Raw genomic sequence first — 57,671 nt, forward strand, 5'->3', positions numbered from 1 at the left:
ATGATCTGACCCCATAAAGTTGGACAGTTAGTTAAGCAGTTTTTAAAAACTGGTTTCTATATTGTACAGGGGATAAACCTTGTAGCTTCACCTTGATTCTCTCATGATTATAATAATGAATGTACTCTCGTATAGTTTTCTCTAACTCATCAGTTGATTGAAATTTTTCACCATGAAAGCACTCCGATTTTAATATTCCAAAGAAGCTTTCTATTACAGCATTATCTAAGCAATTTCCTTTACGAGACATACTTTGAATTAAACCATGTTGCTTTAATTGCTGTTGATAATGAGCCATTTGATATTGCCATCCTTGATCTGAATGGAGAATTGGTTTCTCATGTCGCTTAAGTTTAGCTAAAGCATGAATGAGCATATCTTTCACTAACTCATAATTGAGTTTACGTTGGATCCGGAAGGTAATAATTTCCCCATTAAATAAATCTATAATTGGTGATAGATAAAGTTTTTCACCGTTAACATTAAATTCCGTCACATCAGTTGCCCATTTCTGGTTGGGACGGTTCGCTTTAAATTGCCGTTGCATAATGTTATCGGCCACCATCCCGACACAACCACTTTTATATGAGCGATATTTTAGTGCTCTGATACGTGATTTAAGTCCCATAGTTTTCATAAGACGATATACACATTTATGGTTGATTATTATTCCTGTACTTTTCAGAGCAAGAGTAATTCTACGATAGCCATAGCATCCCTTATGCTTGTGATATATGGACTTGATCTGCTGTTTTAACTCAGTATATTTATCCTTAGAGCGTACAGCTTTCATGTGATAGAAATAAGTACTACGAGCGATCTTGGCAATACTGAGTAAGAGCTTTAATGGATAAATTTGCCTTAATTCTGAAATAACTTGAACACTGTCTGCAGTAGAAATTGAATTTAGGTACGTTGCTTCAGTTTTAAGGCTTTTAGCTTTTTTAAAAAGGCAACCTCTGCTCGTAAAGCGGTCACTTCATCAATGAGCTCCTGCTGAGATTTATCTTTGTCATCTTTTACAGACTTGGTTATTTTAGTTTTATCTTGTTTAAGCATATTGGTATAAATCCTCGTGGTATTAAACCCAGCAATCCCTTCTTTATGATACTGAGCTAGCCACCTTCTTAAAATTGACGTCCCGCTCAGATTTAACCGTCTTCTAACTTCTCTTACCGGTATCTTATCAAGAAGCATTTGTACAGCCTTGATTTTAAATTCGGAAGAGTAGTAGGTTTTTTTAGTTTTAACATTCAGGCCATCTTCACCTTGTGCCTTATAGTTTTCAATCCATAAGCGGATGGTTTGGAGATCTACATTAAATTCTTGTGAAAGGATTTTATATCCTTTACTTCCCTCTAAATAAGCTTGAATGACTTTTAATTTTAACTCTTTTGAATGCTTCGGAATTGGCATAGAGCACACCTCATAAGTTTTAAAAGTCTAACTTATGGGGTGCAGTTCAGGACGGGAGGGGGACGCCCCGTGCGTGCTGGTTCTACGAGTCCAGTCTGTCAACCCCCTTTCGTTCTACCACCATAAATTAATTCGCGGTAATCTGGTGGTAGGACTCCATAAATTATAAGGAGTTGACCATGACACTTTTCAAACTTATTCCCTCTCCTGCTTAATCATTTTATTTATTTAAAATTTAGGTTTTTTATTGCCTAGTTTTTAAATTTATAAATTATTTTTATTTTAAAAATTTAATTATTTTATTTTCCTACATACATTGGAGGATTAACTATTACCCAAAAATTATTTTAAGCCTTAAAACAAATTATATTTTTATTCTACTCATAGATATAAATCATTATGAGAATAATATGACAATTTATAAATCTATTATGGCTTTAAGTTTGGTTGTAGCGAGCTTGGGAATTTCGGGTTGTAACTTACATACTCAGCAGGAGTTTGAAAAAATTTGCCTGTCGGGTGGACACACTAAGACCAGTTGTGGATGTATTTATCAGCGACTTGAACAAACCTACTCCCCTAAGCTCATGCAGCAGCTTAAACATGTCAGTTTGCAAAGTCCTGTTCTCCCACGGGACTTTGCCCCTACTTTCTTTAGCGTCATGCAGCGGTGTGACAAAAGTAGTCTGGGCTAAGCGTTTGGCTTAGCTCTTTATCTCTGTGTTGCAATGGTTTATTACTTTAAATCAGCGCAAAAGATTAAAGTCTGTTGCGGCACAGGGGCCTAAAGTTGAATTCAAAATAATATATATCGAAAGCGATCTTGTACGTTTTTTCCTACAAGCTTTTAAGGATTTTGCGGATTGGCGACACCCTGCTTTTTTCCTAATATGAACTCATACAGGAACAGGATGTTCCGGAACACAAAACAACAATAATAGGTTCATGCACCAGGAGCGTGAGATACGACAGGAGTCATATCTAGCAACCAAATACGAAAAAGCTCGACAGGATGTCGGGCTTTTTTTATGTTCATTTAAAAACAACTTAAAGAAAATTCTTATATTGTTTTATGCACAACATACCTTTGAACTACTTGGTTGAGAGTAATTTCGGAATCAAGACGACCATTGTTTGCTTGAATAGTTTTTGCAGAAGCTAAATTAGATTTATAACAATGTATATGTAACTCCGTTAGGCCTAGCTTCCATGCCTCCTGAATTGTAAGCTCTAACAATTTCGAGCCAAAATTCTGTCCACGTTTAGAAGGACGAATACCTAAACCAATATGTCCACCACAATATTCAATCTGTTCATTGAGTTTAAGTCGCAAGTTAGACGCGCCAATAATTTCATTATCCTCTACTAACCAATATGTAATGTTGGGAACATGCCCTTCTTCTAGGGATTCCCCATTTTCATAATCTCTCAGTTTATTCAAAAATGATTCAAAATTTGTATGGTCAAACTCCGTTGTCAAAGGGTGACGATCTTCATCTGCCAATTCATTAATATAGTTGTTATAGCTCTCTTTAAACCTTAAATGAGGTTTTACCAACATAACGGTCATTTATTGATTACTCCCGATAAAATTGTTCTTTTTACAACCAAACTTAAACATAACATATTGTTATCAATAGCAACTCTTATACTTCTCAACATCTTAAATGATTAGGTATAAAAGTAAGCCCCCTCTGTAACTACAAAACGCCTCACACCATGTTTCAATGTACGTTTTATCCTACAAACTTTTAGGGATTTTGCGGATTGGCGACTTCCTTCTTTTTTCCTATGATGAGTTCATACAGGAACAGGATGTTCCGGAACATAAAACAACAATAATAGGTTCAAGCACCAGGAGCGTGAGATACGACAGGAGTCATATCTAGTACCCAAATACGAAAAAGCCCAACAGGATGTTGGGCTTTTTTTATTGCTGTTTAAAAATATGTTTATGCTAAGCCTATAGAGGACTATGCGCCTGTTCTTGCTTTTTATGGCGGATCCAACGTACCGCTAAAATAATCGCAATCAGCACTACTACCGCAACAAGTGCAGGCACTAACATGGCCGAAACCGAAAGTAAGATCGCTCCAATCCACTCACCTGTCGCAACGACAAAATTACCCAAGCCACCCGTAGTTGCAGTTGAAACACCACGTGCAGCAACGGTACTCATTTGCACCACACCAGCCGTACCACCGCCCACAATAATCGCTGCCGCCCAACTGGCAAACTGAGACATTTCTCCGCTACTCACCGCCATTGTCGCTAATGTACCCGCAATCATCGCCGCAGGAGTTGCGACTGTGTCTAAGGCATTATCAACCCAAGGAATATAGTAAGCTGCAACTTCACACACCGTTGCCACACCTAAAGCTAAACACACCGATGGCAGAGCTAACCACTCAAAGCCTTTTGATGGCTCAAACCAGCCCATCATGGTGGCAATGCTCATGACCAATAGCGGCACAAACACCCGAAAACCGCAGGCAGCGCTCAGCCCCACGCCAATACATAAACCCAATATTGTTTCCATAACGGTTTCCTTTTCATGCCCATCACTGGTCTTGTTATGTAAGTCTTATTTTTAAATTAACAAAAAAGCCCCATCAGGTGACAGGGCTTTTTGTTAAATGCGAACGCAAATATTATTTCATTCTTAACGTTTAAATTGCGTGCAGTAGCATTTCGTGCAAGGTGGTAAAGGGTCTGTGTTAATTTCTAAAAACACTCTGTGTCCGCACTGAGCACAGAAATAGAAGCCTGTTCCGGGTTTTTCGCCAGCTGTTACCATGATTACATTCCTATAATCGTATATATATTAAACAGGAATATAACCCACTTAAAGTGAATGTCAATTGTCCATTTCGCCCGATGATGATGGCATAAATGCAAAAAATGTTATTTGTACGATTTATCTTACACAGATTTAGGGATTTAGCGGATTGGCTGCCTCCTGCTTTTTTTCTAATATGAACTCATACAGGAACAGGATGTTCCGGAACACAAAACAACAATAATAGGTTCATGCATCAGGATCGTGAGATACGACAGGAGTCATATCTAGCAACCAAATACGAAAAAGCCCGACAGGATGTCGGGCTTTTTTTATTGGAATGATCTTGAAGAGAAGATATATATTTATTATTTATAAAAAATATTCTAATAAGTGTACTGCTCTATAGCACTATGTATTGTATCTATAATTATAATAAAAGAAGAATCAAAGCAGTTGATTTTGAACAAGAGTTTTATTAGTAATAGATAATTTTTTATTCATTATATTCTTGACTATTTCCGGTAAATTATCTTGCGTTATTACCATAGTATCCTTTTGTTCTTGAATAATTTTTCTATTCAAATCAAACATCGGATTATTTATATCAATTTTTTTATCATACATTACAGCGCGCGGAATATTATATTCTTTTGCATAATTCATTGCTAAACGAGCTCCACTATCTAGTTTTTTTCCAGATAAATTTTCCCAATGTTTAGAAGAATCCTGAGAATAACTTGCAGCTAAAACAATTGTGTCACAAAATAACGCCTGCAAACGGTCTCGCTCTTTATAACGACTACTTAATTCCATTGGACTTTTAAAATCATTTCCGTATTCGGTAACAAGTAACCCCCCTTTATCAACTATTTGAAAAGCTAAATCTCTATTTTTTGCTGGAAGAATATTACTCAATGGACTTGGTAGAATAGCAACTGTTTTACCATTAGAATCTAGAGCCTGTTTGTGAGAAATGCTGTCACAGCCAAGGGCCAAGCCACTTATTATCGTCGCCCCACTTTTAACAAGTTGATCTACAATTTTTCGTTCTCTACCTTCAATATCTTCTTTTGGATTTAAAAGCCCAATAACAGAAATATTCTTATTTTCGATGTTTAGTAAATGAATATCTCCTTTATAAAAAAGAAAAACTGGGCGCTCACCTTCTTTTACATTTCCACGAAATTGAGGAAAATCTTTATCTCCTAAGGCCACAAATCCGTCACAACAATTTTCAAACTTATTAAGAATAGTTGTCTCAAATCCTTTCCGTTTTCTCTCAAACTCATCTATATCTGTAACTTCTTTAATCGTTTCATTTAAAAACGAAACAATAGTTTCAACACTTTCATTACCCTTTATTTTTTTCACAATCCAAGCTTTACCTATTCCTTTATAAGATAAAGCCGTTAAAATATTTAAAGCATTATTTGTATATTTCACTTTGCGATACTCAAATTAAACATCATTATTTTGATGTTTTACCAATAGAATAAAATATAACAGAGTTTGCGCCATGATTTAACAAAGCTTGTATTGCATCTTCATCTATTCCTACATCCTTTGTATACACATCATCTATAAGTAGAATATCTTTACCCCGTACTTCACTTGAAATAGTACACGTATCATTCGTAATCCCAGGATAAGGTGAATTTCCATCCCCCCCCTCTCCTTGTCCTCGTTCTAAATGAGTTGTTTGTGTATTTAAGTTTCTCATAATGTATGAAGTACCATCGATAAAACCATCCAACTCATTTGCTACTTCAGAAACCGTTCTTTTGAAGTGCAATTGATCTTGTCGATAATTTTGTTCATTTTTCGCTCTTGGAATAACGCAAATAGTTAATTGCTTATCATTACCAACTTGTCGCAATATTTCAGGTAAATCTTGTTTAAGAATTGTTTTTAATGCTTGAATCGCACTTGGTAAATACTGTGGGAAAGGATGAGCATCATTTTTTAATGTCCAAATCAAATTAGCTATAGTTCCTCTCTTTTGCCATTCTCCACCACTATGATAATCCCCATGATAAAAAGCAATAATTTCACTTTCCAAAAAAACACAAGGTCTTCTAGAAGCAGTCCCTGGAACTGTATGCCAACCAGAACCATCTATTTCAAAGTTTTTCATAATCTATAACCATTTTAGGATTAATAATTTCAATACCTGCTTTTATAGCAAGTAAAATTTCTGATTCTTCATTCTCAAAAACTATAATTTTTTTTGGTGATACCCCTAATTTTAAAATAGCATTTTCAAACTTATTAAATTGATTATTTTCAATTATTGATTCTTGACAAAATATCTCATCAAAATATTTAGTTAAGTTAAAATAGTTCAGTATTCCCATAGCCCTAACTCTATAGCTATTTGTAACTAAAATTATTTTATTAGATTTTGAATACTCAACGAGTATATTGACTTGCTCTATATATAATCTATTTTTATCTAAAAACTGATGATAAATATTTTCTTTCTCTTGAATTATTTCCTGATATTCAGTTTCTAACAATGACGGTAAAGCAGCTTTTATACTATTTCTATTTAATCTACAATTAGAATTATAACTCAAGCATATGTCATATTTAATTACTGATGAGATGGCTTGTTGATAAGCTAAAAAATTAGCATAATCAGAATCCACTAATGTCCCATCCATATCAAAAAATAAAATCATATCAGGTGTTATCCTGTTACATTTATTTTCAATCACCTGTAAGTCTTCTATCTTATAAGTCAAATTTTAATTTGCATTAATTTTTTCGTTCATTATCTATGATTAGTTAAATAGATATATTATAAATTTCTGCAAAAAGCCCTATTTAAAAATAGGGCTTTTTATAAACAATATCAATAATGTTTAACTAAAGTATTAAGCCACTTGGCCTTCTAAAAAGTCTTGCGCAAAACGCTGTAATACACCGCCCGCTTCATATACAGAAACTTCTTCTTCTGTATCTAAACGGCAAGTCACAGGCACTTCAAGAATCTCTTCTTTACCATCCGCTGTGGCACGTTCAATCACTAAAGTTAAAGTCGAACGCGGCGCAATATTACCAATCACGCTATAAAGCTCTGTACCATCTAGTTTTAAAGTTTTGCGGTTTACACCCGGTTTAAACTCAAGTGGTAACACGCCCATACCCACCAAGTTAGTACGGTGAATACGCTCAAAACCTTCTGCCACAATCGCTTCAACACCTGCAAGGCGGACACCTTTTGCAGCCCAGTCACGGCTTGAACCCTGACCATAGTCAGCACCCGCAATAATGATTAACGGTTGCTTGCGGTTCATGTAAGTTTCAATTGCTTCCCACATACGCATCACTTCGCCTTCTGGCTCTACACGCGCTTTTGAACCTTGCTTAATGGTGCCGTCTGAGCGAACCACCATTTCGTTATACAGTTTCGGGTTGGCAAATGTTGCACGTTGTGCAGTCAAGTGGTCACCACGGTGCGTTGCATATGAGTTGAAGTCTTCTTCTGGCACGCCCATTTTGTGAAGGTATTCACCCGCAGCCGAGTCCATCAAAATCGCGTTTGAAGGCGACAAGTGGTCGGTAGTGATGTTGTCACCTAAAATCGCAAGCGGACGCATGTTTGCTAAAGTACGTGGTGCAGCCAACGCCCCTTCCCAATATGGTGGACGGCGGATGTAAGTACTTTGTGGACGCCAATCGTAAAGTGGGCTCTTCGCTTGTTCAACTTCGCCCAAGTCAAACATTGGAATGTAGACTTTACGGAACTGTTCAGGCTTCACGGCTTCTTTTACTAATGCATCAATTTCAGCATCAGATGGCCAAATGTCTTTCAGGTAAATCGGGTTACCTTCTTTGTCATGACCTAACGCATCTTTTTCGATGTCAAAACGGATCGTACCTGCAATTGCATACGCCACAACAAGCGGTGGAGATGCCAAGAATGCTTGTTTTGCATAAGGGTGGATACGGCCATCGAAGTTACGGTTACCAGACAGTACTGCTGTTGCGTACAAGTCGCGGTCAATAATTTCTTGTTGAATGACTGGATCTAACGCACCAGACATACCGTTACACGTTGTACAAGCGTAAGCCACAATACCAAAACCAAGTTGTTCTAAGTCTTTTAGAACACCCGCTTCTTCGAGGTAAAGTGCAGCCGCTTTTGAACCCGGTGCAAATGATGATTTCACCCAAGGTTTACGAACCAAACCAAGCTCATTTGCCTTACGTGCCAACAAACCTGCCGCCACAGTGTTACGTGGGTTAGAAGTGTTAGTACACGAAGTAATTGCAGCAATAATGATTGCACCATCTGGCATTAAGCCATCAGAACGGTTTTCAACAACACCTGCAATGCCTTTTTCTTTTAGGTCCGCAGTTGAAACACGTGCATGTGGGTTTGATGGACCCGCGATGTTACGTGTGACTGTCGATAGGTCAAAACGTAGTACACGTGGGTACTCTGCTTTGGTCATGTCAGATGCCCAAAGGCCGATTTCTTTTGCGTACTGTTCAACCAATGCCACTTGAGCATCTTCACGGCCTGTTAGGCGTAAGTAGTCAATCGTGTTTTGGTCAATGTAGAACATCGCAGCCGTAGCGCCATATTCTGGTGTCATGTTCGAAATGGTGGCACGGTCGCCCACAGACATGCTGTCAGCACCTTCACCAAAGAACTCAAGGTATGCACCGACTACGCGCTCTTTACGTAAGAACTCAGTTAAGGCAAGTACGATATCTGTTGCAGTAATGCCTGCTTGACGCTGACCTACAAACTCAACACCAATAATGTCTGGCAGACGCATCCAAGATGCACGGCCCAACATTACGTTTTCAGCTTCTAAACCACCTACACCCACAGAAATTACGCCCAAAGCGTCTGTATGTGGTGTGTGTGAGTCTGTACCTACGCAAGTGTCTGGGAATGCTACGCCATCACGTGCCTGAATCACCGGAGACATTTTCTCTAGGTTAATCTGGTGCATAATGCCGTTCCCCGCAGGGATCACATCAACATTTTTAAATGCAGTTTTAGTCCACTCAATAAAGTGGAAACGGTCTTCGTTACGGCGGTCTTCAACAGCACGGTTTTTTGCAAAAGCGTCGGGGTCAGCACCACCGTATTCCACTGCTAAAGAGTGGTCGACAATGAGCTGTGTTGGCACAACTGGGTTAACTTTAGATGGGTCACCGCCTTTGTCAGCAATCGCATCACGTAAGCCTGCAAGGTCAACCAATGCAGTTTGACCCAAAATGTCATGACACACCACGCGCGCAGGATACCAAGGAAAGTCCAAGTCCTGACGGCGTTCAATTAACTGCGTTAAATAGGCAGTTAAATTCTCGGCATCGGCACGGCGTACCAATTGCTCTGCGAGCACTTTTGAGGTGTAAGGCAGTTTTTCGTATGCGCCTGGCTGAATATCTTCAACGGCTTGACGCACGTCGTAATATTCAAGCTGGGTTCCTGCCAGCGGTTTACGGTATTTTGTGTTCATTAACCACGCTCCGCCAATGGTTTAAATTCGAGGTTTTCAGGGCCTGTGTAGTTCGCGCTTGGACGAATGATTTTGCCATCTTGGCGTTGTTCAATCACGTGCGCTGACCAACCTGCTGTACGTGCAATTACGAATAACGGTGTAAACATTGCAGTTGGAACACCCATCAAGTGATAGCTCACCGCACTGAACCAGTCGAGGTTCGGGAACATGTTTTTCACTTCTTTCATCACTGCTTCTAAACGCTCAGCGATGAGGTACATTTTGGTGTTTTCTTGCGCTTGTGCCAAGTCGTGCGCAACTTTCTTGATCACTTCGTTACGTGGGTCAGAAACTGTATAGACAGGGTGACCAAAACCGATCACAACTTCTTTATTTTCAACACGTTTACGGATGTCAGCTTCTGCTTCGTCTGCGTTGTCGTAACGTTGTTGAATCACGAATGCAACTTCGTTTGCACCACCGTGCTTAGGTCCGCGAAGTGCACCAATACCGCCTGTAATTGCCGAGTACATGTCAGAACCTGTACCTGCAACCACACGTGAGGTAAATGTAGATGCGTTGAACTCATGCTCAGCATACAAAATAAGAGAGGTATGCATTGCTTGAATCCATTCTTCAGATGGTTTTTCGCCATGAAGCAAATGTAAGAAATGCGCTGCAATTGAGTCGTCATCTGTTTCAACTTCAATACGACGACCGTTATTGCTGAAGTGATACCAATAAAGCAGCATTGAGCCTAGGCATGCCATTAATTTATCAGCAATGTCTTTTGCGCCCGCTTCGTTGTGGTCTTCGTGTTCTGGTGTTAAACAACCTAGCACTGAAACACCTGTACGCATCACGTCCATTGGGTGTGCAGACGGTGGTAATTGTTCAAGTGCTGTTTTAAGCGCTGCTGGTAAGCCACGAAGCGCTTTTAATTTTGCTTTATAGGCTTTGAGTTCAGCTTTGTTTGGTAATTTGCCATGTACGAGCAAGTGAGCAACTTCTTCAAACTCGCTACCTGCCGCAAGGTCAAGAATGTCATAGCCACGATAGTGCAAGTCGTTACCACTACGTCCTACGGTACAAAGTGCTGTGTTGCCTGCAACTTGTCCACTTAGTGCAACTGATTTTTTTGGTTTGAAGCCTGTTGTTGTTTCATTTGAGCTCATAGAATCATCCTTTATATCAACCAGAATTTGTTGTTTGTTCAATTTTTACTTGGGTGAAAACGCGACAGCGTCTTGCCGAGTTCTCATCCAATTTTTGGATTAACCTGCCGTTCGCCTTACTTTTCACGGATGAAAAGTAAGCAAAAATCCTTGTTGGTCTGACGATATATCCCTATATCGCAGTCCAACGTAGCGGCATCCATGCCGCCCTCACGATAGCCAAGACCATCGCTTCCCCTTCTTTTAAAAGAGGGCTTATTTATTTCTTTTTAGCAAATGCGTTGTCTAAGTAGTCTTCAAACGCGTAGTAGTTAATGCGTTCATATAACTCTTTACGTGTTTGCATAATATCAACCACGTTCTTTTGTGTACCTTCTTTGCGTAAGGTTTCATACACAGTTTCGGCTGCCTTGTTCATAGCACGGAAAGCAGAAAGCGGATAAAGCGCAAGGCTTACATCAGCAGATGCTAACTCTTCAGTGGTAAACAATGGTGTAGAACCAAACTCGGTAATATTTGCCAAAATTGGTACGCCTGTCTTCTGAGCAAATTGCTTGTACATATCAAGCTCGGTAATTGCTTCAGGGAACAACATGTCTGCACCTGCCTCAATGTAGGCACCCGCACGGTCAATTGCCGCTTGTAAGCCTTCAACCGCTAACGCATCGGTACGCGCCATAATCACGAAGCTGTCATCACCACGCGCATCGACCGCAGCTTTAATACGGTCAACCATTTCTTCTTGAGTCACAATGGCTTTATTCGGACGGTGACCACAACGTTTTGCACCCACTTGGTCTTCAATATGCATTGCCGCAGCACCAAACTTGATCAGTGATTTTGTAGTACGTGCAATGTTAAATGCAGAAGCACCAAAGCCTGTGTCCGCATCGACCAATAATGGAAGATCACATACATCAGTAATACGGCGTACATCGGTCAACACATCATCAAGGTTACTGATTCCCAAATCAGGTAAGCCTAAAGAACCAGCTGCTACACCACCACCTGATAAGTAAATCGCTTTATAACCTGCACGTTTTGCCAAAAGTGCATGATTGGCATTGATGGTTCCAACCACTTGTAATGGCTTTTCTTGGGCTACGGCATCGCGAAATAGCTGACCTGCGGATTGTTTAGCCATTGTTATGTTCTCCTTGTGCTTGTAGCAGTGTTTGCTCAATAATTTTGTAAGAAGCATTGATATGTCGATGCATGAGCAGCTCGGCAAGTTCACCATCGCCTTCTGCAATCGCATCTAAAATACGGATATGTTCGTCCCAAGCTTTGCTTGGACGATCGGGTGTGTTTGAAAACTGAATTCGGTACATACGGATGAGGTGATAAAGCTCATCACATAGCATTTTTTCTAGGGTTTTATTGCCACTACTTTTGATAATGCAGTAGTGAAAATCGTCCTGCCCTTCTTGCAAGTAATATCCTTTACCTGCTTTAAAGTTTTCATCTTCAGCATGCATACGCAATACATCACGTAATGCCAAGATTTGCTTTTTATCAATATGCTGTGCAGCAAGTTTGCAAGCCAGACCCTCTAAAGAAGCCCGAATTTGGTAAAGCTCTTTAAACTGTTGCAGTGAGAGCGAAACCACGCGCGCGCCCACATGAGCTGTGCGCTCAACCAAACGTTGACCTTCAAGGCGATGAATTGCTTCACGCAAAGGCCCACGACTAATGCCGTAAGTGCGCGCCAGTTCAGGCTCAGAAATCTTGCTGCCTGCCGGAATTTGACCCAAAACAATCGCCGTCTGTATTTGTTTAAATACATGCTCGGTCAGTGTTCTTCCCTGACTTTGTAATGGCTCTGGTGCGAAGGTCAAATCTTGCATATTGTCGACAATTTTTAATCAATTATGAGTTTTATAGCGGTATGAATGAAAAAAATCAAGGTGATTGTTGACACTTTACAGAACGCATCAGGTCAATTTTTATAGTATGACCTGTTATCTCACCTTATATTTAAACCATTAAACCACTTTCCAATTAGTATATATAAAACAGTTACTTAATATTAATTTACCTATAGATTTATGGCACTTTTTTAGTTGCTTTTCGGCCTCTAATCTTTTGTTTCAAACTTTAGTCTACAACCAATGTATTACAGCAAGATTGTAGACAATCTGCTTGAATGAAAGCATGAGTTAGAAATTAGTTTCTATTTACCGTAATTTCTTTTAAATCTTTTTATCATTTTCATCCAGAAAATATCGATATTAGTGAAATTATCAGGTGCTTCACGGTAGCTTTATTGATACATTATTGAGCATCGACATAGTTGTGGCGTATTTTTCGAGACAGAAAAAACCCAGTACTATGCATATTGTTGAATGAAAGGACTTTTTTGATGTTTCAACATATCCCCCCATACGCAGGCGATCCAATTCTCTCTTTAATGGAACAGTTCAATGCTGATACTCGTTCTGAAAAAGTAAACTTGAGTATTGGTCTTTATTATAACGAAGACAGCATTGTTCCTCAGTTAGAGACCATTATCGAGGCGCAAAAGCGTATTGAGCCTAAGAACGGTAAAACCAAACTTTATTTGCCAATGGAAGGCTTCAAACCTTACCGTGAAGCAATTCAAGCACTTTTATTTGGTGCAAACAGCCCAGCAGTTAAAGCTGGCCGTGCTGTAACCATCCAAACACTTGGTGGTTCAGGTGCATTAAAAGTTGGTGCAGATTTCTTAAAAACTTATTTCCCAAATTCAGACGTTTGGGTAAGCCAACCAACTTGGGATAACCACGTTGCGATTTTCAATGGCGCTGGCATCAAAACTCATTTCTACCCATATTTCGATGCAGAAACGCGTGGTGTAGATTTTGACGGTATGCTTTCTACACTTAAAACTTTGCCTGAGCAAAGCATTGTGTTGTTGCACCCATGCTGCCATAACCCAACGGGTGCTGATTTAAACCCAGCGCAATGGGACCAAGTAATTGCAGTATTAAAAGACCGTAACCTTATTCCATTCCTAGACATCGCTTACCAAGGTTTTGGTGACGGTATGGAAGAAGATGCGTATGCAATCCGTGCTTTAGACCAAGCGGGTCTAAACTTCATTGTGAGCAACTCGTTCTCTAAAATCTTCTCTTTATATGGCGAACGCGTTGGCGGCTTAACTTTCGTATGTGACGATGCAGAAGCTGCTCAGTGCACATTCGGTCAGTTAAAAGCGACTGTACGCCGTATTTACTCTAGCCCTCCTACAACAGGTGCTTGGTTAGTTGATGAAGTGTTAAATGACGCTGAACTTAACCAACAATGGCAAGGCGAAGTGAAAGAGATGCGTGAGCGTATTATCAAAATGCGTAGCATCTTGAAAGATGAACTCACTAAAGCGTTACCAGACCGTGACTTTAGCTACCTTGTAAACCAAAAAGGTATGTTTAGCTACACAGGTCTAACTGCTGAGCAGGTTGATATCTTGCGTGAAGAATATGCAATCTACTTAGTACGTAGTGGCCGTATTTGTGTAGCAGGTTTAAACATGAACAATGTTTACACTGTTGCTATAGCAATGGCTGAAGTGCTTGCTAAATCAGTCGAAGCAGCATAAGACATCTATAAAAAAGGCGCTTCGGCGCCTTTTTTTATGTCTCGATATTAAGATTTAGCCTTACCCCAATATTTCAGTTTTGAGGTATGGCCAATACCCACATTAAAGCTATTGGTTGGGTCGAGTTTTTGATAGAAATTGGCTAATGCAGGTTTGGCAATGTAAAGATGCCCAACATTATGCTCTGCCGGATATTCAGCACGGCGCGCATCGAGTAATTTCCACATTTGATGTTCCATTTCTAAAGGGTCATTGCCCTTTTTAAGAATATAGTCTTGATGGAACACATGACAAAAGAAATGCCCATAATAGAGTTTATAGAGAATTTTGTTTTCCATCTCGGCTGGTAGTTGCTCTACCCATTCGCGGTCATTACGACGTAACGCAATATCAAGCGCCACAATATCTTCAACTTCACTATGGTGCGTATCACGATAACGAATTGCCGCCCCTGCAATCGCAAAACGGTGTAAGAACGCCTTTCGACCTTCCTCTTCACTACATACAAAATAATTACCTGACTGATGCACAGTAAAATATTCTTTTAAAAATTGCTCTGTCTGTGCTTTCGAATTATTTTCAACGCGTAGTACTAAATGGTGCTCGTAACGGTCTCGATATTCGGTCATACGCTTAGGCAAATGACTCGGTAAAAAGAAGGTAATCGCCTGTAAAATCTGGTCTGTTAAGCCTTTAATTTTAAATTTTTCTAAAAAGCCATCGACTTTATCTTTCATCGCAAAGGCTTTTGGAACATTGGCTGTACCAAACTTTTCAATAAATAAGAAGGTGTCTTTTCCGTACTTTTCACCAATCAAATAAGCATCACGGTGAATATATTCGCCCGCAATTGGCAAGCTTGGCAGTGAGGTCAGTAAGTAGCGACGAATAGCCGTTAAATCATCGGCATCATTACTACCAATATAAAAAACACTGCTCTCTACTTTTTCATAGGTATCAAGGCGTACAGCAAACACACAGACTTTACCTGCCGAACCTGATGCTTCAAACAATCGTGACGGGTCTGCATTAAAACGAGCAGGCGTATCTTCATCGACTTGAGTCACATCGTGGGCATAACGATGGTCAGACGCCTGTTTTTCACTGTCATCTAAAATATCTATAGCTTGGTATTGTTGCTTCTCTAAACGCGTCAAAATTTCTTCGGGTGTCGAGCCTAAATTCACCCCTAAATGGTTCACCAGTTCTAACTGACCAGCAGCATTGACCTGAGCATATAACGCCAGTTCCGTATACGCAGGACCACGGCGTACCAGTGCACCACCAGAGTTATTACACACACCACCAAGTACCGAAGCACCAATACAAGATGAACCAATCACCGAATGAGGTTCACGATTATAGCCTTTTAAAATTTGCTCTAAATTATCTAAGGTCGCACCCGGTAAACAAATGACTTGCTTGCCGTCATGGATGACTTGAATACCCTTTAAACGGCGGGTACTCATAACCAAAACAGGACGATCATAGTCATCGCCATACGGAGTTGAACCACCGGTGAGTCCTGTATTTGCTGCCTGCATAATCACAATACAGTCCGCCTCAATTGCAGCCTGCAACACTTGCCATTGCTCTAGCAAAGTCCCTGGTACAACCACTGCAAGCACTTTCCCCTCACCAAAACGACGACCTTGACGGTACTGACGCGTACTTTGATCATCGGTCAAAACATAAGAACGCCCTACAATATTTTGTAAGCGTTCGATCACTGCTTGAGGAGAAAATGTTTGCATGATGGTTTCCTTTTGGTCATCCATACCACATAGTTTTTTTAAATTTAGAGAAACACAATGGGGTCTTACAGAGAAAAGTTCGATGTAAGCAGCTCATTGACGCTTAGCACCAGCAGCTAATCTCTAGGTATTAGATTTAATGCAAATTGGCTACGCGTTGGCGGCATGGATGCCGCCTGTTGAGCAACCGTACAAGGAAGTACTGTTTGCTCAACAAAAGGTTTTTGGTTACTTTTGACCTTTCAAAAGTGACAAATGCCTATACGTAAAACATCAGCAAATCACCAAATTTTGAGGCTGTGCTTATTGCTTTACTTACTATGTCTTAAAGTCCTTGTTTAATCGCCTGTACTAAACAATCCGCATTAATATCTGAAATCGACTTAGCACCCGTGAGCGTCATCGCAACACGCATTTCCTTATCAATTAAATCAAGTAAGTTCGACACACCTTGTCCACCTGCTGCTGCCAAGGCATAAACAAACGCACGGCCAAGTAAAACCGTATCCGCACCAAGCGCCAACATGCGCACCACGTCTAAACCATTACGAATGCCTGAGTCAGCCAAAATTGCTAAGTCACCTTTTACTGCATCAGCAATTGCAGGCAATGCACGAGCAGAAGACATCACGCCATCTAACTGACGACCACCATGATTTGATACCACAATGCCATCTGCACCAAAACGCACAGCATCTTTGGCATCTTCAGGATCTAAAATACCTTTAATCACCATTGGGCCATCCCAAAACTCACGAATCCACTCAAGGTCTTTCCATGAAATGGATGGGTCAAAGTTCGAGCCTAACCAACCAATATAATCTTCAAGCCCAGTCGGCTTACCTAAATATTTAGAGATATTTCCCAAGTCGTGCGGACGTCCCATTAAGCCCACATTCCATGACCAGTGCGGATGAAACACTGACTGCATATAACGGCGCATCGCAGCATTTGGCCCACTCATACCCGAATGGGCATCACGATAACGTGCACCCGGCACAGGCATATCTACGGTAAACACCAGTGTTGAACAACCTGCCGCTTTTGCACGTTCCAAAGCATTACGCATAAAACCGCGGTCACGTAACACATAAAGCTGGAACCACATCGGACGGTTAATTGCAGGTGCAACTTCCTCAATCGGGCAAACAGAAACCGTTGAAAGCGTAAATGGAATACCTTTTTTATCGGCTGCCATTGCGGCTTGTACTTCACCACGGCGTGCATACATACCTGTTAAACCCACAGGCGCCAAGGCAACTGGCATCGACAGCGTTTCATTAAACAGTTTTGTCTCTAAACTCAACGCGGACATGTCATTCAGCACACGCTGACGCAATGCAATTTCTGACAAATCTTGTACGTTACGCTTTAAGGTATATTCCGCATACGCTCCACCATCAATATAGTGAAATAAAAATGGGGGTAAGCGACGTTGTGCCGCAGCACGATAATCATTGCCAGAAGAAATAATCATTTTGAATCAACTCTATTTAAACGGTTTGCACGTTTCTGGCGAGCTTCATCTTCATCCAGAGAACGCACATGATTAATCACAAATTCAATATGACCGCAGACAGCTTGGCGTGCGGCCTCGGGATCTTTACGATCAATAGCATCCATCACCTGAAAATGCTGCTCGCTCAGCAAGTCACCATTTACGGGGTCGTTATAAACTTTCTTACGCCCTAACAAGACGTTGTATTGCAGCAAATCAAATAGACTTCGCATCATTTGAATCAGCACCACATTGTGGGAGGCTTCAGCAATCGCTAAGTGGAATTCAGCATCCGCGACCGCAGCCTGTGCTGAGTCACCCGCATTTTGATGGCGACTAATTTCATTAAAATAATGATGAATTTTGGCGCGATCTTCTGGGGTCGAACGTAACGCGGCATACCATGCAGTTCCCCCTTCGAGCACCAAACGCGCCTCTTGCACATCAAAACGGTATAACGGATCTTCTTCAATCAGGTTACTGATTGGATTCACAATCAGTTGCTGTGGCCATTGTTCAGGTAATTGCTGAATATAAGTTCCATCACCACGGCGACTAATCAGTACACCTTGACTATTGAGCTGTTGAATTGCTTCACGTAAGGATGGACGAGAAACTCCTAAGCTAGTTGCAAGCTGGCGCTCGGCAGGCAAGCGGTCACCTTTTTTCATGTGACGCTCTTCAATTAATGCCTGCAATTTCATGACCACTTGATCGGAGATTCTCATCGCGTTTCCTTCACTGGAGTTATGGAATCATCCACGGAACCAGATAAGCCTGAACCGTGATAATGATGCCAACAAAGACAGTGAATATGATGCTATGTTTTACCGTGAAACGGAACAAGTCAGACTCTTTTCCAACTAAGCCTACTGCGGCACACGCAATCGCAATCGACTGCGGAGAAATCATCTTACCGGTCACACCACCGCTGGTATTCGCAGCGACCAATAACACTTCCGGAATACCAATTTGCTGAGCTGTAGTTGCCTGTAGTGCCGAGAACAAAGCATTTGAAGAAGTGTCTGAACCAGTAAGGAACACACCAAGCCAACCCAAAAATGGCGAGAAGAAAGTAAACGCATGACCCGTATGCGATAGAGCCAAAGCCAAAGTTGCAGATAAACCTGAATAGTTCGCAATAAAAGCAAATGCCAACACCATACCAATCGAGTAAATCGGTGTTTTTAACTCATTGAGCGTTTCACCGAAGGTTGTTACTGCCTCACTTGCTTTCATTTTTAAGAAAATAACTGTGATGATTGCAGCAATAAAAATTGCAGTACCTGTTGCAGAGAACCAGTCAAACTTATAAATCGCTTCGTATGGTTTCATCTCGGACACAATCGGTGGCATTTTCTCGACCAATTTGTGTAAATACGGCACTTCAAGTTTAAAAATCCAGTGTTCAAGAGCACCATCTTTTGCAAATAATGCTTTGAATGGCTTAACGCTCCAAATCGTGACCATTACCGTTAAAATAGCAAATGGAGACCATGCTTTTGCAATTTTCCCAATGCTATAACGTTGAACTGTTGTAGGTTGCTGAGTCAAAGTCTGACCCGCTTCAGGTTCAAAACGGAAAATATGTTTTGGTTTCCAAACACGGAATAACAACGTCAGGCTGACCAATGAAGCAATTGCTGCGGTAATGTCTGGTAACTCAGGGCCAATAAAGTTAGAGGTGAGATACTGAGCAATCGCAAAAGCACCACCACCGACCAATACCGCAGGCCAAGTTTCCTTAACACCACGCCAGCCATCCATAATCGCCATAATCCAGAACAGCACAATAATGGTTAAAAATGGCAACTGACGACCCACCATCTGGCTAATTTCCATAGTGTCTACACCGGAAACCTGCCCCGCCACAATAATTGGAATACCCATTGCACCGAATGCAACTGGCGCTGTATTTACAATTAAACATAAACCAGCAGCGTAAAGTGGCTTAAACCCTAAGCCGACAAGTAGTGCTGCGGTAATTGCGACAGGAGCACCAAAGCCCGCAGCTCCTTCAAGGAAAGTACCAAATGCAAAACCAACAAGTAACATTTGCAAACGTTGGTCTTCGGTAATAGATAGAATGCTTGAGCGGATAATTTCAAACTGGCCTGTTTTTACCGAAATCTTGTATAGAAAAACTGCCCCAATAATGATCCATGAAATTGGCCATAGACCGTAGAAGAAACCGTAAATAATTGACGCAAAGGCCATTTGACCCGGCATTTGATAGAAAAAGAGTGCAATCAGTAATGCAATAATAACTGTGCCCGTACCCGCGATACTGCCTTTTAAACGAAAAACAGCCAAGGCCAAAAAGAAGAAAATAATCGGGATTAATGCAACCGCACTAGACAGCCAAATATTATTTAAAGGGTCATAAAGTTGTTGCCACATATTGAGCATTGTCATCTCCTTGAAATGCCGGGACGAATTTTTGTACCTTAAAATTTCAACATTTAACACAAATTGGTATGACCAATTAAAATTTAAGTGCAAATGTTTTCCCTTTAACCACAATGCGCATCATAAACACAGTTATTGGTAAGATCAATAATTAAATAATTATCAAAATTGGTATGACCAATAGAGACAATAAAAATCAAGCCATTTCTCATCTATAATTTTTTTTATTCGACTAAAGTCGTAAAAAGCTTCCTTATAAACTTAAATATGACCTACAGAAATGAAGTATTTGAATATAAAAACTATAAACGTACCTATTTCATGATCTATGTATAATGTGCACACAACTCAAACCACATGTATTGAATTGAATAATGACTACTTTAACGTGTTTTAAAGCTTATGATATCCGAGGCAAACTCGGCACCGAATTGAATGAAGAAATCGCCTATAAAATTGGCCGCGCTTACGGACAAATCTATAAACCAAAAACTGTGGTTGTAGGTTGTGATATTCGTCTAAGCAGTGAGGCTTTAAAACAAGCGGCCATCCGCGGTTTAAATGATGCAGGTGTGAATGTGCTTGATTTAGGCATGACGGGTACTGAAGAAGTGTACTTTGCAGCTTTTCATTTAGACGTACAAGGTGGTATAGAAGTAACTGCGAGTCATAACCCAATGGACTATAACGGTATGAAATTGGTTCGAGAAAATGCTCGTCCAATTAGTGCCGATACTGGTTTAAAAGAAATTCAGGCTTTAGCAGAGACCAATAACTTTGAAGAAGTTGGTCAAAAAGGTACAACGCAAAGCTATAACATTTTGCCTGAGTTCGTTGACCATCTACTGACTTATATTGAACCTGCAAAAATCCGTCCATTAAAGTTAGTGGTAAACGCGGGTAATGGTGCAGCTGGTCATGTGATTGATGCCATTGAAGAAAAATTTAAAGCGCTTAATGTACCGGTTGAATTTATTAAAATTCATCATGAAGCAGATGGCACTTTCCCAAATGGCATCCCTAACCCAATTTTAATTGAAAACCGTGACAGTACCCGAAATGCTGTTCTTGAGCATAAAGCAGATATGGGTATTGCATGGGACGGCGACTTTGACCGCTGTTTCTTGTTCGATGAAAAAGGTCAATTCATTGAGGGCTACTATATTGTCGGCCTATTGGCTCAAGCTTTCTTAATCAAACAGTCAGGCGAAAAAATTGTGCATGACCCACGTTTAGTGTGGAACACATTTGATATCGTCGACGAATATAAAGGTGTTGCTGTACAGTCAAAATCGGGGCATGCATTTATTAAAGATGTTATGCGTGAACACAATGCAGTATACGGCGGTGAAATGAGTGCCCATCACTATTTCCGTGATTTTGCTTACTGTGACAGCGGTATGATTCCTTGGTTACTCACCATTGCTCTACTCTCTGAAACAGGACAATCTCTCTCAACACTCGTTGAAAATATGATTGCCAAGTTCCCTTGTAGTGGTGAAATCAACTTTAAAGTAGCCGATACGCAAACTACGATTCAAAAGATTTTCGACTTCTATGCGAATCAAAATCCACAAATTGACCGTACCGATGGGGTAAGCCTCGACTTTGGCGCATGGCGTTTTAATGTCCGTGCTTCAAACACCGAGCCTTTACTACGTCTCAACATTGAAAGCCGTGCAGACCGCCAAGCTCAGCCAATGCAATATTATGTAGATGAATTGACTGGATTAATTCAGTCTTAATAATTCCTATATAATAGAGATGGAAATTACTTTTCCATCTCTATTTGAGTATTTTGCATAATCTTATAAGTATGATTATTCCCATCTAATACATCTCTATTTAAATTTTCATAATCCTTTAACAAAGCTTTATTGTTAAAGTTACAAGTTGGAGCTTCTTTTACAAATTTTTGATGTATGGCACTATAACAATTCGAAACATTATCAATAAATTGATAATAGTCTGACAAAGGTAGCCCTGCCAGCTTTAATAGCTTTGGAGCCACAAAACTTGCAGCAATATATGGTTGCTTTAAAGGCTTCTTATCTAATTTATAATTACTCCACACTACAAACGGAGTCTGGTAATTTTTTAGGTTAGTTCTCTCAGTATCTTCTTTAAAAAATCCATATCTATCATAGACTTCTTGCAAATTAGGCAAATGATCACCAAAAGCGATTAAAATTGTTGGTCGATCTACCGTCTTTAAATATTCAGCGAACTCTTTTAGTTTTTGGTTAGCACGCGCAGTTCCAGCAGTATAAGTACTTAATTTCTGCTTTTCGGTTTCAGATAATTCTTTGTTAAATTTATAATTTTGCTTACCAAAACGATCATCGTTATACATAGGATGATTTTCAACAGTAATCGCATAAATAAACTTTGGCTGTTGCTCGTTCTCTTCTAAAGTAGACTTAAGCGAATCAAAAATAAGATCATCTGTGGCCCACCCACCTAAATTAAAGACTGTAGACCGATCTTTTTGGGCAATCATATTTTCAAGTGATATAAATTTATCAAACCCCAATGCTGGATATACCTTATTGCGATTATAGTAATAACCATAGTTATTATGCATTGCAATTGTTTGATAACCAATTGAATTTAAATAATAAGGTAATGCATAAATTGGCTTTTTCAGCTTAGAAACATATAACAACTCATTTGGGAAAAAAGTTGTATTGAGGCTCGTAAGGACTTCAAATTCAACATTCGCAGTACCTCCTCCAAAAGAAGGAGACAGTAAATTAGAGACCTGATTTTGATGAACAAAAGATAGTAAGTCTTTTGGTAAACCACTATCTAAATGATGAGAATCCCAAAAAGATTCTTCCATCATGATAACTATGTTCGGATATTCCTTCTCATTGTCGTCTAAAGATTGAACCAAATGATGTTCCTGCAAAATCTGCTGTATCTCTTGCTCAGATACTTTACGGTTAGGTAATAAAACACTGGTTACATTATCCAATACCTTAGATACGTAAAAAGTCACAAACCCGTAATCTTGAATTTTTCGATAGTCGCCGATCCAGTCATTTCTCGTATTTGGAAATTCTTGTAAACTGGCACAAATCATAGGTTTATTTTCTGAAAAACACGCTCCTGTGGGATTTTTAATAAAATTTAAGTAAATTAAGCCACTTGCAAGCAATGCAAAAATAATAATATTAGGAACATAGGCGTGAAAAGTAGCTTTACTTTCTTTACGTATAGCGATAAGCAGTACAATAAGAAAGAAAATAATCAGCATAAAAAAGATGAGCTGTAAGTGCCAAGGAGTCGCTTTCATAGCCTCAGGAAGTAAAAAAATATCTTCAGGGCTTAAATTACTAAATAGATATTGTTGCTTCTTCTTATTAATAAAATTTAAAAATATAACGAATAATTGGCTTAAAAAAAGAGCCGTATACTTACGACCAACTACAATAAAAAATAGTTGAATTACGGCATAGTTAAATAGAATTGAAAAAATAGCTTTTTCTGAAATCAAATAGCTATAAAACTTATGCCAAGTCAGGTTCATATCCCATGCAACATATACACCGACACAGGTGGATAAAAAGGCAATAAAGATAAACAACAATTGCTGACGGAGAAAAACCATGACGACAAAAAAGAGGCTAACAGGATTGTCGCGAATACTAGCATGAAAGTAGTCACTACAACTGTAGCCTCTTTTTAGAAAAGAGCTTTATCTCAATTCAAGAAAGGTAGGTAATTGATATTTAGAAAAATTAAATAATCAATTTTTTAAATCTTACTCTAGTGTTATCTGAAATTTTATCCATCAACTTTTTCTAATAAAATTTTAATTAATCCACGCGTTGAAGCATCAAGTGTTGAAAGATCGTTTTGAGCACCATTTAAAATCGGAAGTAGTTGATCGGCGATCTGTTTACCTTTTTCTACACCCCATTGATCAAACGGATTAATATTCCAGATTACAGATTGAACAAATACTTTATGCTCATATAAAGCAATCAACATCCCTAAACTATAGGGATTTAGTTCTTTTAAAAGTAATGTTGAACTTGGCTGGTTTCCTTCATATTGCTTATGAATAGGCAAGTTCTCTAGTTCTTTCGTATCTAGTGCTTCATTACCAAAAGCTAATAAACGTGATTGTGCCAAACAATTTGATAATGCAAGATGATGCTGTTCAATCAATGCCTCAGCATTTTCTACATAAGTAAAATGGTCTGCATTATAACGTTGCACAGGGGCAATAAAATCACAACTTACCGCCTGAGTTCCTTGATGGAGCAACTGATAAAAGGCATGTTGAGCATTTGGTCCCACTTCCCCCCATACAATTGGGCAAGTATCTAATTCGACTTTCTGCCCACCTCTCTGTACAGATTTACCGTTAGACTCCATTTCAAGCTGCTGTAAATAAGCAGCAAAATACTTTAATCTCCCATCATAGGGTAATACTGCATGGGTCTGAATATTTAAAAAATTATTATTCCAGATTCCCAATAATGCCATGAGAACCGGTATATTTTGCTCAAAACTTGTATGTTGAAAATGTTCATCAATAGCATGGGCTCCAGCTAAAAGCTGTTGGAAACCTTTAACGCCGATTGTCAAAGCGATAGGGAAACCAATACAAGACCAGAGAGAATAGCGACCACCCACCCAATCCCAAAGTAGCAACTGGTTTTCAGGGGCAATTCCCCAGTCTGTCATCTTATCAGCTTTTGTAGACACACCAATAAAGTGACTTTTTACAACTCGGTCATGCTTTCCTAAAGCTTTTTCAAGCCACTGACGAACTGTTTGTGCATTTGATAAAGTATCAATGGTACCAAATGACTTTGAGGAAATAATAAATAAAGTTGTTTCCGGGCGCAGCTTATGTAGTTTTTCAGAAAGCTGACTGCCGTCCATTGTAGAAACAAAGTGTACATTTAAAGGCTTTACTGTCTGTACTTTAAAGTCAGACAATGCGTGAGTGACCATGAGTGGACCTAAATCAGATCCCCCCACTCCAATATTCACAACATCCTGAATGACTTCGCCTGTAGCGCCACGATATTGTCCAGCATGTATTTTCTCAACCAACGCATACATACGCTGCAATTGTTCATGGACTTGTTTAGTTAATCCTGGAAATTTAGAATACTCTGATGGTAAGCGTAAAGCCCAATGCATTGCCGCACGCTGCTCGGTACAGTTAACTTTATCTTGAGAAAATAAGCGTTCAATCCAGTGCGTCAATTGTTTAGATTTTGCTAAAGATACTAACTGTTCTAAAACATTTTTATTGACACGGTGCTTACTATAATCAAAAACCAGTTGATCGAACTTTACAGAGTATTGCTGAAATCGATCAGACTCTGATGCAAATAGTTCTTTTATATGTAGATTCGAATTTTTCTCAACCAAAGAATGAAGCTGAGCGATAGGCGAAACTAACTCTTTAGGAAACTTTTCGATAGATTTATTCATAATCGACCTACCCCTTCATAAGCAAAACCCTTAGATTTGACATATGCTGGATCATAAATATTACGCCCATCCAAAATCAGTGGATGTAGCATTAATTGTTGTAAATAGTTAAAGTCGGGACTCCAATATTGCTTCCATGCTGTAACCAGACACAGGGCATGTGCCCCTTGTGCTGCTTCATATCGATCAGCACATAAAATCAGGTCTTCACGACTGCCATATATGCCTGCAATTTCCTCAAGAGCTTGTGGATCATGTAACCGAACTTTCACACCTTGAGCCCATAAAGCAGCTAATAAAATATGAATAGGAGAATTGTGCGTACTTGGAGTATTCTCTTTAAAAGAAGCTCCCCAAATTGCGACAGTTTTTCCACTCAAGTCACAATGATAATAGTTCCATAATTTACGGAATAAAATTTCTTTTTGTTGTTCGTTAATCGCCCAAACTTGTTCTAATAGTCGGCTTTTCACACCTGTTTCAGAAACTGTACTGGAGAGTGTAAGAATATCATGTGAAAAATTTTCACCACCAAATCCAACGCCTGCTGACAAGTAAGCTGCGCCAATACGTGTATCTGCAGCAATGCCATGCTTTACATTGGCAATATCAATGCCCAATTTTTCCGCAACTAGTGCAAGGTCATTCATATAACTAATTCTAGTTGCCAACATGCCTGAAATACTGAGCTTAGTAAATTCGGCATCCAAAATCGGCATGAATAAATATTGATAGCTAAAACGGAAGAATGGACGCAATAACTCTTGCATCGTATCTTGAGCAGAGTTTGATTCAACTCCAACAATGACATGTTTTACATTCAATACACTATTAATTGCATTTCCTTCCTGAATCACGTCAGGAAAATAAACCCATTCGTCTTTAGGTAAATGATGCTTTAATTTAGCGGTGCCATGTAAACCAAAGGTAGAACCATTTACCATTAATCTCGGATGAACAATTGGACGTTCACTTAACTTCTCAACTGTTTTTAAAGCAAATTCTATTTGTGTTGGACTAAAACAAAATAAATAAACTTCAATATCTAAAGGAATTTGAGAGAATGAACATTCTATTAAAAAACCAGCTTTCCTTTGTTTATTTAAATAATTATTAACTTCTTGATCTTGATATGAAAGTACAGATATATTTTCCTCACAGGTGACACTTGTACACCAATAGATCTGATTACCATATTCAGCTAATAACGCTGCCATTACACCAGCATGTAAGGTGGTTCCAAACACCGCGATTTTCATTGCACACCTGTTTTTAATATTCTGTAGAGTTCTCTTCCATTTACGGGAAGAGAATATATTGCTTAACTCATATATTGATTAAATTTTACAAATATTTAATTAGAGCTACAAAAAATTATAATTTAAGTTCATGAATCAACTGCTTAAAATCATTTCCCAATTTAGGATGCTCAATACCATAGTGAAGTACAGCTTTTAAATAACCAAGCTTACTACCACAGTCAAAAGTTTGACCCCGCATACGATAAGCTTCCACCCTATCTGTTTGCTGTAGCACAGCAATCGCATCTGTCAATTGAATCTCACTACTTGCACCTTTAGGAATGTTCTCTAAAAGGTGCATAATTTTTGCTGGTAATACGTAACGACCAACCACAGAGAGATTTGAAGGGGCAGACCCAATCGGTGGCTTTTCAATAATATCCTGTATAGCTATACTTTCACCTACATCTGGTATTCTCGTGACATCAACAATCCCATATTGGTCTACCAAATCATCAGGTATTGCTTCTACCATAATTTGTGCGGCTTTACTCTCAGCATACCGAGCGACCATCTGGGATAAATCATTTTTTTCTGAGTTATCTTTAACTAATACATCTGGTAACAATACCGCAAAATCATCATTGCCGATTACACTTTTTGCGCATAAAACAGCATGCCCTAGCCCTAACGGCTGAGGTTGGCGCACACTAACAATGCTTACATTTGAAGGCAAAATATCAGTAATTTCTTTAAGTAAATCAAATTTCTGTTTTTCTTTTAATATTGTTTCTAACTCAAAATCATGATCAAAATAATCCTCAATAGCAACTTTAGCCGAATGCGTTACAAAAATAATTTGCTCAATACCCGCTTCGACTGCCTCACGTACTACATATTCAATAGCAGGTCGGTCAACTACCGTAACCATTTCTTTAGGAATAGACTTACTTGCAGGCAAAAAACGTGTACCTAAACCAGCAACTGGTAAAACTGCTTTTTTGATCATATGGCTAACTTTATAACTAACAATTAATATTGTACTTCATCTTTTTTTGGCGAACCTGAAAAGCGGCTTGCTCCCACTAACTGATCTGGTGCATTAATACCTTCTTTCTTCAGCATAACCTGTACTGTTTTTAACATAATTTTAAAATCTAACCAGATATTATGCTTCTCAACATATTCAACATCTAATTCAAATTTTTCTTCCCAACTTAAATTATTACGACCACTTACTTGAGCAAGGCCAGTCATACCAGGCCTTACCTCATGGCGACGCATTTGTCTTGGAGTGTAGTGCTGCATAAAATCAGCAAGTTGAGGACGAGGCCCCACAATACTCATATCACCCTTTAATACATTAATAAGCTGTGGCATTTCGTCTAAGGTAGTAGAACGTAATTTTTGTCCAAAAGGAGTTATTCGTTCTTCATCTGGTAAAATATTGCCATCCTGATCCACTCCATCCTTCATTGAACGAAACTTAATCATTTTAAACAATTTACCATCTTTGCCTGGACGTTCTTGCAAGAAAAAAACAGGAGAACCTAAATTTTTCCGAACTTTATAAACTACAATCAGAAAAACAGGCATTAGAATAAGTAAGGCAAATAGGGAAATAAAAATATCTAAAAGCCTCTTTAACATCTTAATATACCTACAATTTTCATTTTAAATTACATTATATGTGAAACTGGTTTAAGCATTTTTTGTTAAGCTTACTACGGTCAATGTCATAAAACCATCCCCATTTATTGAAGTATTGTATAGCACTTTTCAGATGAGCTTTAAGTAATTGTTTGTTTTTGTATGATGCTTGTTCGTGAACATGTACTATTTGAGCATGTGGATAATATATAGCACCAAAACTCTCAGCACAACGCCTTGATAAATCCACATCTTCCATATACATAAAGAATCTCTCATCAAAGCCTTTAAGATCTAAAAGAGCACTAGAGCGAAATAACATAAAACAACCAGAAAGGTAAGGAGCAAAAATAGGTTGTTGAATAGAGTAACCTTTTAATAAATATTCTTGGTCTAGACTCATAGCCCATTTTTTGGAAAATCTTCGAGCAAAAAGATTCAATGGAGTAGGTAAAAGGCGTGCACCAAATTGGTTTTCCCCATTAGTATAAACAATCTTTGGAAGAAATAATCCCTCATTACACTGACTTGCAAACTTGACTAAATTATCAAATTCAGATTCTTCAAACATAATATCAGGATTACAAATCAGGAAAAAATCACAATCAGTAGCATATTTATTTATCGCTTGATTGTGACCATATCCAAAACCAAAATTTCCTTTTGATTTCAAATAAATAACCTTATCATGTTCAAAGGTAGATGCCCAATCACTTTCATCGTTATCAACTAAAATAATTTTTTTGATATGATTTGAAGCTATTAAACAATTCAATGTATCTTGAAGCTCAACATATGTGTGTTTGTAAATTACAATAGATGAAACTATCTTAATCATTAGCAGTTTCCCGTTTTGCTATACCATCTCTTAAACCCTTGAAATATGATTTTAAATAGCCAGATTTATTTCTTTCAAAACTAATTAAAATAATCTGATGGATGAAACTAAAAAATATTTCACGAATAGCTAATATTACAGGTACATGAGGTTCGCGCATCATATAAAATGCATTACGAACTCTATAGTAACGACGAAAAGCTGAATGGACAGGAACATTAAAAAATTTAAGATTAATAACATTATCACCAATTGTATGGCGCATAACCGCTTTTGCAGAAATAAAGTTTTTATAACCTAAGCTTTCAGCGCGCAAACACCATTCTGTATCTACATAATCAATAAAGTAATTATCCCTCATTAAACCAACCGTTTTTAATGTATTGACGGATATCATTGATCCAGACGAAATCAATAATGTTGAATGAATTGGTTTATCTATATTGGAAACATCATGTTTTATACGAAAGCCATTTTTTGTAACACTAATCGTTTTATAATAAAAATTATACCTATCATCTATAAAACGTGGCCCAATAGCTCCTATTTTAATATTATCATGAATTAATAACTCATAATCTGAATATAAATTTTCAATATAATCCTCGGGAATTGAACTATCTTGATCAAAAAACAAAATCTGCTCTGCGCCTAATTCGATTGCTTTTTCGACTCCCTTATTTTGAGCCGTAGCAATACCTAGATTATTATTAAGTTTATATATCCTTCCTCCAATATTATTTAATTCTTCTAATTCATTAATATTTTTTGAACCATTATCAACAACAATAGCTTTTACAGATTGTTTTTTCAACTGTAAAATGAGGTTGGATAAATTTATTAAATTAGGATTAAATGTTACAATTATTGCAATAATCATTAGTTACCCCAGTTCATAAAGTTAATTAAAGAGTTTTCAGACAAATAATATAATCTAATAAAATAAAAAGAGAACAACATTAGTGTTAAGAAACTATAATAAAAGAAATACTTATTTTGCTTTAAAAAACTTAAAGTAAACAACACAAAGAAAAGTGATAATTCTAAAAATCTAATAGCAATTACTGGATAGTTAGAATATAAAAAAACATATGTCAACATAAGAAAAAAAGAAATATAGAGACTTGTTAAATCAATAAGACTTTCAACCTTTCTAAAATAAAATCCTATATATATATATATAATAGATAAAAAAACAAAGAATAATTTAGCAGAAAAAAAGGTCGTTACCTCATTATATTCATAACTATCATAACTCTCCTGATAAGGACTAAATTTTAATAGTGTAAAAATTAAAAAATTTATTAAAAAAGCTAAAAAAAATGCATAGCTTTTATTTTTAAAAAATTCATAGATTAATTTTGCCACGAAAACAATAAATAACGAATAATGAGTTAAAACGGATAACAAATAAAATAAATTTTTCAACCTCTTATCTTTGCAAGAAAGACCATAAATATAAAATGCCATACCGAGTCCAACCCGAATTTGTGTTAGATCCCATAAAGCAAAGAAAACCACAAAGTAAAATGAACAAAAGAAAAATATATTTATAAATTTTACATCTCTTCTTATTATAAAATTAGGAATACTTAAGATTTTAAAAAAAATAGAACCCAAAAAAAATAACAATAACAATATACCAAATTCAAGATTGAAGCTTTTCAACAAATTTACTAATATGTGAAAAACTGGCTCAATAGTTTTTGGCATTTCATAATAATAATAATAATAATACCCCATGTAGTCTTTTGAAAAGCTTGGACCTTGCAAAGAGAAAATATAAGAAATTAAAAAAAGTAACGGACTAATTAATAAAATTATAAAATTATTTTTTCTAACAAGCATATTTAATCCAACCTATTTAAAACTAATTAAAATTTTATAGAACACTACAATAAGCTTGGTAAGTCTGTACCGCCGTATTATACCAACTAAAACGTTTAATTAAATTAGCTTCAGGAGTCTGACTTTCATGTGCTAATTTCATTGCTTGATGAATAGATTTCTCGCTATATGGATCACATATAAAAACATGTTTATCAATTAAACCATCAAAATATGTATGCGTTGGGCAAAAATCACTTTCAGAAACAACTAAATTTAAACCACTTCCAATAGCCTCTAAAGAACTTAGGCCAGGTGACTCACGGAAAGAAGCTAAAATATGTACTTTATGCTGTTGAAACATATTACCTAAAGTTTTCTGATCTATATTTTGCGTAATGAGGTCGATTTTACTTTGGTTCTCACATATAGTTCTGACTTTGTTTACATAATTAACATTATTTTGTGTAAAACCACCTACCAAGGTTAAATTATATGCATTCTCTTTAGCTATCTTAGCTAACATTAATTGATTTTTAATAGGCTCAATTCGAGCTGCAGAGATAAAACCATTTCTATTAGAATTATTTGAAAATAAAAATTTATCAAAATCCACACTATTAGGAATAACACTATAATTTGTATAAGATTCATTAAAAAGCTTATTAATTATTTGCATTTCCTCTTCAGAATTAGGTAAGAAAATATCAAATTCTTTTAAAAAATTTTTAACTTTATTTTTATATTTATTTGTAGCTGAAGTTGGCTTACCAATTATTTTAGAAATAAAAGCTTCAGAATGATTATATAAATGATATAAGTTTCGAAAACCTTCTCCATTACAAAAGATACCAAATTTAGCGAAATTTACAATAAAGCGTGCATGACTTAAGTCCCAATAAATGGTTGAAAGAACTGTTATACAGCCTAATTCTTTAGCTTCACTCAAGTATTTACTACTTTCTTCCAATGTTTGCATATTAAAAATATGTACAATATCTGGCTGAAATTTTTTTAGGTCTTGATGAGTTTCCATAACTTGGATTTCTACATTATAGTTTTTTTCAATTTCAGCTTTCGTTTGCAACATTTGGACTACATCCCCCCCTAATGTAGATTTCCAATTTTCTCGAATACAATATGCAATTTTCATAATTTTCCTTAAAAACCAATATATTAAGCTCAGTTAAAGACTTTTATTAAAAATTTTTAAAATTCGATAACATGCTTTTCCATCCCCATAAGGGTTATGAGCATGAGCCATTTTCTCATATTCAACTTTATTATCAATTAATGTTTGTGCTTCTTTGATTAATATATTTTTATCTGTTCCAACTAGTTTTACCGTTCCAGCTTTGACTGCTTCTGGTCGTTCTGTTGTATCTCTCATAACTAAAACAGGCTTACCTAAAGAAGGCGCCTCTTCTTGAATGCCCCCACTATCAGTAATAATAAAATATGACTCATTCATCATATAAATAAATTCTTCGTACTGAAGTGGATCAATCAAATATACATTCGTCAAATCAGAAAGAATCTCGTTTACTGGTTTTTGCACATTTGGATTTAAATGTACTGGATAAACAATATCAATATCTGGATTATTCTTTGCTAACTCTTTTAGCCCTTCACAAATATTGATGAATCCTTGACCAAAATTCTCACGTCTATGTCCAGTAACTAAAATTATTTTTCTTTTTTGATCAAGTTGATATTGTTCAGAAATTTTAGATTTAATTTTTTCTTTAAGTGTCGGTTGACTTTCAATTCGCTGTAAAACATACATTAAAGCATCTATAACTGTATTACCAGTAACATAGATATCTTGCTGTTTTTTTCCTTCTTTTAAGAGGTTTTCTTCACTTTGCTGAGTTGGAGCAAAATGATAATTGGCTAAAATACCTGTTAACTGCCTATTGCCTTCTTCTGGCCAAGGCGAATAAATATCATTTGTTCTTAAGCCTGCTTCTACATGCCCCACTTTAATCTTTGCATAAAAAGCTGCCAGGCTAGCGGATAAGGTAGTTGTTGTATCACCATGTACCAAAACAACATCTGGTTCGAAATCATTTAATACAGATTTCATGCCTATTAGTACATTTGAAGTAATATCATATAAATCTTGCCCAGGTTTCATGATGTTTAAATCATAATCTGGCTTTATATCAAATATTTCTAACACTTGATCTAACATTTGTCTATGTTGAGCGGTTACACATACTTTAGTTTCAAAGCTATTAATGTTTTTTTGAAACTCTTTCACTAAAGGCGCCATTTTAATGGCTTCAGGACGTGTTCCAAACACAATTAATATTTTTTTCATAATTTCAACCTAAAAATAAGTACTAACATAGATAATGTTAAAAGGATTTCACCAAATATCATTGAAAATAATATACCATCAATCATAAAATGAGGAATTAGAATAATATTCAATATAACCGTAGCTGAGGCAGCAACTACAAATGAATATGTGTACACTTTATCTTTCCTCATTGCGGTTAGATATTGAATACCAATAATATTATTAATTACACCAAAAAATAACCAAATCATCATTACAGCCAACACATAGCTATAATTAATAAACTCTATTCCATAGATTAAATTAACGATAGGCTTAGATAATAAAGCAACGGTTACACTCAGTATTAATGCAATTCCACCCACTATAGTAAATATTTTTTTAATATATGGCTTTGCTAGATTTTCTTGATTAACTTTAGTGCAACTTATTGGGTATAAAGCCTGAGTCACAGGAGTAAATAATCCAACAATAGCTCTGAAAAGTTTTTCGGATGCTGAATAATAACCAACAATAGTATTACTTGATACAAAAGATAAGATAATTGTACCTGAAGAAGTCAACAAATTACTTAGTGCAGAGGTTAAAAATAAATGCATCCCACCTTTTACATGGGAAGTCACCACATTAAATTTTTGGACACTAAATTTAACATTAAATTTTTTATAGATTAAATATAAAGAGTAACTACCTGCCAATATTGCGCCTAAAGAGGTTAATAAAGGTACTAAATAATAATCAGAAGCTTGTTTTACAAATATAAAAATTGCTATTGTGAATAGAGTTTTAGTTACTATATTAATTATTGTAATATATTTCATTTTTTCTACCCCCTGAAAAAACCATATAGGGAATAGGACCTGACCTAATACTGTTCCAAAAGTTAAAAAATAGAGTTCTGGATCTGAACTAAACTTATCAAAAAAAGAAACCAATACTATAAGTATTACAAATGATATAACTAAAAGAAAAAATTTAATAATCATTACACTACTAAAAATCTCATTTAACTTCTCTTTATTTTCTTTATGTACTGCCACCTCTCTAGTTGCTGTAAAATTAAAACCATAATCAGTTAATACTATAAAATAACTAATTATGGCTGTTGCAAAAGCTAATGTACCAAACTTTTCTGCACCCAATATACGTACAAGATAAGGTAAAGTAAGTAATGGTAAAATATAGTTAAGCCCCTGTAATGTTGCTAGTGAAATAAAGTTCCCTAGAAATCTTTTATTTTCAGGGTTAGCTATCAATTTATTTAACTTAGCAAACAATTTACAGGCTCTTTTAGAATATATAAATAAATTTAATGATTAATTAATCAAATAACTTTGCATCTTCTAGCTTCGATGCAATTTTATCTTTATCACTCACTAAAACTTGATCGATATGATTTAAAGGCCAATCAATCGCAATAGATGGATCATTCCAAACAATCGCTCCTTCGCTTTCTTTATTATAATAATTCGTAGTTTTATACAAAAACTGTGTATTATCTTCTAAAGCGACGAAACCATGTGCAAATCCAGCTGGAATCCAAAATTGCTTATGATTTTCCCCAGTTAGTTCAATACCAACCCATTGACCAAAAGTTGGAGAACTTTTGCGAATATCAACAGCAACATCCCAAGCTTTACCCTGTACAACTCGAACTAACTTACCTTGCGCATATGGGTTAAGCTGATAATGCAATCCTCTTAAAACACCTTTTTGAGATAAAGAATGATTGTCTTGAACAAATTGAGGAATATCTAATCCACGTTCGTCTAACGCTTCCTCAAAAGCTTTTTGGTTAAAACTTTCCATAAACCAGCCACGGTCATCACCAAAAACTTTAGGCTCTAAAATTAAAAGACCCTTAATCTTTGTTTCAATTACATTCATTCTTTTATCTCTATACTTTAAAATATTTACAATTAACTATAAGTTACTACGAGAACATTAATTTTTTTGATGTTCAGCATGTAATTTAAATAAATATTGACCATAGCCTGTTTTCTTAAAGAAGTTTGCACGTTTAAGGAGTTGCTCTTCATCAATCCAACTATTGTTAAATGCAATTTCTTCTAAACAAGCAATTTTTAAACCTTGACGATGCTCTACAGTTTGAACAAACTGACTCGCTTCAAGCAATGAATCATGCGTACCTGTATCTAACCATGCAAATCCACGCCCTAACAACTCAACATTCAACGCTTCTTGTTGGAGATAAACATTATTTACGTCGGTAATTTCTAACTCACCTCGATGTGAAGGTTTAATATTTTTCGCAATATCAACTACTTTATTGTCATAGAAATAAAGACCTGTAACAGCATAGTGTGATTTTGGATGTTCAGGCTTTTCTTCAATACTTAAAGCTCTTCCATTTTCATCAAAATCAACAACTCCGAAACGCTCTGGATCATTTACATAATAACCAAATACAGTTGCACCAGTCGCTTTTTCAGTTGCTCGCTTTAGCTGAGTTCCGAAACTTTGGCCATAGAAAATGTTATCACCTAGAATTAAGCAAACATTATCTTCACCTATAAATTCTTCACCCAAGATAAATGCCTGAGCTAAACCATCAGGAGATGGCTGTATTTTATAAGAAAGCTTTAAACCAATTTCTTCACCAGTACCTAAAAGCTTTTCATAATTAGCTAGGTCTTCAGGAGTAGAAATAATTAAAATCTCGTTAATTCCTGCCAACATCAATACAGACAATGGATAATAAATCATTGGCTTATCATAAATTGGCAATAATTGTTTTGATGTACCCATTGTGATTGGGTATAAACGAGTTCCTGAACCACCAGCAAGAATAATACCTTTACGTTTTACTTGGCTCATTAAATAATTTCCTCTAAAACTTGTGCTACACCTAACTTCCAATTCGGCAGGTGTATTTTAAAATTTGCTTGTAGTTTATTTGTATTTAAACGGGAATTTAAAGGTCGTTTAGCTGGAGTAGGGTATGCAGTCGTTTCAATTGCATTTACTTTTTGAATTGCTAAAGATTGTCCTTTTTGTTTAGCTAGCTCAAAAACAAATTGCGCATAGTCGAACCACGAGCATTCACCAGCAGCAGCCAAATGATAATGCCCTAATAAATCTTTTTGTTGCTGAGCACCCAGTAATGAATAATACTTTAATGCTTGTGCTGTCACATCCGCAATAAGAGCAGCCCCTGTCGGCGCACCAATCTGGTCATGAATAATACTTAGCTCTTCACGATTTGACGCTAATTTCAACATCGTTTTTATAAAGTTATTACCATGTGAACCATAGACCCAACATGTTCTGAAGTTGATAAAAGCACAGCTACTTTGCTCAAGTGCAATTTCACCCAGACGCTTCGTATTTCCATACAAATTTACTGGATCCGTTAAGTCACTCTCAGACCATGCTTTTGTTCCTTCACCATTGAAAACATAATCCGTTGAATAATGAACGAGTAAAATATGATGAATCTGACAAAGTTCAGCTAGATTTTTGACAGCGAGATGATTAATTAAATCAGCATTTTCTTGATCTGATTCAGCTTTATCAACCGCGGTATATGCAGCTGCATTTACAATTATATTTGGCTGAACTTTTTCAATAGTCTGTTTAATTTGATCAAAATTAGCCAAATCACCACTTAAACCATCTAAACTTGTAGAACGATCAAGTGCAATCACTTCACCAAGCGGTTGCAGAGCACGCTGTAACTCCCAACCGACTTGTCCATTTTTTCCGAGCAATAATATTTTCATGGTTACCACTCAAAAATTAGGCTTTTTTTGCCTGATATTGTTGTTGTACCCAGTTTTTATATTCACCGCTTTGTACGTTTTCAACCCATTCTTGGTTGTTTAAGTACCATTCAACAGTTTTACGCAGGCCTGTTTCAAAACTTTCTTCTGGCACCCAACCTAAATCTTCTTTAATTTTCGTTGCATCAATTGCATAGCGCAGGTCATGACCAGGGCGATCTTTAACATAAGTAATTAAATCAGCATAATGGGCCACGCCTTCAGGTTTATTTGGCGCAAGCTCTTCGAGCAACTGGCAAATTGATTTTACAACATCAATATTTTTTTGTTCATTATGACCGCCAATATTATAAGTTTCACCCACTGTAGCTTCAGTAACAACTTTATAAAGTGCACGCGCATGATCTTCAACATATAGCCAATCACGAATTTGGTCACCTTTACCATAAATTGGTAAAGCTTTCCCTTTTAATGCATTCAATATCACTAAAGGAATTAATTTTTCTGGGAAGTGATATGGACCATAGTTATTAGAACAATTCGTAATTACTACTGGCAAACCATAAGTACGATTCCAAGCACGTACTAGATGATCTGAACTCGCCTTACTTGCAGAATATGGAGAACTTGGCGCATAAGATGTCGTTTCATGAAATAAATCATCTGTCCCTTCAAGATCGCCATACACTTCATCGGTTGAGATATGATGAAAACGAAACGCTGTTTTTTTATCGTCACTTAAATTATTCCAATAATGACGTGCAGCTTCTAATAATTGATATGTGCCAATAATGTTGGTTTCAATGAATGCAGCAGACCCCGTAATTGATCGATCTACGTGGGATTCTGCTGCTAAATGCATAACTAAGTCTGGCTGAAACTCTTTAAATAAAACATCCAAGGCTTTACGGTCACAGATATCAGTTTGAGAAAATTGATATCTTGAATTTTGGTCAACTTCTTTAAGTGATTCTAGATTTCCTGCATATGTCAATTTATCAACATTAAGAACATCATTATTAGTATTTTTGATAATATGACGAACAACAGCAGAACCAATAAAACCTGCTCCACCTGTAACTAAAATTTTCATAAAATTCCTATGTTAGTAATCTTTACAGTCGAATATCACTTTGTTCTTTATTTAAAACATATTTTAAATCGTATAAAACATGTTTTTCTTTGCCTAACGAAACAAGTTCCTGTGTAGACATTTTTTTAAACTGGTCATGTGCAACCGCAATTACGATAGCGTCATACCGACCTTGTTTTAATTCCATGATTGGAGCTAACCCATACTCTGCTTCAACCTCAGCACTATCTACCCAAGGATCATAGATATCAAGATCTAAATCGTATTCTTTTAGTGCTTTAACCATATCTACAATCTTAGTATTTCGTATATCTGGGCAGTTCTCTTTAAAACTCAAACCTAAAATTAATATACGAGCACCAACAACTTGGATACGTTTCTTTACCATTTCTTTGATCAATTGGGTTGCAACATATTCACCCATACGATCATTTAAGCGACGAGCTGCCAAAATAATTTCTGGATGTAAACCAATTGACTCTGCTTTATGCGTTAAATAATACGGATCAACACCAATACAATGACCACCAACTAAACCAGGTCTAAAGTTTAAAAAATTCCATTTTGTACCTGCTGCCTTGAGTACATCTTCTGTATCGATACCCATTTTATTAAAAATCAGAGCCAACTCATTGATTAAAGCGATATTCACATCTCTTTGTGTATTTTCAATGACTTTAGCAGCCTCAGCGACTTTGATACTCGGGGCCTTATGTGTACCCGCCTCAATAATTAAATTATATACTTGATCAACATAGTCAGTGACCTCTGGAGTCGAACCTGAGGTAATTTTTAAAATATTAGTGACACGTCGTTGTTTATCACCAGGATTAATACGTTCTGGACTATAACCAACAAAGAAATCTTTATTAAAATTTAAACCGGAATGTTTTTCTAATTCGGGTATACAAACCTCTTCTGTCGCACCAGGATAAACCGTTGACTCATAAACAACGATATCGCCTTTTTTTAGAACTTTAGCAATGCTTTGGGATGCTTTTATGAGAGGGGTCAAGTCAGGTTGTTTAAAATCGTCAATGGGTGTTGGCACAGTGACAATGAAAAAGTTTATATTCTGTAAGTCTTGAATATGTGCTGTATACGACAAATGCTGTACGTGTTTTAACTCATCAGAAGTCACTTCTAATGTATGGTCATATCCGTTTTTTAACTCTAATATCCGATTTTCATTTATATCAAATCCGATTGTAGGTTTATGTTTACCAAATTCAACTGCTAAAGGTAATCCAACATACCCTAAGCCGATAATTGCTATTTTTAGTTGCTCAAGTTGAAACATATATAAAACCTAACCATTTAATTTTAAATGGAGAAACATCATGGATACGACCTACTACGTTAATATAGCAGACTTTAAACAAAATTTTCTCGAAATATACAATCACTGCTTGGCAAATAAAGTATGATTTGGGTTAATTATAGACTACAATCCAATGTCTTCATGCAAAGTATCATTGGATTACAAACAATAAAGGGTTTGAATGTGAAGCATCAAAGCACATTATTATTTTTAGCCATTTCACTTTCGTTTACAGGATGCGCAGTCACCTCAGGCTTACAAACTTACGACCTACCTGAACAAGGTACGTTTAAAACAGAACAAGGAGCAGAGGTTTCTGTTGTTCAACTCACCCAAAACAATATTCCAAAGATTAGTTCTGAGGCTTTGCGTCCACAAGGAAATATAAGCGCCTTATTTAATACTCCTTTTTATCAATACCGCTTAAGTGCTGGGGATGTTTTATCTATTCAGCTTTGGGCTTATCCTGAAATTACTCCTCCTATTCAAGGTGCCTCTACTGATATTAAAGCATTTGGATACCCTATTGATTCTGCAGGAAATGTACAGTTACCACTTGTAGGCCAAGTTCACATTGCAGGGAAAACACTGGCTGAGACCAATAAATATTTACGAAGTCAATTTGCTAAGTATTTAAAAACACCTGATGTTGTAGTTCGCGTGTTGTCATATCAAGCTAAACGCTATTTTGTTAATGGTCAGGTTATGAAAAGTGGACAATACACTTTAGATGATCAACCAATTAGTATTTATACAGCCTTAAGTATGGCTGGAGGTGTAAATCAAGAGTCTGGTGATAATACTGATATTCAACTCATTCGTAATGGCGAAGTTTATAATTTAAATGTCGTTGCACTTGAGAAACAAGGTTATTCACTACACAAATTATTAGTCCAACCCAATGATACAATTTATGTAAATACTAAACAAAATCAAAAACTCTATGTTATGGGTGAGTCTAATAAAAGTTCAGCAATTCCATTACGAGATCAAGGTATGACTTTAAGTGATGTATTGGGCGAGAGTGAAGGTGTTAATCCATACTCGGCAAGTGCAGCTCGTATTTATGTCATGCGTACAGATTTACAAACAAAAAGATCAACAATCTATCAGCTCAATTTGAGTAGTATTGGTAACCTTGCATTATCTAATCAATTCCAAATGCAAAAAAATGATATTGTTTATATTGATGCAACTGGTTTAACACGCTGGCAGCGTATTATGAACCAGATTGTACCATTCTCAAGTGCACTCTATACATTTGATCAATTGGGTAAAAACTAGAATGCAGTTACAAAATATCTTAGTAGTCTGTGTAGGTAATATTTGCCGCAGTCCAATGGCAGAATACTTTTTAAAGGCCCAACATCCTACATTAAATATCTCATCTGCTGGTATTTCAGCCCTAGTAGGTCATACTGCAGATGACAAAGCGATTCATTGTATGGATCAGTTGAATATTGATATGAGACCACACGTGGCTCGCCAGCTCAGTGCTGAATTGATCAAACAAAATGATTTGATTTTAGTAATGAGCAATAATCAGCAAAAGCATATTGAACAAACTTGGCCATTTGCTAAGGGTAAAATTTTTAGACTTGGCCATTGGCAAGGACAAAATGTACCTGATCCTTATCAGCATGACCAAGCTTTTTTTGATCAGACTTGCCGCAACATTCAAAGCTATGTGCAAGATTGGCGCACTCAATTATAATTGTATATTAGTTGTAAATTTATGAACCAAAACTCTAAAACTAGCGAAGATAGCATCGATTTAAAAGAGTTATTCTTTTCATTGATTGCACAGTGGAAAATCATAGCATGCTGCGTGGTCTTAAGTTTAATTTGTGCCTCGCTATACTTACGGATAACGCCAGATACTTATTCTGTAGATGCAATGGTACAAGTTGAGGACAGTAAAGGCGCTGCCTCTGCTGCTTTGCTTGGTGACCTTTCTAAAGTCAGTGGAGGTCTATCTCAAAAATCACCAGCTGATCCAGAAATAGAGATTCTTCGTTCTAGAATGGTTTTAGGACAAGTCATTCAGAACCTTAATCTTGATATTAACGTCAAAGATAACCAATCAGGATTGATCGACAAGTTAATTTCACAAGATAAGAGTAGACTTGAGTATCGTCATGAATCTGTACTGTACAGTAATCAAAATAATAATTTGATTATACGAGAACTTAAAGTACCTGAATATTATTTAGATAAACCCTTAAAGTTAGAGTTCAAAGGTGCAAATCAATTCACTTTAACATACAAAGATCAAGTTGTATTTAATGGTCAATTAAACAAAAAAAATATACTAAATACAAATAGAGGTCTTTGGCAGGTACAACTTAATGCTCAAGGTAACCTGAAAGAACAAAGCTATACTTTAACTAAACTCGCTCTACCAACAGCCGTTAAAAATTTTAATGATATCTATAGTGTTGCTGAAAAAGGTAAAGTGACTGGTGTTATTGGTTTAAATTATCTAGGCCAAGATCCAGAACACATCACTCAAGTACTTAATAATGTTCTAACTGTTTATCACCAACAAAACATTGAGCGAAAGTCTTTAGAATCTAAACAAACTTTAGCTTTTCTTGAGAAACAATTACCAGAGCTTCGAAAGCAGCTAGAAGATTCTGAGATCAAGTTTAACCAATTTCGTGAAAAGTATAAAACAGTCGATGTAAATGCTGAGTCGGAGCTATTACTTAAGCAAAATATTGATTTAGAAAAGCTTAAAATCGAGCTACAACAGAAACAAGCTGAGCTTTCTGCTAAATATACCAATGATCATCCATTAATCCGTCAAATCGATGCACAAATTACAGAGATTAATAAAAAGATTGCTGATCTTAATAATCGTTTAACTCAACTTCCTGAAACACAACGTTTATATTTACAACTATATCGTGATGTAAAAGTAAACACAGAGCTCTATACGTCGTTACTAAACAGTTATCAACAGCTTAAAATTGCTAATGCAGGTGAGATTGGTAATGTTCGCATTATTGATACTGCTGTAGAACCTGTTAAACCTATTAAACCTAAGAAATTAATTGTTCTAATACTTTCTATTTTTGTTGGTGGTTTTATCGGTGTATTAATTGCATTATTACGTAATATGATGCGTAGCGGAGTTAATGATTCAACTCAAATTGAAAATGAATTAGATTTACCAGTTTATGCGACTGTACCTCGTTCTCCTATTCAAGAAACTCGTATGAATATCTTGAAAAAGAAAAAGAGTATTCCTATTTTGGCAGTTAAAAGTAGTGATGATATTGCGATTGAAAGTTTGCGTAGTATTCGTACAGCCATTCACTTCGCTTTAACCTCAGCAAAAAATAATATTATTATGATTGCTGGCCCGTCTCCAGAAGTCGGTAAATCATTTATTTCAACTAACTTAGCGACTATTTTCGCACAAGGGAATAAACGTGTATTACTGATTGATGCTGATATGCGTCGTGGTTATATGCATAAATACTTCGATGTTGACGTGAAACCTGGTCTTTCTGAATTACTAAGTGGCCAAGCTGACTTGACACAAGTTTTACATAAAACGCAAGTTGCGAATCTCGACGTGATTACCCGTGGTAAGAGTCCAACCAACCCTTCAGAAATGTTGAGCTCTACCCAGTTCAAAGACTTACTAGAGAAGTTCCAAACTCAATATGACCATATCATTATTGATACTCCACCAGTACTTGCAGTCACTGACGGTATTATTATTTCACAATACACAGGTGTGAACTTAATTGTTGCCCGTTACATCAAATCTCATATGAAAGAGCTTGAATTAACCGTTAACCGCTTTGAACAAGCTGGTGTTAAAGTGAATGGCTTTATCCTTAACGATATTCAACGCTCTAGTGGCGGTGGTTATGGCTATAACTATGCTTATGCATATAAAGCACAAAAAGAAGATTAATTAAGAGTTTTCTTAAAAAGCCGGATCAAATGATCCGGTTTTTTTATTTGCTTTTTAAGTTTTGCCACATTAAAACTAACTAAAATATATAAAAAACCACTCGTTTTTTTTGTTAAACATTCTATGCTTAAGTCGAAGCATGCTAAGATCGAAGCAGCCTTTTAGACTCAAATGATTATTTTTGGAACCTTTTATGAGTAAAGCCTTACCCATTGCTGTCGCTGTAGTTTTAGGCGGTGCTGCACTTGTACCTGTATATTATGCAACTCAACATCCGACCACAGAAGTCGGACGTAAAGCAGACAAAAATGCTTCTCCAATTCAAAAAATCAGTTACGTTCTTGGGTATGAAGTTGCTCAGCAAACTCCTCCTGAACTGGATACGAAAGCATTTGTTCAAGGGATCCATGATGCGCGTAATAAGCAGCCTAGTGCTTATACTCAAGAAGATTTAAAAGCTGCCGTTGCTGCTTATGAAAAAGAGTTACAACAAAAAATGCAGCATCAAGACAAACCTGAGCAAGCGGGTACAACTGCTGACTCTGCAGATGCTCAGTTCCTTGCAGAAAACAAAACGAAAGCTGGCGTAAAAACTACTGCATCAGGTTTGCAATATATCATTACTAAAGAAGGTACTGGTAAACAGCCAACTGCTCAGTCTATTGTTAAAGTACATTATGAAGGCCGCTTAATTAATGGACAGGTTTTCGATAGTTCTTATAAGCGTGGTCAACCAGTAGAATTCCCGCTTAACCAGGTCATTCCGGGTTGGACTGAAGGTCTTCAACTCATGAAAGAAGGTGGAAAAGCGACTTTCTTCATACCATCAAATCTTGCATATGGCCCACAAGAGCTTCCTGGAATTCCAGCAAACAGTACACTGATTTTTGATGTAGAACTCATTTCAGTGAAATAATAACAATCCAGGAGAGTCGTTATACTCTCCTGTTTTTTTGGAAAAAGACATGAAAAAAATCAGTTTGGTTATTGCAGCGTCAACGATGAGCTTATCTGTTTTTGCTGCTGCACCGATAACAAATAAAAGCCCGGCAAAAGATCAATTTAGTTATAGTTATGGTTATTTAATGGGCCGTAATAATACTGATGCGTTAACAGATTTAAATCTTGATATTTTTTACCAAGGTTTACAAGAAGGTGCTCAAAATAAGACAGCACGCCTAACTGATGAAGAAATGGCGAAAGCAATTAATGATTATAAGAAAACATTAGAAGCTAAACAGCTAGTCGAATTTCAAAAACAAGGTCAACAAAACGCTCAGGCTGGTGCAGCTTTTCTGGCAGAAAATGCTAAAAAATCTGGTGTGATTACGACTAAATCAGGTCTGCAATATCAGGTATTAAAAGAAGGCACTGGTAAAACACCTAAAGCCACCTCTCGTGTAAAAGTAAACTATGAAGGACGTTTACTCGACGGAACTGTATTTGATAGCTCAATTGCACGTAATCACCCTGTTGATTTCCAGTTAAATCAAGTGATCGCTGGATGGACCGAAGGCTTACAAACTATGAAAGAGGGCGGTAAAACCCGTTTCTTCATTCCAGCAAAACTTGCTTATGGTGAAGTTGGCGCTGGGGATAGTATCGGTCCAAATAGTACTTTAATTTTTGATATTGAGTTGCTACAAGTTTTGCCAAAATAATTTTCGAAGATAAAAAAAGCGATCTAAATTGATCGCTTTTTTATTTTAGTGTTTTAAATCTCTCGGTCGAAAACCCGTAAGGATTAAACCGATCAGGTAAGCAATTATCCCAACTACACATAGCCCTACGACTTCGGCAACACGTAACCACTGTGAAAGCTCTCCGTTATACCAATTGAGCCCAAACCAAAGCGCTGCAATCATGGCAAGGTTCGCTAAACCATATTGAAGTCCTAATTTCTTCCAATGCGGACCAAATCGGAAAATATTACGCTTATGCAAATAGAAGTAGAGTAAACCGGCATTTACTAACGCTGAACCTGAAGATGCTAGTGCAAGTGCCATATGTTCTGCATGCCAATCAATAAGCTTAAAGAAACCAATAAATACAACGTTTAAAATTGCATTAGCTGCGACCGACATTAAGCCTACGCGCACTGGTGTTTTTGTGTCTTGTTGTGCATAGAAACCAGGTGCAAATACTTTAATCAGCATGAAAGAAATTACACCTGCACTCATACATTGCAATGCTAGAGCTGTCATTTGTGTATCGCGTAAATCAAACTCACCACGTTGGAACAATGCCTGAATAATCGGTGTAGAAAGCATAAATAAAGCAATACTTGCTGGCAAACCAACCAACACAATCACTTTTGCTGCCCAATCGATCATACTGCGAAACTTCGCTTGGTCTTGTTCAGCATGACGTGCTGACAGTGAGGGTAAAATCACTGTACCAATCGCAACACCGATTAATCCTAAAGGTAACTCAGTCATACGTTCGGCACTGTAGAGCCAAGATACTGAACCATCTTGCATAAAAGATGCCCAAATCGTATTTAGCAATAGGTTAATCTGAGTCACAGATACACCAAATAATGCTGGAAGCATTAATTTTAAAATACGTTCTACACCTTCATGTTTAAAATCAACTTTCGGTGGAATCAGTAAGTTTTTACGCCATAACTCAGGAATTTGTATCGCTAACTGTAAAATACCAGCCGCAACAACTGACCAACCTAAAGCTTTGATTGGCTCAGCCATATACGGTGTAAGCCACCAAGCACCTGCAATCATTGCTACGTTCAGTAAAACAGGTGAAAAAGCTGGCGAGGCAAACGAGCCATAACTGTTTAAGATGCTGCTGGCAAAAGCCGTAAGCGACATAAACATTAAATAGGGAATGGTCAGACGGAACATACTGACCGCTAAATCAAACTTTTCAGGGTCATTATGGAAGCCCGGCGCATACATATAGATAATTGCTGGAGCTAAAACCATAGCCACAAAAGTCAGTAACGTCATGACTGTCAGCAAACAACCAAATACTCGACTAATTAAGATCTGCACTTCTGCATGCGCACGACCTGTTTTATATTCGGTCAATACCGGAATAAAAGCCTGTGAAAAAGCCCCTTCGGCAAACAACCGTCGAAAGAAGTTGGGAATACGAAAAGCCACAACGAAGGTATCGAAATCTTTACCCGCACCAAACACGTTGAGCAATACGACATCTCGTACTAAGCCCAATACCCGTGACAACATCGTCATCGCACTGACAATAAAAGTCGATCGCCATAATGCCATCGTACTCACCTACAGCTATATTCGAAAGTCGCTATTGTAATGAAACTAGAAAATCTTTTCGTTGTGAAATGATGAATGAACTCAAGTTTTTTTCTGTGCTAACAACTGCCTAAAGTGCTGCCATTTAAAATAAGGTCCCGGATCGGTTTTTCGGCCCGGTGCAATGTCTGAATGCCCTGCAATATGGTTTTTAATTTCAGGATAGGCCTGACGAATAGCAGTAACAACGTCAGTTAGCACTTCATATTGTACGTCTTCAAAAGGTAAATCATCACTTCCTTCAAGCTCAATACCAATTGAATAATCATTGCATTCAACTTTGGCTAAGTAGCTTGAACGCCCTGCATGCCATGCACGATCATTAAAGTTAACAAACTGTAGGACTTCACCTGTTCGTAAAATTAACAGGTGTGTAGAGACTTGCATACCTTCAATAGTCTGAAAATAGGGATGAACGGACCAATCTAATTTATTCTGGAAAAACTGTTCAATATAGCCTCCCCCAAACTGAGAAGGCGGCAAGCTTATGTTATGAACCACAATCATTTGTATTTCGGTACCAGCGGGACGCTGGTTAAAATTTGGAGAAGGTACTTGTCTCGCCCCTTTTAATTGTCCATCTATAACTTCATACGGTGTGATTTGCTTCATTGAGATGCCAATAAATTGCTTGCCAATTGTTTTAGTTTAAAACAGTTAATTGCTTTTCAGAGTAGTCAGTATGATTGTTTATCACGATTAATCTGATAAAACAGCTTATTTTTAAAGTCGACGGTGCTAATATATCGCAAGTTTTAGGGTCATCGACAAAATGGAAACCGTATGAGCATACCTCAGTCTTTGCTTGAACAGTCAATTCAAATCAATATTCAACAAGCATTACAAGAAGATATTGGGGACGGTGACATTACCGCCATGCTCACACCTGAAGATGAACAGGCTACCGCAACTATTATTAGCCGTGAAGATATGGTTTTAGCTGGACAGCCTTGGGTGAATGCGCTCATCTCAGCTTATGACAACACTGTACAGGTGACTTGGTTAAAACAAGAAGGTGACCGTGTTGCTGCAAATGAAGCCTTTTTAAAGCTTGCTGGTTCTGCACGTAGCTTACTGACTGTAGAGCGCCCTGCTTTAAACTTTATTCAAACATTATCAGCTGTTGCAACAAAAACTGCTGAATATGTTCAGCATCTTGAAGGTTTAAATACCAAACTTCTCGATACACGTAAAACTTTACCGGGCTTACGTATTGCACAAAAATATGCCGTAACCGTCGGTGGCGGACAAAATCACCGCCTCGGTTTATTTGATGCATTCTTAATTAAAGAAAATCATATTATGGCAGCGGGCGGTATTGCCCAAGCGATTGCAAAAGCACATCAAATTGCGCCGGGTAAACCTGTTGAAGTCGAAGTTGAAACTTGGGATGAGCTAAACCAAGCGCTTGAAGCAGGTGCGGACATTGTCATGCTCGACAACTTTAGCCAACAACAAATGATTGATGCTGTAAAACACGTGGCGGGTCGCTGTAAACTCGAAGCTTCGGGCAATATCACTATTGAAAACTTACGCGAAGTAGCGACTACTGGTGTCGACTATATTTCTATGGGCGTGTTGACTAAAGATGTCAAAGCCGTTGATTTATCAATGCGTTTTAATGCCTAAATAAAATCAGCATCATTATTGGTATTTTTTTGCGACTTGGTCATGTCTGCCGCTTGTGTTTTTTGCCATGCTGACTGAGTCGCTTGTGCCCCACTATCCCGTGGATCGGCAGCCATTAAAACAAATGTAACTACTGCTAATAATACAATAAAACCTTGTAGCATAAATTTTCCCCATCACTTTAAAAAATTAGGGTTTCAAGGTAAAAGATAAATATGACCAGGCTTAGGAGATTCTGTTACAAAAGGTAAGCCTTTATTTTTATTATTCATCTATACGACAAGTTATTGCCTCTCTTCATTTATATTTCCCAACATTAGATTGTGTGAGATGTCATCTACAACCTGCCCAAAATCTATAAATATATTGTTTTTGCAATAAATCAGATATATGCAGAAAGAGAACAGGTTTTGTAGATGACAAATGCATTTGGTTACTTTGGGCGAAACCAAAGTAACGAATTAGCTACTTCCACTGGATGAATAAACGATAAGACTCCGTCGTGCTAACTAATTTAAAATAATTATTAACTAAGACTTCAGCTTAATATTCATGCATTACAGCAACTTAAGACTCTAAATATCCCATATATGGATCAGAAATTGAATCTTCTTGAGTTTCTATACGTCCTGCAAAACGGCGACTAAACGTCGCATCTTCCGCTAATGTCACCGTAAAATCATACCAACCACCAAATTCAGACATATCCCAAACCAGTTCTTTTTCAGAACTATTGGTTTCTATCGCCCATGTCTTGTTTGGCAGATAAGCATTTGCCTTGACAGTGAGCTTGACTGACTTATTACCATCATGACGCACTTTTAAATATAAATTCGCATCACACTCTTCCACACATACTCTAATTTCCGGTAATGCTTGAGTCTGATTAGCTTGACTTAAATTACCTTTAAACGCACGGTGAAAACCATTTGGTCCAAGTACCCATAAATCATACTGTCCATTGATAGTATTCCACACGTCATCAAGCTGTTTGCCCGCCTCAACCATATAACGGCGTGGAATTGCCGTAAGATCTAATCGGTTATAGACATGGAAAACGGCTGCCTGTTTACCCGTATTGGAGAACATCAGTTTAACCGTTTTTTGAGTGGCATCGACTTTGGCACTGGTGTGCAAAATATAAGGTAAAGCACGCGATGGTCGAATTCCCATTTCCTGCTGAGGAAATTGTTGCTGGCTCGGAACAGGAACTTGGGGCAATAAAGCTTGAGCGACACGAATCGCATCGGCTTCGGCTTTGGTTTTCTTCCCATCTAGTTCAGCAACAGGCAAAAGATTCGGTGTTTTAAAATTAAATGCCGTTGTTAAATCACCACATACAGCACGGCGGTATGGGCTAATGTTAGGTTCTTGCACACCAAAACGTTTTTCTAAGAATTGTAAAATAGAAGTATGATCAAAGACTTGAGAATTTACCCATCCTCCACGGCTCCACGGCGAAATCACATACATTGGAACGCGTACACCCGGACCATACACTCGACCATCTGGCTTAGGTTGAGATTTTGAAGTCGCTACTGCTGGATGGTTAAAGTACTCATAAGACACTTGTTGGTCCGTTAAAGTGGTTTTTCCATATACAACACCGTTTATATCTTTAGAAGGTGCACTTGGTGAAGGAACATGGTCAAAGAAACCGTCATTTTCATCGAAGTTCACCAATAAAACGGTTTGGCTCCACACTTGAGGGTTTTCAGTTAATGCATTTAATACTTCCTGAATATACCAAGCGCCTTGTACAGGACTAGATGGCCCCGGATGTTCACTGTAAGTTGCAGGAGCAACTAACCAACTCACTTGCGGTAATTTACCCTGCGCAATATCAGCTTTAAAAGTTCCTAGAAAACCACCGTCTGGCATGGTATTGGCAATACCTTTGTAAAGTGGTTGAGTCGCATCAATCTTTTCATCATATGCTGGACACGTTAGTGTGTCGTTACTGACAGGTTGACCAGATTGCTCATTTGCACGGCGATACTGTTTGAAACCAGCTAACGGGTTATCGGTAAAGTTATCTGGCATGTTTTGATAAACTTTCCATGTCACGCCAGCCTGCTGTAAACGCTCAGGATATGTCGTCCATTCATAACCTTCTGTCGATGGTCCAATTCCATCAAATTCGTTGACCACACTGGCAACACCTGCGCCTGTAGGTCCATTGGTTCCCGTCCAGATAAATTTACGGTTCGGGTTAGTTCCTGCATGCATGGCACAGTGGTAAGCATCACAAATCGTAAAAGCATTCGCTAAAGCAAATTGATATTCAACCTCTTGCTTTTTGTAATAGCCCATCGACTGCGGTTTTTTATATGCCACCCAATCACTCATACGACCGTTGTCCCAAGCTGCTTGTCCATCAGACCATGAGTGAGGTGTACCCGAAACACGCTGAGCATTTCCTAAGCGGCTATCTAAATGGTATGGCAATACTTTCTTTTTATTAGCATCATATTGTTCCCAAACCTTTCGGCCTTCTGTCATAGGAATGGTAAAACGGTCACCGAAACCACGTACACCTTTGAGTGTTCCAAAATAATTATCAAATGAACGGTTTTCCTGAGTCAAAATCACAATGTGTTTAACATCTTGAATAGTTCCACTTTCAACTTTGGCGTCAATTGCTAACGCTTTTTGAATACTCAGCGGGAAACTCGCCAAAGCAGCGGTCCCAAACATTGTTTTTGTAGAATTTAAAAGAAATTCGCGACGATTCATTAGTTCTATCCTGAGTTCTTATTATGGTGCACAGTGCATTTTGCAATTACTGGTAGGCGGTGTTGTTGGCGATGAATTATCTGAGTCGTTATCATCGTTACAAGCACTGAGCATGAGTGCTAAAGATGTAATTAATAAAATTGAAAGTTTTCGCATTGGTTTTTCCCAAACGGTTTAAATGCGAACTACTAATAAAGCGTAAAAGTGACAGGCAAGTGATGTTTTTATGTCGATTTGATGAAGGTATAAAAAAACGCATCCGAAGATGCGTTTTTCAGAAAGCGTAAAATTACCAGCCTAAAGCTTCTTGTTGCTTTTTAATGAGCTCAGCAATCCCTTTTTCAGCCATTTCTAACATGGCATTGCTTTGAGCGCGGGTAAACGGTTTGTCTTCGGCAGTACCTTGAATTTCAATAAACTCGCCCGCTTGTGTCATTACTACATTTAAGTCAGTTTGACAGTTCGAGTCTTCTTCATAGCAAAGATCAAGCAACACTTCGTCTTGATACATACCGACAGAAATTGCAGCAACCAGCCCTTTAAGCGGATCATGCTTAATTTTCTTTTGAGACAATAGAACATTCATCGCATCAACCAATGCTACAGCAGCACCAGTGATTGAAGCAGTACGCGTACCACCATCAGCCTGAATGACATCACAGTCGATAGTAATCGTGTTTTCACCAAGCTTTTTCAAATCAACCATCGCACGTAAGCTACGGCCAATCAAACGTTGGATTTCTTGAGTACGACCAGTTTGTTTGCCACGAGCCGCTTCACGGTCACAACGTGAATGGGTTGAACGTGGTAACATGCCATATTCCGCCGTTACCCAGCCTTGGCCTTGGCCTTTTAAAAAGCGTGGCACTGAGTTATCAATGCTTGCAGTACAAAGGACTTTGGTGTGACCAAATTCGACCAGCACAGAACCTTCAGCATAACGGGTGTAGTTTCGTGTAATTTTCACTTCACGTAATTGGTCTAATGCACGTTGGTCAATACGCATAATCCTTCCTAACTTCTCTTAAATACAAACTTGGGCATAGTATAGCAAAGGATTTTGACAGGTTGAGTTTATTCCCTACTTTCAAATGTAAGTCTGCAATTTTTATAATTCAGAAATAAAAATAGCCCCTAAAAAGGAGCTATTTTGAATTAACTGAGATTATGCAAATTTAAATTTTGCTTTTAACTTTTCTAATGTCTGCATTACTTTTCCAGTGGTATGGTTTGGCAGTGAACATTTCGCTAAACGTACCCATACACTCCAGAACTGGCGCATAAAGTTCGCCTCGTTATAGTGAATGCCATATTCTGCGCAAAGTGCCTTAATTTTCGGTGCTACTTCTTTATAGCGGTTAGCTGGCATATCTGGAAATAAATGATGCTCAATCTGATGGCTTAAGTTACCACTCATAAAATGTAGCCATTCTGTACCACTAAAATTACTTGAACCACGAATCTGGCGTAAGTACCACTCGGCCTTAGTTTCGGTATCAGTATTATCAGGCTCAAACGTTTCTGCATCTTCAGTAAAGTGACCATTAAAAATCACCGCAGATGACCACAAGTTACGAATAATATTCGCAACTACATTTCCTGCAAAAACTGGTAAAAACATAGGGCCAGAGATCACAGGGAAAAACACATAGTCTTTTAAAACTTGGCGTGTGGCTTTTTTACGGACTTTAGCCGAATCTTTCCAAACCTGTTTCCAGCTCTTGGTTTTATAAACTAATGCATCTTCAAGATGTAAGTTTTGCACGCCTACATACCACTCAAAGAAAAACATTAATTGTAGACCGAGGGGAATATTAAACAGATGGCGGGGTTCCCACTTCTGTTGATCACTTACTCGCAAAATGCCATAACCGACATCATGGTCTTTACCGACAATATTGGTATAGGTGTGGTGCACATAGTTATGTGTTTCACGCCAGTCATCACCCGATGCAATAGTATCCCAATCGTAAGTATTACCGTTCAGACTTGGTTCATTTAACCAGTCAAACTGACCGTGCATGACGTTATGACCAAGTTCCATGTTTTCTACAATTTTAGAAATACCTAATAAGCCTGTGCCTAGTAGCCAGACTGGCGGAATCCAACCACCAAACATCAACATGCCACGCGATGCGATTTCGGTATATCGAACAAAATTACGTACTTTGTAGATATATTTTGCATCTTGCTCACCAAGACTTTGCATAACGTCTTGACGAATCTGCTCAACACGGCGACCAAACTCTTCAGTCTGTTCAGGTGTTAAATGAGCAGATTTAGAAACAGTAGAAAATTCTAATGCCATATTCATAAGGTTAATCCTCTTTAATTCTTTTTATAGATCAATTGTGACTGGGCTTAATGCCTGGCTCACGCATAGTTTAATTGGGCGGTTCGGTTGATCTTCAATTTCACCAGTTAACAGGTTTTGAGTAACTCCGCTTACCTTGGTACAGCTGCATTTATTGCAGACACCCATACGGCAACCATGTTGTGGGCGTAAACCAGCTTGCTCTGCACTGCTCAGTAAATTTGTTTCAGCTAAAAACTCGTGTTGAGCACGGCGGAAAATAACAGGCTGTGCTACATGTGTACCAGTCACTTGAAGTGGCTGAAAATACTCTTGATGAAGCTGCGACTGAGCACCTTTTTGTGCATAAATTTCATTGGCTTGCTGCATCATGCCATGATGACCACAAACATAAGTTGCTGTTTGCTCAAAATCTGGAACCAGCTTTTGCAGTAAGCTTTCAGTTAAATGCTGTTTTTGCTCGGTGGTATTAAAAAAGTGATATTGAAGCTGTGGGTGCTGTTCTGCCAAAACTTTTAATTCAGCATGAAAAATTTCCGCACGATTAAAATAAATGACATGAATTTGTTCAAGTTGCTGTTTTAAAGCTTGCTGCAAGAGTGAATAAATTGCAGTTATACCACTTCCTGACGCAATCAAAATCGCAGGATGCTGACCTTGGTGCAAAATAAAATCACCTTGTGGCTGTGAAATCTCAACACACTCACCCACATGTAATAGTTGAGCTGCACGAGACACCAAACCTTGTACTTTAATACCTAAAGCGATTTCACCCTGAGTAGTCACTTCAATAATTGAATAACTACGCTGTTGGTAAACGCCATCGATGAGCAAAGTCAGCAGAATACTTTGACCTGCGCGGACCTGATCGAAATTAAAATTACGATTCGGTTTAAGCTTGATAAGCACCATATCGGTATGAAGTGGCTGAACTGCAGTAACTTCTGCAAGTACCCTTTTCCACGCCCAAGTCACGTTAATTTTCTGCAAGACAAAATCAACGAAATCTTCTCGAACCCAATGTGGCTGATAACTAAGTGTTGCGTTCATACGTTCCTCTTTTGTATCTGGCTATTTATTTGAGTGAACACATGTTCGTATAGTGAACATATGTACACTATATTTATAACTGTTCACTCAGTCAACACTTGTTCACTATTTTTTTTATGAAAGTTTGCTCTTTTTTGTTAGACTTTGGCTCACGGTTTAAATAGGTTCTTTTAATGTCGATACGGGATGAACGAAAACAGCAAAGTCGTCAGGCACTTCTCGATGCAGCCTTGCATCTAAGCACGTCTGGGCGTTCGTTCAGTAGTATCAGTTTGCGTGAAGTTGCACGTGAAGTAGGTTTAGTACCGACAGCGTTCTACCGTCATTTTCAGGACATGGATGAACTCGGCAAAGAACTGGTTGACCAAGTTGCCCTACATTTAAAAAGCGTTTTACATCAATTAGGTCAAAGTTATTTACAACATAAATCTGCTAAAACCCAAACCAGTATTGAGCTATTTGTGCAGGCGGTGAATCATAGCCCTAAGCAATGGCAATTTATGATTGCTGAACGTTGGGGAGGCTCAGAAACGGTTCGTGCAGCAATTGCCCGAGAAATCGAATTTCTGATTGAAGATCTAACAACTGATCTTACGAAACTCGAAAATTTTAAACATATTCAAAATCCTCAAGACTTAAATGTCTTATCTACCATTTTGACTAATATGTCATTTACATGGGCAATGACGTGGCTCAACCTATCGAAACAATATCAAGGTGAACAGCTCAAGCTGCAACAAACTGCTTTTATTGAAAATGCTTCTACACAAGTTCGCCTACTCTTTAGAGGGATTGCAAACTGGGAACGGTAGAAGCGGCAAATGACAAAAAACAGGTTATGTGGTAATACGTAAAGAGAGAAAGAAAAAGGCTAAAAATTTCGAGAAAAGTCTTTTTCTTTTTTACAGGAAGTAAACTATTAGTTAGGCCAAACTGGTGTGGGAATACCTATGAATCTTGATCGTCATACACAGTTTTTGATGCGTAAAGAAAAAATTCTGAGCGTGGCAGAAAAGTTGTTATTAGAAAACAATCAGGAAATTACTCTAGATGAGTTAGTGGCCGAGCTAGATATTGCTAAAGGCACACTTTATAAGCATTTTAGAAGTAAAAATGAGCTTCTACTTGAGCTCATTATTCAAAATGAAAAGCAAATTTTAGAAATTTCTAAAAAATATAATACAGATTTTAAAGAATATGCTCCTCATTACATGCTTCATCATTTACTTGCACCAGGGAAAACGATTCTATTGCATCAACTTGAAGAAAATCTGACGATGACAGAGTCTAAGTTGAAGCATCTTTTCGAAGAGCTTTATGAAATTCGTCAACAGCGTATTTTAGCAATTAAAGATATTACCGAAAATTATTTAAAATCATTGAATTATGATATGTCGATTCGTGACTATTTGTCTTATATCTGGTCACTGACTTATGGTGCATCACTGCTTTTAAATTCTACGTATTACCAGCGTTCGATTGGTTCTCGCCAAAAATTAATTAATTTATATATTAATCAGGCATTATCACTGCCGACTCAAACAGCTAATTTTGATGTTTTAAATTTTCAGATTGAAGATGAAAATCAGCAAAATTAATTGAATTATTTCGTGATAATTAACGATAAATTAAATATAAAAATGGGCTTCACATGAAGCCCATTTTTTTGAAGTAAAGCCTAAACAACTTATTTTGCTTTACGTTCTTTCTCAATTAAATAATTAAGAACTTGAGTGACTTTACCATCTTCACCCTGCACGACATATTTACCATTCACGACAACTGCAGGTACGCCTGTTAATTGGTATTGTTGAGCAAGTTTATTTGACTCGGCAACTTTTGCAGTCACAGCAAATGAGTTGTAAGTACTATTAAATTTCTGCTCAGGTACGCCATAACGAGTAAAGAATTTCGCAGCAGAAGCCTGATCAAAAATTTGTTGACCGTTCACCTGAATCGCATGGAATAGTGGTAAATGCGTGCGTTTACGTACACCTAATGCCTCAGATGTATAATACGTACGCGCCCCTTGTTCCCACATTTTATTCATTGCAGCTGGTGTACGTACAAAACGTACATCTTTAGGAATCTGTTTTAACCACGTTTGCATATGCGGTTCAAGTTTAAAACAGTGTGGGCATCCATACCAAAAGAACTCTCGAACCTCGATTTTCCCCGGAACTTCCACTTTGCCTGGATTGGCAATCACGGTGTAGTCTTTACCAGCAACAAAATCTGCTGCCATTGCACCACCCGATACGGCCATAATTGCTGCACTCAAACCACCCAAAACCAATTTTTTCATTGCTACAGCTTTTCCTCTAAGTTGTTATGCATTAGCTTATGCCCTAAATATAAAACAAATATGCTAAATTCGTTTTGCTTCTGTGAAGTTTTTTATTGGGTTTATCGCTTTTTTCCCAATAATCGCTACACTAACGGCGAACTACATCCAAAAAGATAACTCAAGTTTAGAGGTAGCACCATGTCGCAATTGAATGTTGATTTACAAGAAATCGCAAAGTTTGAAGCACTTGCTGCCAAATGGTGGGATCAACATTCTGAATTTCGCCCACTTCACCAGATCAATCCACTACGTCTTAACTGGATTGATGAACGTGCAGGCGGTCTCGCTGGTAAAAAAGTACTTGATGTTGGCTGTGGGGGCGGTATCTTGGCCGAAAGCATGGCACGTCGTGGCGCGGATGTATTAGGCATCGATATGGGTGAAGCACCTCTAGCTGTTGGCCGTTTACATGCTCAGCAAGAAAATGTTCAAAATATTGAATATCGTCAAATTCCTGTAGAGGAATTAGCACAAGAACAGGCTGGTCAATATGACGTGGTGACTTGTATGGAAATGATGGAACACGTTCCAGATCCGGCATCTATTGTAAAAGCTTGTCAGGCTCTGGTTAAACCGGGCGGCCATGTGTTCTTCTCGACCATTAACCGTAACCCAAAATCTTATTTATTTGCCATTATTGGTGCAGAGTACGTACTACGCATGTTGCCAAAAGGTACGCATGATTATCATAAATTTATTCGACCATCTGAAATGGCACATGATATTCGTAATGCAGGCCTTACGTTAAAAGAAATGACTGGACTACATTACAACCCACTGACCAAGCATTACTGGTTAGCGCCAAATGTTGACGTTAACTATA

Annotated in this window: 53 protein-coding genes and 1 pseudogene (1 of these 54 running past the window's edge); 14 read left to right on the forward strand and 40 right to left on the reverse strand. The window is 37.5% G+C overall.

Annotation, left to right across the window (positions count from 1 at the left end):
• Positions 1-31: 31 nt before the first annotated feature.
• Complete coding sequence (locus tag MKL51_RS21070; RefSeq protein ID WP_106405999.1) at positions 32-901, reverse strand: IS3 family transposase; 870 nt, start codon at positions 899-901, stop codon at positions 32-34.
• A 5-nt stretch (positions 902-906) separates the two neighbouring features.
• Positions 907-1,416 (reverse strand): helix-turn-helix domain-containing protein, encoded by a 510-nt coding sequence (locus MKL51_RS21075; protein WP_002120495.1) that lies wholly within the window; start codon positions 1,414-1,416, stop codon positions 907-909.
• Between the two features lie 410 nt (positions 1,417-1,826).
• Between MKL51_RS21075 and MKL51_RS19755 the strand changes: the two genes are divergently transcribed.
• Complete coding sequence (locus MKL51_RS19755; RefSeq protein WP_005079581.1) at positions 1,827-2,111, forward strand: hypothetical protein; 285 nt, start codon at positions 1,827-1,829, stop codon at positions 2,109-2,111.
• 365 nt (positions 2,112-2,476) lie between these two features.
• On the opposite strand, the gene MKL51_RS19760 is transcribed toward MKL51_RS19755, so the two are convergent.
• From MKL51_RS19760 to MKL51_RS19805, 10 genes are all read right to left on the reverse strand, one after another.
• Complete coding sequence (locus MKL51_RS19760; RefSeq protein ID WP_005079583.1) at positions 2,477-2,986, reverse strand: GNAT family N-acetyltransferase; 510 nt, start codon at positions 2,984-2,986, stop codon at positions 2,477-2,479.
• A 393-nt stretch (positions 2,987-3,379) separates the two neighbouring features.
• On the reverse strand, positions 3,380-3,955 hold the full coding sequence (locus MKL51_RS19765) for a DUF4126 domain-containing protein (RefSeq protein ID WP_017482338.1): 576 nt from the start codon (positions 3,953-3,955) through the stop codon (positions 3,380-3,382).
• A gap of 123 nt (positions 3,956-4,078) precedes the next feature.
• Positions 4,079-4,213, reverse strand: a complete 135-nt coding sequence (locus tag MKL51_RS19770; RefSeq protein WP_001983336.1) for a zinc ribbon-containing protein — start codon at positions 4,211-4,213, stop codon at positions 4,079-4,081.
• Between the two features lie 429 nt (positions 4,214-4,642).
• Positions 4,643-5,641 (reverse strand): DNA-processing protein DprA, encoded by a 999-nt coding sequence (locus MKL51_RS19775; protein ID WP_017482339.1) that lies wholly within the window; start codon positions 5,639-5,641, stop codon positions 4,643-4,645.
• 25 nt (positions 5,642-5,666) lie between these two features.
• The gene (locus MKL51_RS19780; RefSeq protein WP_017482340.1) at positions 5,667-6,332 is read right to left on the reverse strand and encodes a phosphoribosyltransferase; all 666 of its coding nucleotides are present in this window, start codon (positions 6,330-6,332) and stop codon (positions 5,667-5,669) included.
• Positions 6,319-6,915, reverse strand: coding sequence for an HAD family hydrolase (locus MKL51_RS19785; protein ID WP_130127763.1), 597 nt, complete (start codon positions 6,913-6,915; stop codon positions 6,319-6,321). The genes MKL51_RS19780 and MKL51_RS19785 overlap by 14 nt, the downstream gene beginning before the upstream one ends.
• 159 nt (positions 6,916-7,074) lie before the next feature.
• The gene (acnD, locus tag MKL51_RS19790) at positions 7,075-9,681 is read right to left on the reverse strand and encodes a Fe/S-dependent 2-methylisocitrate dehydratase AcnD (RefSeq protein WP_014208069.1); all 2,607 of its coding nucleotides are present in this window, start codon (positions 9,679-9,681) and stop codon (positions 7,075-7,077) included.
• A complete protein-coding gene (gene prpC, locus MKL51_RS19795) occupies positions 9,681-10,838 on the reverse strand; it encodes a bifunctional 2-methylcitrate synthase/citrate synthase (RefSeq protein WP_017482342.1) in 1,158 nt (385 codons plus the stop codon). Before prpC ends, acnD begins: the two co-directional genes overlap by 1 nt.
• 259 nt (positions 10,839-11,097) lie before the next feature.
• A complete protein-coding gene (gene prpB / locus MKL51_RS19800; protein WP_001118924.1) occupies positions 11,098-11,982 on the reverse strand; it encodes a methylisocitrate lyase in 885 nt (294 codons plus the stop codon).
• Positions 11,975-12,685, reverse strand: coding sequence for a GntR family transcriptional regulator (locus MKL51_RS19805; RefSeq protein WP_001153625.1), 711 nt, complete (start codon positions 12,683-12,685; stop codon positions 11,975-11,977). The genes prpB and MKL51_RS19805 overlap by 8 nt, the downstream gene beginning before the upstream one ends.
• A gap of 45 nt (positions 12,686-12,730) precedes the next feature.
• Between MKL51_RS19805 and MKL51_RS19810 the strand changes: the two are divergent.
• Positions 12,731-12,865, forward strand: a pseudogene (locus MKL51_RS19810) (hypothetical protein).
• A gap of 335 nt (positions 12,866-13,200) precedes the next feature.
• Positions 13,201-14,415, forward strand: a complete 1,215-nt coding sequence (locus MKL51_RS19815) for an amino acid aminotransferase (RefSeq protein ID WP_000486245.1) — start codon at positions 13,201-13,203, stop codon at positions 14,413-14,415.
• Positions 14,416-14,462: 47 nt separating this feature from the next.
• On the opposite strand, the gene dld is transcribed toward MKL51_RS19815, so the two are convergent.
• The 4 genes from dld to lldP all read right to left on the reverse strand — a co-directional run bounded on the left by dld (position 14,463) and on the right by lldP (position 20,082).
• The gene (dld, locus tag MKL51_RS19820) at positions 14,463-16,169 is read right to left on the reverse strand and encodes a D-lactate dehydrogenase (protein ID WP_001193026.1); all 1,707 of its coding nucleotides are present in this window, start codon (positions 16,167-16,169) and stop codon (positions 14,463-14,465) included.
• Between the two features lie 325 nt (positions 16,170-16,494).
• On the reverse strand, positions 16,495-17,646 hold the full coding sequence (lldD, locus tag MKL51_RS19825; RefSeq protein ID WP_000587282.1) for an FMN-dependent L-lactate dehydrogenase LldD: 1,152 nt from the start codon (positions 17,644-17,646) through the stop codon (positions 16,495-16,497).
• Entirely contained in the window at positions 17,643-18,395 is a 753-nt protein-coding gene (gene lldR / locus MKL51_RS19830) for a transcriptional regulator LldR (protein ID WP_001222772.1), read from the reverse strand. The genes lldD and lldR overlap by 4 nt, the downstream gene beginning before the upstream one ends.
• A gap of 19 nt (positions 18,396-18,414) precedes the next feature.
• The gene (gene lldP, locus MKL51_RS19835; RefSeq protein ID WP_171057068.1) at positions 18,415-20,082 is read right to left on the reverse strand and encodes an L-lactate permease; all 1,668 of its coding nucleotides are present in this window, start codon (positions 20,080-20,082) and stop codon (positions 18,415-18,417) included.
• Between the two features lie 368 nt (positions 20,083-20,450).
• Here lldP and MKL51_RS19840 point away from each other — a divergent pair, with 368 nt between their 5' ends.
• Positions 20,451-21,821: a phosphomannomutase/phosphoglucomutase gene (locus MKL51_RS19840; RefSeq protein ID WP_000209935.1), complete on the forward strand. Its 1,371-nt coding sequence runs from the start codon at positions 20,451-20,453 to the stop codon at positions 21,819-21,821.
• Positions 21,822-21,847: 26 nt separating this feature from the next.
• Here MKL51_RS19840 and MKL51_RS19845 read toward each other — a convergent pair whose 3' ends face one another.
• From MKL51_RS19845 to tviB, 16 genes are all read right to left on the reverse strand, one after another.
• Complete coding sequence (locus MKL51_RS19845; RefSeq protein WP_017482343.1) at positions 21,848-23,689, reverse strand: LTA synthase family protein; 1,842 nt, start codon at positions 23,687-23,689, stop codon at positions 21,848-21,850.
• Positions 23,690-23,865: 176 nt separating this feature from the next.
• Entirely contained in the window at positions 23,866-25,536 is a 1,671-nt protein-coding gene (gene pgi / locus MKL51_RS19850) for a glucose-6-phosphate isomerase (RefSeq protein WP_017482344.1), read from the reverse strand.
• Positions 25,533-26,795: a UDP binding domain-containing protein gene (locus tag MKL51_RS19855; protein WP_017482345.1), complete on the reverse strand. Its 1,263-nt coding sequence runs from the start codon at positions 26,793-26,795 to the stop codon at positions 25,533-25,535. Before MKL51_RS19855 ends, pgi begins: the two co-directional genes overlap by 4 nt.
• 115 nt (positions 26,796-26,910) lie before the next feature.
• Positions 26,911-27,786 carry a UTP--glucose-1-phosphate uridylyltransferase GalU gene (galU, locus tag MKL51_RS19860; protein WP_017482346.1) on the reverse strand — a complete coding sequence of 292 codons (876 nt, stop codon included), beginning with the start codon at positions 27,784-27,786 and terminating at the stop codon, positions 26,911-26,913.
• Positions 27,787-27,809: 23 nt separating this feature from the next.
• Complete coding sequence (locus MKL51_RS19865; RefSeq protein ID WP_017482347.1) at positions 27,810-28,427, reverse strand: sugar transferase; 618 nt, start codon at positions 28,425-28,427, stop codon at positions 27,810-27,812.
• A gap of 34 nt (positions 28,428-28,461) precedes the next feature.
• Entirely contained in the window at positions 28,462-29,265 is an 804-nt protein-coding gene (locus MKL51_RS19870) for a glycosyltransferase (RefSeq protein ID WP_017482348.1), read from the reverse strand.
• The gene (locus tag MKL51_RS19875) at positions 29,258-30,145 is read right to left on the reverse strand and encodes a glycosyltransferase family 2 protein (protein ID WP_017482349.1); all 888 of its coding nucleotides are present in this window, start codon (positions 30,143-30,145) and stop codon (positions 29,258-29,260) included. The genes MKL51_RS19870 and MKL51_RS19875 overlap by 8 nt, the downstream gene beginning before the upstream one ends.
• Positions 30,145-31,113, reverse strand: a complete 969-nt coding sequence (locus tag MKL51_RS19880; RefSeq protein WP_017482350.1) for an EpsG family protein — start codon at positions 31,111-31,113, stop codon at positions 30,145-30,147. Before MKL51_RS19880 ends, MKL51_RS19875 begins: the two co-directional genes overlap by 1 nt.
• Before the next feature lie 34 nt (positions 31,114-31,147).
• Positions 31,148-32,245: a glycosyltransferase gene (locus MKL51_RS19885; protein WP_017482351.1), complete on the reverse strand. Its 1,098-nt coding sequence runs from the start codon at positions 32,243-32,245 to the stop codon at positions 31,148-31,150.
• 33 nt (positions 32,246-32,278) lie between these two features.
• Positions 32,279-33,415: a non-hydrolyzing UDP-N-acetylglucosamine 2-epimerase gene (gene wecB / locus MKL51_RS19890; protein WP_017482352.1), complete on the reverse strand. Its 1,137-nt coding sequence runs from the start codon at positions 33,413-33,415 to the stop codon at positions 32,279-32,281.
• Positions 33,412-34,674 carry a flippase gene (locus MKL51_RS19895; RefSeq protein WP_017482353.1) on the reverse strand — a complete coding sequence of 421 codons (1,263 nt, stop codon included), beginning with the start codon at positions 34,672-34,674 and terminating at the stop codon, positions 33,412-33,414. Before MKL51_RS19895 ends, wecB begins: the two co-directional genes overlap by 4 nt.
• A 43-nt stretch (positions 34,675-34,717) precedes the next feature.
• A complete protein-coding gene (rfbC, locus tag MKL51_RS19900) occupies positions 34,718-35,284 on the reverse strand; it encodes a dTDP-4-dehydrorhamnose 3,5-epimerase (protein WP_017482354.1) in 567 nt (188 codons plus the stop codon).
• 57 nt (positions 35,285-35,341) lie between these two features.
• Entirely contained in the window at positions 35,342-36,235 is an 894-nt protein-coding gene (rfbA, locus tag MKL51_RS19905; protein WP_270904391.1) for a glucose-1-phosphate thymidylyltransferase RfbA, read from the reverse strand.
• Positions 36,235-37,140 (reverse strand): dTDP-4-dehydrorhamnose reductase, encoded by a 906-nt coding sequence (rfbD, locus tag MKL51_RS19910; RefSeq protein ID WP_017482356.1) that lies wholly within the window; start codon positions 37,138-37,140, stop codon positions 36,235-36,237. The genes rfbA and rfbD overlap by 1 nt, the downstream gene beginning before the upstream one ends.
• Before the next feature lie 16 nt (positions 37,141-37,156).
• Entirely contained in the window at positions 37,157-38,233 is a 1,077-nt protein-coding gene (gene rfbB, locus MKL51_RS19915; protein ID WP_017482357.1) for a dTDP-glucose 4,6-dehydratase, read from the reverse strand.
• Positions 38,234-38,255: 22 nt separating this feature from the next.
• On the reverse strand, positions 38,256-39,533 hold the full coding sequence (gene tviB / locus MKL51_RS19920) for a Vi polysaccharide biosynthesis UDP-N-acetylglucosamine C-6 dehydrogenase TviB (RefSeq protein ID WP_017482358.1): 1,278 nt from the start codon (positions 39,531-39,533) through the stop codon (positions 38,256-38,258).
• Between the two features lie 162 nt (positions 39,534-39,695).
• Between tviB and MKL51_RS19925 the strand changes: the two genes are divergently transcribed.
• From MKL51_RS19925 to MKL51_RS19945, 5 genes are all read left to right on the forward strand, one after another.
• Positions 39,696-40,838: a polysaccharide biosynthesis/export family protein gene (locus MKL51_RS19925; RefSeq protein ID WP_001190673.1), complete on the forward strand. Its 1,143-nt coding sequence runs from the start codon at positions 39,696-39,698 to the stop codon at positions 40,836-40,838.
• Between the two features lies 1 nt (position 40,839).
• Positions 40,840-41,268, forward strand: a complete 429-nt coding sequence (locus tag MKL51_RS19930; protein WP_017482359.1) for a low molecular weight protein-tyrosine-phosphatase — start codon at positions 40,840-40,842, stop codon at positions 41,266-41,268.
• A gap of 21 nt (positions 41,269-41,289) precedes the next feature.
• Positions 41,290-43,485, forward strand: coding sequence for a polysaccharide biosynthesis tyrosine autokinase (locus tag MKL51_RS19935; protein WP_017482360.1), 2,196 nt, complete (start codon positions 41,290-41,292; stop codon positions 43,483-43,485).
• A gap of 193 nt (positions 43,486-43,678) precedes the next feature.
• Positions 43,679-44,401, forward strand: coding sequence for an FKBP-type peptidyl-prolyl cis-trans isomerase (locus tag MKL51_RS19940; RefSeq protein WP_000030410.1), 723 nt, complete (start codon positions 43,679-43,681; stop codon positions 44,399-44,401).
• A gap of 49 nt (positions 44,402-44,450) precedes the next feature.
• On the forward strand, positions 44,451-45,146 hold the full coding sequence (locus tag MKL51_RS19945) for an FKBP-type peptidyl-prolyl cis-trans isomerase (protein WP_000724220.1): 696 nt from the start codon (positions 44,451-44,453) through the stop codon (positions 45,144-45,146).
• A 45-nt stretch (positions 45,147-45,191) separates the two neighbouring features.
• Here the strand turns inward: MKL51_RS19945 and murJ are convergent, their stop codons facing one another.
• Both murJ and ampD read right to left on the reverse strand, forming a co-directional pair.
• The gene (gene murJ, locus MKL51_RS19950) at positions 45,192-46,742 is read right to left on the reverse strand and encodes a murein biosynthesis integral membrane protein MurJ (protein WP_171063707.1); all 1,551 of its coding nucleotides are present in this window, start codon (positions 46,740-46,742) and stop codon (positions 45,192-45,194) included.
• 72 nt (positions 46,743-46,814) lie between these two features.
• Positions 46,815-47,384 carry a 1,6-anhydro-N-acetylmuramyl-L-alanine amidase AmpD gene (ampD, locus tag MKL51_RS19955; protein ID WP_000810005.1) on the reverse strand — a complete coding sequence of 190 codons (570 nt, stop codon included), beginning with the start codon at positions 47,382-47,384 and terminating at the stop codon, positions 46,815-46,817.
• Between the two features lie 171 nt (positions 47,385-47,555).
• Between ampD and nadC the strand changes: the two genes are divergently transcribed.
• Positions 47,556-48,401 carry a carboxylating nicotinate-nucleotide diphosphorylase gene (gene nadC / locus MKL51_RS19960; protein WP_000026927.1) on the forward strand — a complete coding sequence of 282 codons (846 nt, stop codon included), beginning with the start codon at positions 47,556-47,558 and terminating at the stop codon, positions 48,399-48,401.
• Here nadC and MKL51_RS19965 read toward each other — a convergent pair.
• Positions 48,398-48,565 carry an ABZJ_00068 family colistin stress protein gene (locus MKL51_RS19965; protein ID WP_000938939.1) on the reverse strand — a complete coding sequence of 56 codons (168 nt, stop codon included), beginning with the start codon at positions 48,563-48,565 and terminating at the stop codon, positions 48,398-48,400. The two genes, nadC and MKL51_RS19965, sit on opposite strands and share 4 nt — an antisense overlap.
• Positions 48,566-48,968: 403 nt before the next feature.
• Entirely contained in the window at positions 48,969-51,137 is a 2,169-nt protein-coding gene (locus MKL51_RS19970; protein ID WP_017482362.1) for a phosphocholine-specific phospholipase C, read from the reverse strand.
• A gap of 40 nt (positions 51,138-51,177) precedes the next feature.
• Here MKL51_RS19970 and MKL51_RS19975 point away from each other — a divergent pair, with 40 nt between their 5' ends.
• Entirely contained in the window at positions 51,178-51,315 is a 138-nt protein-coding gene (locus MKL51_RS19975) for a hypothetical protein (protein ID WP_001176441.1), read from the forward strand.
• 111 nt (positions 51,316-51,426) lie between these two features.
• On the opposite strand, the gene rph is transcribed toward MKL51_RS19975, so the two are convergent.
• The 3 genes from rph to MKL51_RS19990 form a co-directional block, all read right to left on the reverse strand.
• Entirely contained in the window at positions 51,427-52,143 is a 717-nt protein-coding gene (rph, locus tag MKL51_RS19980; protein WP_002120794.1) for a ribonuclease PH, read from the reverse strand.
• 159 nt (positions 52,144-52,302) lie between these two features.
• Entirely contained in the window at positions 52,303-53,445 is a 1,143-nt protein-coding gene (locus MKL51_RS19985; RefSeq protein WP_080591783.1) for a fatty acid desaturase family protein, read from the reverse strand.
• 30 nt (positions 53,446-53,475) lie between these two features.
• Positions 53,476-54,501, reverse strand: a complete 1,026-nt coding sequence (locus MKL51_RS19990; RefSeq protein WP_017482363.1) for a ferredoxin reductase — start codon at positions 54,499-54,501, stop codon at positions 53,476-53,478.
• 173 nt (positions 54,502-54,674) lie between these two features.
• Here MKL51_RS19990 and MKL51_RS19995 point away from each other — a divergent pair, with 173 nt between their 5' ends.
• Entirely contained in the window at positions 54,675-55,313 is a 639-nt protein-coding gene (locus tag MKL51_RS19995; RefSeq protein ID WP_002120796.1) for a TetR family transcriptional regulator, read from the forward strand.
• Positions 55,314-55,451: 138 nt separating this feature from the next.
• Entirely contained in the window at positions 55,452-56,099 is a 648-nt protein-coding gene (locus MKL51_RS20000) for a TetR/AcrR family transcriptional regulator (RefSeq protein WP_002120773.1), read from the forward strand.
• A gap of 89 nt (positions 56,100-56,188) precedes the next feature.
• On the opposite strand, the gene MKL51_RS20005 is transcribed toward MKL51_RS20000, so the two are convergent.
• Positions 56,189-56,806, reverse strand: a complete 618-nt coding sequence (locus tag MKL51_RS20005; protein WP_005804825.1) for a thiol:disulfide interchange protein DsbA/DsbL — start codon at positions 56,804-56,806, stop codon at positions 56,189-56,191.
• A 180-nt stretch (positions 56,807-56,986) separates the two neighbouring features.
• On the opposite strand from MKL51_RS20005, the gene ubiG reads away from it, so the two are divergent.
• Positions 56,987-57,671, forward strand: partial view of a bifunctional 2-polyprenyl-6-hydroxyphenol methylase/3-demethylubiquinol 3-O-methyltransferase UbiG gene (gene ubiG / locus MKL51_RS20010; RefSeq protein ID WP_005804826.1) — the 5' portion only. Its footprint extends 29 nt past the window's final position; 685 of the gene's 714 nt are visible here — the first part of the coding sequence; it begins with the start codon at positions 56,987-56,989; its stop codon lies beyond the right edge, outside the window.

The organism is Acinetobacter sp. AOR18_HL, from assembly GCF_027855145.1.
Taxonomy (GTDB): Bacteria; Pseudomonadota; Gammaproteobacteria; order Pseudomonadales; family Moraxellaceae; genus Acinetobacter; species Acinetobacter pittii.

Excerpts from the sequence above, each read along its gene's own strand:
- MKL51_RS21075 (WP_002120495.1), bottom strand. The coding sequence starts at position 1,416 with ATGCCAATTCCGAAGCATTCAAAAGAGTTAAAATTAAAAGTCATTCAA.
- MKL51_RS19755 (WP_005079581.1), top strand. The coding sequence starts at position 1,827 with ATGACAATTTATAAATCTATTATGGCTTTAAGTTTGGTTGTAGCGAGC.
- MKL51_RS19760 (WP_005079583.1), bottom strand. The coding sequence starts at position 2,986 with ATGACCGTTATGTTGGTAAAACCTCATTTAAGGTTTAAAGAGAGCTAT.
- MKL51_RS19765 (WP_017482338.1), bottom strand. The coding sequence starts at position 3,955 with ATGGAAACAATATTGGGTTTATGTATTGGCGTGGGGCTGAGCGCTGCC.
- MKL51_RS19770 (WP_001983336.1), bottom strand. The coding sequence starts at position 4,213 with ATGGTAACAGCTGGCGAAAAACCCGGAACAGGCTTCTATTTCTGTGCT.
- MKL51_RS19780 (WP_017482340.1), bottom strand. The coding sequence starts at position 6,332 with ATGAAAAACTTTGAAATAGATGGTTCTGGTTGGCATACAGTTCCAGGG.
- acnD (WP_014208069.1), bottom strand. The coding sequence starts at position 9,681 with ATGAACACAAAATACCGTAAACCGCTGGCAGGAACCCAGCTTGAATAT.
- prpC (WP_017482342.1), bottom strand. The coding sequence starts at position 10,838 with ATGAGCTCAAATGAAACAACAACAGGCTTCAAACCAAAAAAATCAGTT.
- prpB (WP_001118924.1), bottom strand. The coding sequence starts at position 11,982 with ATGGCTAAACAATCCGCAGGTCAGCTATTTCGCGATGCCGTAGCCCAA.
- MKL51_RS19805 (WP_001153625.1), bottom strand. The coding sequence starts at position 12,685 with ATGCAAGATTTGACCTTCGCACCAGAGCCATTACAAAGTCAGGGAAGA.
- MKL51_RS19815 (WP_000486245.1), top strand. The coding sequence starts at position 13,201 with ATGTTTCAACATATCCCCCCATACGCAGGCGATCCAATTCTCTCTTTA.
- dld (WP_001193026.1), bottom strand. The coding sequence starts at position 16,169 with ATGCAAACATTTTCTCCTCAAGCAGTGATCGAACGCTTACAAAATATT.
- lldD (WP_000587282.1), bottom strand. The coding sequence starts at position 17,646 with ATGATTATTTCTTCTGGCAATGATTATCGTGCTGCGGCACAACGTCGC.
- lldR (WP_001222772.1), bottom strand. The coding sequence starts at position 18,395 with ATGAGAATCTCCGATCAAGTGGTCATGAAATTGCAGGCATTAATTGAA.
- lldP (WP_171057068.1), bottom strand. The coding sequence starts at position 20,082 with ATGACAATGCTCAATATGTGGCAACAACTTTATGACCCTTTAAATAAT.
- MKL51_RS19840 (WP_000209935.1), top strand. The coding sequence starts at position 20,451 with ATGACTACTTTAACGTGTTTTAAAGCTTATGATATCCGAGGCAAACTC.
- MKL51_RS19845 (WP_017482343.1), bottom strand. The coding sequence starts at position 23,689 with ATGGTTTTTCTCCGTCAGCAATTGTTGTTTATCTTTATTGCCTTTTTA.
- pgi (WP_017482344.1), bottom strand. The coding sequence starts at position 25,536 with ATGAATAAATCTATCGAAAAGTTTCCTAAAGAGTTAGTTTCGCCTATC.
- MKL51_RS19855 (WP_017482345.1), bottom strand. The coding sequence starts at position 26,795 with ATGAAAATCGCGGTGTTTGGAACCACCTTACATGCTGGTGTAATGGCA.
- galU (WP_017482346.1), bottom strand. The coding sequence starts at position 27,786 with ATGATCAAAAAAGCAGTTTTACCAGTTGCTGGTTTAGGTACACGTTTT.
- MKL51_RS19865 (WP_017482347.1), bottom strand. The coding sequence starts at position 28,427 with ATGTTAAAGAGGCTTTTAGATATTTTTATTTCCCTATTTGCCTTACTT.
- MKL51_RS19870 (WP_017482348.1), bottom strand. The coding sequence starts at position 29,265 with ATGATTAAGATAGTTTCATCTATTGTAATTTACAAACACACATATGTT.
- MKL51_RS19875 (WP_017482349.1), bottom strand. The coding sequence starts at position 30,145 with ATGATTATTGCAATAATTGTAACATTTAATCCTAATTTAATAAATTTA.
- MKL51_RS19880 (WP_017482350.1), bottom strand. The coding sequence starts at position 31,113 with ATGCTTGTTAGAAAAAATAATTTTATAATTTTATTAATTAGTCCGTTA.
- MKL51_RS19885 (WP_017482351.1), bottom strand. The coding sequence starts at position 32,245 with ATGAAAATTGCATATTGTATTCGAGAAAATTGGAAATCTACATTAGGG.
- wecB (WP_017482352.1), bottom strand. The coding sequence starts at position 33,415 with ATGAAAAAAATATTAATTGTGTTTGGAACACGTCCTGAAGCCATTAAA.
- rfbC (WP_017482354.1), bottom strand. The coding sequence starts at position 35,284 with ATGAATGTAATTGAAACAAAGATTAAGGGTCTTTTAATTTTAGAGCCT.
- rfbA (WP_270904391.1), bottom strand. The coding sequence starts at position 36,235 with ATGAGCCAAGTAAAACGTAAAGGTATTATTCTTGCTGGTGGTTCAGGA.
- rfbD (WP_017482356.1), bottom strand. The coding sequence starts at position 37,140 with ATGAAAATATTATTGCTCGGAAAAAATGGACAAGTCGGTTGGGAGTTA.
- rfbB (WP_017482357.1), bottom strand. The coding sequence starts at position 38,233 with ATGAAAATTTTAGTTACAGGTGGAGCAGGTTTTATTGGTTCTGCTGTT.
- tviB (WP_017482358.1), bottom strand. The coding sequence starts at position 39,533 with ATGTTTCAACTTGAGCAACTAAAAATAGCAATTATCGGCTTAGGGTAT.
- MKL51_RS19925 (WP_001190673.1), top strand. The coding sequence starts at position 39,696 with ATGCAAAGTATCATTGGATTACAAACAATAAAGGGTTTGAATGTGAAG.
- MKL51_RS19930 (WP_017482359.1), top strand. The coding sequence starts at position 40,840 with ATGCAGTTACAAAATATCTTAGTAGTCTGTGTAGGTAATATTTGCCGC.
- MKL51_RS19935 (WP_017482360.1), top strand. The coding sequence starts at position 41,290 with ATGAACCAAAACTCTAAAACTAGCGAAGATAGCATCGATTTAAAAGAG.
- MKL51_RS19940 (WP_000030410.1), top strand. The coding sequence starts at position 43,679 with ATGAGTAAAGCCTTACCCATTGCTGTCGCTGTAGTTTTAGGCGGTGCT.
- MKL51_RS19945 (WP_000724220.1), top strand. The coding sequence starts at position 44,451 with ATGAAAAAAATCAGTTTGGTTATTGCAGCGTCAACGATGAGCTTATCT.
- ampD (WP_000810005.1), bottom strand. The coding sequence starts at position 47,384 with ATGAAGCAAATCACACCGTATGAAGTTATAGATGGACAATTAAAAGGG.
- nadC (WP_000026927.1), top strand. The coding sequence starts at position 47,556 with ATGAGCATACCTCAGTCTTTGCTTGAACAGTCAATTCAAATCAATATT.
- MKL51_RS19965 (WP_000938939.1), bottom strand. The coding sequence starts at position 48,565 with ATGCTACAAGGTTTTATTGTATTATTAGCAGTAGTTACATTTGTTTTA.
- MKL51_RS19970 (WP_017482362.1), bottom strand. The coding sequence starts at position 51,137 with ATGAATCGTCGCGAATTTCTTTTAAATTCTACAAAAACAATGTTTGGG.
- rph (WP_002120794.1), bottom strand. The coding sequence starts at position 52,143 with ATGCGTATTGACCAACGTGCATTAGACCAATTACGTGAAGTGAAAATT.
- MKL51_RS19985 (WP_080591783.1), bottom strand. The coding sequence starts at position 53,445 with ATGGCATTAGAATTTTCTACTGTTTCTAAATCTGCTCATTTAACACCT.
- MKL51_RS19990 (WP_017482363.1), bottom strand. The coding sequence starts at position 54,501 with ATGAACGCAACACTTAGTTATCAGCCACATTGGGTTCGAGAAGATTTC.
- MKL51_RS19995 (WP_002120796.1), top strand. The coding sequence starts at position 54,675 with ATGTCGATACGGGATGAACGAAAACAGCAAAGTCGTCAGGCACTTCTC.
- MKL51_RS20000 (WP_002120773.1), top strand. The coding sequence starts at position 55,452 with ATGAATCTTGATCGTCATACACAGTTTTTGATGCGTAAAGAAAAAATT.
- MKL51_RS20005 (WP_005804825.1), bottom strand. The coding sequence starts at position 56,806 with ATGAAAAAATTGGTTTTGGGTGGTTTGAGTGCAGCAATTATGGCCGTA.